Source organism: Pluralibacter sp., assembly GCF_019237635.1.
In the GTDB taxonomy this organism is placed as follows: Bacteria; Pseudomonadota; Gammaproteobacteria; order Enterobacterales; family Enterobacteriaceae; genus Enterobacter_B.
Map to the genome: position 1 here is coordinate 1 of NZ_JAFAGS010000025.1, position 48989 is coordinate 48989.

Sequence of the window (48989 nt, forward strand, 5' to 3'; positions counted from 1 at the left end):
GCCTGCAGCCAGCGGCGTAACGCGACCAAGCCGCGGTGGAAACGCCCGGGCCACCTCTTCTTCAAGCTGCGGGAGCGGCAGCGACTGGAGCTTACGAATGCGCGCTGGCGCGTCATACCACACCAGCGACGCCCAGTCGTCGAACAGGGGTAAAAACGCCCGCGGCCCGTCCGGCGTAAACTGCTGCCAGGTGCTGTCGCCAGGCTCATCTTCGCATTTCACGGTGATCAGCATGCAGGACTGCTGATATTGCCAGGCGTGAACGCCGATCCCCGCCCACTGTCTTACCTGAGAATTAGCCCCGTCGGCGCCGACCACCAGACCTGCCTTCAGCGTGTCGCCGTTGCTAAAGCGCAGCAGATGCCCCTGCTCTACCGCCTCCATGGCGGTAAGCGGCGTCGCCACCGTTAAGGTCACTCGATCATGGTCCGCCAGCGCCTGCCACAGGGCGAGCTGCAGCACGTTGTTCTCCACCATATAGCCAAGCTCCGGCAGCTTCAGCTCAGCGGCATCAAACACCACATGGGCATTTTCCCACTCCCAGGTCTCCAGCCGACGATAGCGATGCGCGCGCATCGCCAGCACCGAATCCCAGACGCCAAGACCGCGCAGCAGGCCAACCGACGAGGCGCTAATGGCGGAAATACGCACATCCGGCGGCGCGGCAGCAAAGAACGCAGGCGGCGCCTGATGTTCAATGACCGTCACCGAAAATCCGTGTTGGGCAAGCCCCAGCGCCAGCGCGCCACCGACCATTCCTCCGCCGACCACGGCGATATCCGTTTGTTGCATGCTCATGGTGAATTGTCCTTAAACCTGAATCCCTTAAGTTTACCGGATTTTTCCCCTTTCAGGTGAGGCTGGTCAGCACACGACCAAAGCATTACAATACGCGCCCTGCATTCCTGAGCATGAGCAAGTCGATGACAAAAAAACTCCACATTAAAACCTGGGGCTGTCAGATGAACGAATACGATTCATCAAAGATGGCCGATCTGCTGGATGCCACCCACGGCTATCAATTGACCGAGGTCGCAGAAGAAGCGGATGTGCTGCTGCTTAATACCTGCTCAATCCGTGAAAAGGCCCAGGAGAAAGTCTTCCATCAGTTGGGTCGCTGGAAGCTGTTAAAAGAGAAAAATCCGGACCTGATTATCGGCGTTGGCGGCTGCGTTGCTTCCCAGGAAGGCGACCATATCCGAAGCCGCGCCCACTATGTCGATATTATTTTCGGGCCGCAAACCCTGCACCGCCTGCCGGAGATGATCAACGCCGTGCGCGGCAACCGCAGCCCGGTCGTGGACATCAGCTTCCCGGAAATCGAAAAATTTGACCGCCTGCCGGAACCCCGCGCAGATGGTCCAACGGCGTTCGTCTCCATCATGGAAGGCTGCAACAAATACTGCACCTACTGCGTCGTTCCGTATACCCGTGGCGAGGAAGTCAGCCGTCCGAGCGACGATATTCTGTTTGAAATCGCCCAACTGGCGGCGCAGGGCGTCCGTGAAGTCAACCTGCTGGGGCAGAACGTCAACGCCTGGCGCGGCGAAAACTACGACGGCACTACCGGCTCCTTCGCCGACCTGCTGCGTCTGGTTGCCGCCATCGACGGTATTGACCGTGTCCGCTTCACCACCAGCCATCCGATTGAGTTCACTGATGACATCATCGAGGTGTACCGCGATACGCCGGAGCTGGTGAGCTTCCTGCACCTGCCGGTGCAGAGCGGCTCCGACCGCGTGCTGAACCTGATGGGGCGTACCCATACCGCGCTGGAATATAAGGCTATCATCCGTAAACTGCGCGAAGCGCGCCCGGACATTCAGATTAGCTCCGACTTTATCGTCGGTTTCCCGGGTGAAACCACTGATGACTTCGAGCGCACGATGAAGCTGATTGCCGACGTTAACTTCGACATGAGCTACAGCTTTATCTTCTCCGCACGTCCGGGCACGCCAGCGGCCGATATGGTCGACGATGTCCCTGAAGAGGAGAAAAAACAGCGCCTGTATATCCTGCAGGAACGCATCAATCAGCAGGCGATGGCCTGGAGCCGCCGCATGCTCGGCACCACCCAGCGCATCCTGGTGGAAGGCACCTCCCGCAAGAGCATCATGGAGCTGTCGGGACGCACTGAGAACAACCGCGTGGTGAACTTTGAAGGCACCCCGGATATGATCGGGAAATTCGTCGATGTCGAAATCGTCGACGTCTACCCGAACTCCCTGCGCGGCAAGCTGGTGCGCACAGAGGAAGAGATGGGCCTGCGCGTCGTGGAATCGCCGGAATCGGTGATTGCCCGCACCCGTAAAGAGAACGACCTCGGCGTTGGACACTTCCAGCCTTAATCCCTGCGGCCTGCCCTACGGGCAGGCCCTTGTATTTCCCTTCCCTGTCCCCATATCCACAGCAATGCTTGCGCCTTTATCCTGTGCAGTAAATAATTTCGATATGGACGATGACTCGCAGCGCCCTCTGGCACGACACATATACGAGGAACAGTTTGAACATAGATACCCGTGAACTCACTCTTGAACCAGCAGATAACGAACGTCTGTTGAGCCTTTGCGGCCCCTTCGATGACAATATCAAGCATCTGGAACGACGCCTGGGCATCGAAATCAACCGCCGCGATAATCACTTCAAACTTACCGGACGCGCCATTTGCGTGGTTGCCGCCGCCGATATTCTGCGTCGTCTGTATGTCGATACCGCCCCGCTGCGCGGGCAGATTCAGGATATCGAGCCGGAACAGATCCATCTGGCGATTAAAGAGGCCCGGGTGCTGGAGCAAAGCGCCGAGAGCGTACCGGATTACGGTAAAGCCATCAACATCAAAACCAAGCGCGGGGTGATTAAGCCGCGTACGCCGAACCAGGCGCAGTACATCGCCAATATCCTCGATCACGACATCACTTTCGGCGTGGGCCCGGCGGGAACGGGGAAAACCTACCTCGCCGTCGCAGCCGCCGTGGATGCCCTTGAGCGCCAGGAAATTCGTCGTATCCTGCTGACCCGTCCGGCAGTGGAAGCGGGGGAAAAGCTCGGCTTCCTGCCAGGCGATCTCAGTCAGAAAGTCGACCCATATCTGCGCCCGCTGTATGACGCGCTGTTCGAAATGCTGGGCTTTGAGAAGGTCGAGAAGCTTATCGAGCGTAACGTTATCGAAGTGGCGCCGCTTGCCTATATGCGTGGCCGTACGCTGAACGACGCCTTTATCATCCTGGATGAGAGCCAGAACACCACCATTGAGCAGATGAAGATGTTCCTGACCCGTATCGGCTTTAACTCGAAAGCGGTGATCACCGGCGACGTGACGCAGATAGATCTGCCGCGCAATACCAAGTCTGGCCTGCGCCACGCCATTGAAGTGCTGGCGGAGGTGGACGAAATCAGCTTTAACTTCTTCCACAGCGAAGACGTGGTACGCCATCCGGTCGTTGCCCGTATCGTGACCGCCTATGAGGCGTGGGAAGAAGCGGAACAAAAACGTAAAGCGGAACAGGCCGCCGAGCGTAAACGCGAAGCCCAGGCGATGCAGGAGCAAAAATGAGTGCCGTGATTTTAGATTTACAGCTGGCGTGTGAAAACGAGGCCGGTCTGCCGCAGGAGGCGCAGTTTCAGCGCTGGCTGGATGCCGTTATTCCGCAGTTCCAGGAAGAGTCGGAAGTCACCATTCGTTTGGTGGATGACGCCGAGAGCCACGAGCTAAACCTGACCTACCGCGGTAAGGACAAGTCGACCAACGTGCTCTCCTTCCCGTTTGAGGCTCCGCCGGGCATGGAGATGCCGCTGCTGGGGGATCTCATCATTTGCCGCCAGGTGGTGGAGCGCGAAGCCGAAGAACAGGGCAAACCCCTGGAGGCGCACTGGGCGCATATGGTGGTTCACGGCAGTCTGCATCTGTTGGGTTACGACCACATTGAAGATGACGAAGCCGAAGAGATGGAAAGTCTGGAAACAGAGATAATGCTTGCTCTGGGCTATGATGATCCGTACATTGCCGAGAAAGAATAGTTCGTACGGCAGCCCGCTGCCGTAACGACATAAAATGCCGTCTGGCGCTGAGTTTACGCGCGGCGGCGAACCATTCACTAACATGAGACCCCATACGACGCCATGAGCGACGACAATTCACACAGTAGCGACACTTTACACAGCAAAAAGGGATTCTTTTCCCTGTTACTGAGCCAACTGTTCCACGGCGAACCCAAAAACCGTGACGAACTGCTGGCGCTGATCCGTGATTCCGGGCAGAACGATCTTATCGATGAAGATACGCGCGACATGCTCGAAGGGGTAATGGATATCGCTGACCAACGCGTCCGCGACATCATGATCCCCCGCTCTCAAATGATTACCCTGAAACGCAACCAAACCCTGGACGAGTGCCTCGACGTCATTATTGACTCCGCGCATTCGCGTTTTCCGGTGATCAGCGAAGACAAAGATCATATTGAAGGGATTCTGATGGCCAAAGATCTGCTGCCGTTTATGCGCAGCGATGCCGACGCCTTCAGCATGGAAAAAGTGTTGCGCCAGGCGGTGGTGGTGCCGGAAAGTAAGCGTGTCGATCGCATGCTGAAAGAGTTCCGCTCCCAGCGCTACCATATGGCGATTGTGATTGACGAATTTGGCGGCGTCTCGGGTCTGGTGACCATTGAAGACATCCTCGAACTGATCGTCGGCGAAATTGAAGATGAATACGATGAAGAAGACGATATCGATTTTCGTCAGCTAAGTCGCCACACCTGGACGGTGCGCGCGCTGGCACCGATTGAAGACTTCAACGACGCCTTTGGCACCCACTTCAGCGATGAAGAGGTCGATACCATCGGCGGTCTGGTCATGCAGGCGTTCGGTCATCTGCCTGCCCGCGGTGAGTTCATTGACATCGACGGTTACCAGTTCAAAGTTGCGATGGCCGACAGTCGTCGTATTATCCAGGTTCATGTCAAACTTCCGGATGACGCGCCACAACCGAAACTGGAAGATTAATTAAACGGGACGACAAATCTACATGGCATTTGCCTCTCTCATTGAACGCCAGCGCGTGCGCTTGTTGCTGGCGCTACTTTTCGGCGCCAGCGGTACGCTGGCATTTTCCCCTTACGACGTCTGGCCTGCCGCGATTATCTCGCTGATGGGCCTGCAGGGCTTAACCCTGAATCGCCGTCCTCTGCAAAGCGCCTGGATTGGTTTTTTCTGGGGAATGGGCCTGTTCGGTACCGGTATTAACTGGGTCTATGTCAGTATCTCTCAGTTCGGCGGCATGCCGGGACCGGTCAACGTGTTCCTTGTCGTGCTGCTGGCCGCGTATCTCTCGCTCTATACCGGCCTGTTCGCCGGGGTGCTGAGCCGCCTGTGGCCGAAAACGAGCTGGGTGCGCGTGGCGCTCGCCGCGCCGGTCGTCTGGCAGATAACCGAGTTTTTACGCGGCTGGGTGCTCACCGGCTTCCCGTGGTTGCAGTTCGGTTACAGCCAGATTGACGGCCCGCTGAAGGGTCTGGCGCCGGTAATGGGCGTCGAGGCGATTAACTTCCTGCTGATGATCGTCAGCGGCCTGCTGGTGCTGGCGGCGCTGCAGCGCAACTGGCGCCCGCTGGCAGCCGCGCTGGTGCTGTTCGCCCTGCCGTTCCCGCTGCGCTACATCCAGTGGTACCAGCCGTTGCCGGAGCGCGCCACCCAGGTGTCGATGGTACAGGGCGACATCCCGCAGTCGCTGAAGTGGGACGAAAAAGAGCTTATTAATACGCTGAAGATTTATCTCGACGCCACCGAAAAGGTGATGGGATCGTCACAGCTGATTATCTGGCCGGAGTCGGCTATTCCCGACCTTGAAATCAACCAACAGCCGCTGCTCAGCATGATGGACAATATGCTGCGCGCGAAAGACAGCTCGCTGATTACCGGGATTGTGGACGCACGGCTTAACGCCCAGAACCGCTACGACACCTACAACACCATCATCACGCTGGGTAAAGACAATCCCTACAGCTACAACTCCACCAACCGCTACGACAAAAACCATCTGGTGCCGTTTGGCGAGTTTGTCCCGTTGGAGTCGATTCTGCGCCCGCTGGCGCCGTTCTTCGACCTGCCGATGTCGTCGTTCAGTCGCGGCGCTTACATCCAGCCGCAGCTCTCTGCGCATAACCTGAAGCTGACGGCCGCCATCTGCTACGAAATCATTCTCGGCGAGCAGGTGCGCGACAACTTCCGCCCGGATACCGACTTCCTGCTGACCATTTCGAACGACGCCTGGTTCGGTAAATCGATAGGTCCGTGGCAGCACTTCCAGATGGCGCGGATGCGCGCGCTGGAGCTGGCGCGACCGCTGCTGCGCAGCACCAACAACGGCATTACCGCCGTGATTGGGCCACAGGGCGACGTTCAGGCAATGATCCCGCAGTTCACGCGCGACGTGCTGACGACAAAAGTCACCCCGACGACTGGCCTGACGCCGTACGCGCGCACCGGCAACTGGCCGCTGTGGGCGCTGACCGTGCTGCTGGGCTTCGGCGCGCTGGTCATGAGTCTGCGCCAGCGCCGCAAGTAACCTTCCCCATTCCCTCTCCCGCAGGAGAGGGAATATCTCCTTCGCCAGACGCCAGTTCTGGCACGTCAATTGCTTTATTCCCTTACGGTTATCGCGAACCCCGCAACGATGCAACCTTGTTGCACCACCCTGTTTCACCGGTAGCACCTTTCAGGTGCAATGAGGGATTTTTGCCTTCAATTGGTGCGGCGCGCTTCGCAAAAATAAACAATAACGCAGCAAAATCTTTACATTAAGCCAAACTAAATGCTAACAAACAGGCTTAACAGACACTGCACGAAAAAGTTGCAGGCAATAACAACACAACATTCACAATGGGTATCGATGCGTCACGTTACCTGGCGCTGACGATAAAAGGAGTTGGATATGCAATTACGTAAACTGGCCGCAGCAATGCTGGTGATGGGAATGTCCGCCGGGCTTGCTCATGCTGATGACACCGCACCCGCAGCCGGACAGAGCACGCTGGATAAAGTAGCCAAAAACGGCGTTATTGTGGTCGGCCACCGTGAGTCCTCAGTCCCGTTCTCATACTATGACAACCAGCAAAAGGTCGTCGGTTATTCTCAGGATTACTCCAACGCTATCGTTGACGCGGTGAAGAAAAAGCTCAACAAGCCGGATCTACAGGTCAAACTTCTGCCAGTGACCTCGCAAAACCGTATTCCGCTGTTGCAAAACGGCACCTTTGACTTCGAATGCGGCTCCACCACCAACAACCTTGAGCGTCAGCAGCAGGCGTCTTTCTCTGACACTATCTTCATCATCGGCACCCGCCTGCTGGTGAAAAAAGACAGCCCGATTAAAGACTTCCCGGACCTGAAAGACAAAACCGTGGTCGTCACTTCCGGCACCACCTCTGAAGTTCTGCTGCATAAGCTGAATGACGAGAAGCAAATGAACATGCGCATCATCAGCGCGAAGGACCACGGCGACTCTTTCCGCACGCTGGAAAGCGGCCGCGCCGTGGCCTTTATGATGGATGATGCGCTGCTGGCCGGCGAACGCGCCAAAGCGAAGAAGCCGGATGACTGGGTTATCGTCGGCACGCCGCAGTCCAAAGAAGCCTATGGCTGCATGCTGCGTAAAAATGACCCTGAGTTCAAAAAGCTGATGGATGACACCATTGCTCAGGCGCAAACCTCCGGGGAAGCCGAGAAGTGGTTCGACAAATGGTTTAAGAACCCCATTCCTCCGAAAAACCTGAACATGAACTTTGAACTGTCGGAAGACATGAAGGCTCTGTTTAAAGCACCGAACGATAAAGCGCTTAACTAATTAAAACAATGAGGGGCGGGACCTCCTGCCCTCACGATTATCAGGAAGCACGGACAGACTATACGCAGCGTGGTCGTTCCCCACGCTACGCGAATAAAACAGCCTCCTGATTAATCTTCGAGGGTAGCGCTGCTACCCTTTTTTTTCGGAGTAGATTTATGTCAATAGACTGGAACTGGGGAATCTTCCTGCAACAGGCCCCGTTCGGCAACACCACCTACCTCGGCTGGCTGTGGAGTGGTTTCCAGGTCACCGTCGCGCTGTCGATTACCGCCTGGATTATCGCTTTCTTCGTCGGCTCACTGTTCGGCATTCTGCGTACCGTACCCAACCGCCTTCTCTCCGGTATCGGCACGCTGTACGTTGAACTGTTTCGTAACGTCCCGCTTATCGTGCAGTTCTTTACCTGGTATCTGGTTATCCCGGAACTGCTGCCCACGAACATCGGTACCTGGTTTAAATCCGAACTCGATCCGAATATTCAGTTTTTCGTCTCCTCGATGCTGTGTCTGGGCCTGTTTACCGCCGCTCGCGTCTGCGAACAGGTACGCGCCGCCATACAGTCGCTGCCGCGTGGACAGAAAAACGCCGGTCTGGCGATGGGCTTAACCCTGCCGCAGACCTACCGCTATGTTCTGCTGCCGAACGCCTATCGCGTCATCGTGCCGCCAATGACCTCCGAAATGATGAACCTGGTGAAAAACTCGGCCATCGCCTCCACCATCGGTCTGGTGGACATGGCCGCGCAGGCGGGCAAGCTGCTGGACTACTCGGCCCATGCCTGGGAGTCGTTTACCGCCATCACCCTGGCGTACGTGCTGATCAACGCGGTGATTATGCTGGTCATGAACCTGGTTGAACGTAAGGTCCGCCTGCCTGGCAACCTGGGGGGCAAATAATGTACGATTTTGACTGGAGTTCGATAATTCCCTCCCTGCCTTATCTGTTTGATGGGCTGCTTATCACATTGAAAATCACCGTGACCGCGATCGTAATCGGGATAGTCTGGGGCACGCTATTGGCGGTTATGCGCCTGTCGACCTTCCTGCCGCTGTCGTGGTTTGCCAAAACCTACGTCAACGTCTTCCGTTCGATACCGCTGGTGATGGTGCTGCTGTGGTTCTATCTGATTGTGCCCGGTTTTCTGCAGCAGGTGCTTGGCCTGTCGCCGAAAACGGATATTCGCCTGATTTCCGCGATGGTGGCGTTTTCAATGTTTGAAGCGGCCTACTACTCGGAAATCATCCGCGCCGGGATCCAAAGCATCTCCCGCGGACAATCCAGCGCCGCGCTGGCGCTGGGCATGACCCACTGGCAGTCCATGCAGCTCATCATCCTACCGCAGGCGTTTCGCGCCATGGTGCCGCTGCTGCTCACTCAGGGCATCGTGTTGTTCCAGGATACCTCCCTGGTCTACGTCCTGAGCCTTGCGGACTTCTTCCGTACCGCCTCTACCATCGGCGAACGTGATGGTACCCAGGTTGAGATGATCCTGTTCGCAGGTGCCGTCTATTTTGTGATTAGTTTAAGCGCGTCGCTGTTGGTCAGCTGGCTGAAGAAAAGGACAGTGTAATGATTTCCCTGAAAAATGTTTCTAAATGGTATGGTCACTTTCAGGTGCTGACCGATTGCTCCACGGAAGTCAAAAAAGGCGAAGTGGTGGTCGTGTGCGGCCCATCCGGTTCCGGTAAATCGACGCTGATTAAGACCGTCAACGGCCTGGAGCCGGTGCAGCAGGGCGAGATCCTCGTCGACGGTACGAAGGTCAACGACAAAAAAACCGACCTGGCTAAACTGCGCTCCCATGTCGGCATGGTGTTCCAGCATTTCGAGCTGTTCCCGCACCTGTCTATCATCGAAAACCTGACGCTGGCGCAAGTCAAAGTGCTCAAACGCGACAAAACCGCCGCCCGCGCCAAAGGGCTGAAGCTGCTGGAGCGCGTTGGGCTGGCGGCACATGCAGAGAAATTCCCGGCGCAGCTTTCCGGCGGCCAGCAGCAGCGTGTCGCAATCGCCCGCGCGCTGTGTATGGACCCGATCGCCATGCTGTTTGATGAACCCACCTCGGCGCTCGACCCGGAAATGATCAACGAAGTACTGGATGTGATGGTCGAACTGGCTCACGAGGGCATGACCATGATGGTGGTCACGCACGAAATGGGCTTCGCCCGTAAAGTGGCGAACCGCGTCATCTTTATGGACGAGGGAAAAATCGTTGAGGATTCGGATAAAGACGACTTCTTCGATAACCCGAAATCCGAACGCGCAAAAGACTTCCTCGCCAAAATTCTGCACTGATCCTCACGGCGCGCACCAATGTGCGCGCTGCTTCACGCTTTACTGCCCGTCATCTCGTTTCTTTCGTGCCCTGGCATTAACCTTGTCGCAACCAGCACGCAGACCAACATTGAGGAGAGCGACCGGGCCTTTTCATTCAGGGTTCAAACGGCTGGCGCTGGAACTGATCGTGCCCACACTTCGGGCAGCGCGGCAGAATATCCGGCGAGTAGATAGCCAGGTGAAAATGGCACTTCTCGCACACCAGGTTGCCAAGCCCCACCACTTCGCCGCTGTGGTAGACGCCGTGATGGTTCAGGTCCTGAAACACCTCCCGCCATTCCAGTTGGGTTTTATCAGTAATGTCCGCCAGCTCCTGCCAGAGGCTCTCTTTAATCACGCGCATGAAGACGCTGTCTTTGAGCTCATCCTGGCTTTCGTGGTAGCTCAGCGCGAACTCCTCAAGGTCGCGGCGCACCGCCCGCGTCAGCTCCTCGATTTCGGTACGCGTTAACTCCCCGGTCTGGCTGACGCGCAGGCGCGCCTGCTCCACCAGCGCATCGATGTCGCGTTCGCCGTGACGCAGCCGTTCCGTTAGCGTGGCGACCAGTTCGCGATAATATTGAGCAACCTTGTTCATTGTTTCATCTCCCGGGCGGTTAACGTCTTCTAATAGTAGACCTTATTTCCTTCACGCTTTGTCAGCCAGGACACAGAGTATGTAAATATTCGCCGCCGCTTAGTGTGTGAAAGGCTGTTTTGACGTGCCCGTTTGGGCTATGCTATGCGGATCTGAGATACCACATCCATTGGCTACGTTTGTAGCTGTATTGAAAACAGGACCACTGGCTGCCATGCAAGAGCAATACCGCCCGGAAGAGATAGAATCGAACGTCCAGCAACATTGGGATGAAAAGCGCACTTTTGAAGTCACTGAAGACAACAGCAAAGAGAAATACTACTGCCTGTCGATGCTTCCCTATCCTTCTGGCCGACTACACATGGGCCACGTGCGTAACTACACCATTGGCGATGTGATTGCCCGTTACCAGCGCATGCTGGGTAAAAACGTGCTGCAGCCTATCGGCTGGGACGCATTCGGTCTGCCAGCGGAAGGGGCTGCGGTAAAAAATAACACCGCGCCTGCGCCGTGGACGTATGACAACATCGCCTACATGAAAAACCAGCTCAAAATGCTGGGCTTCGGCTATGACTGGAGCCGCGAGCTGGCGACCTGTACCCCGGAATACTACCGCTGGGAGCAGAAGTTCTTCGCCGAGCTGTATAAAAAAGGCCTGGTGTACAAGAAGACCTCTGCGGTGAACTGGTGCCCGAACGACCTGACCGTACTGGCGAACGAGCAGGTGATCGACGGCTGCTGCTGGCGCTGCGATACCAAGGTCGAGCGTAAAGAGATCCCGCAGTGGTTCATTAAGATAACCGCCTACGCCGACGAACTGCTGAACGATTTAGATAAGCTGGATCACTGGCCGGACACGGTGAAAACGATGCAGCGTAACTGGATCGGTCGTTCCGAAGGGGTGGAAATTACCTTTAATGTTAACGGTTACGACAACACGCTGACCGTTTACACCACCCGCCCGGACACCTTCATGGGCGCCACTTACCTGGCGGTCGCCGCAGGTCACCCGCTGGCGCAGAAAGCCGCCGCGAGCAACCCGACGCTGGCGGCGTTTATTGACGAATGCCGTAACACCAAAGTGGCCGAAGCCGATATGGCGACCATGGAGAAAAAAGGCGTCGATACCGGCTTTAAAGCGGTTCACCCGCTGACCGGCGAAGAAATTCCGGTATGGGCCGCGAACTTCGTGCTGATGGAGTACGGCACCGGCGCAGTCATGGCCGTTCCGGGTCACGATCAGCGCGATTTCGAATTTGCCACTAAATACACACTCCCCATCAAGCCGGTTATTCTGGCCGCTGACGGCTCGGCGCCGGATCTTTCCGCGCAGGCGCTGACTGACAAAGGCGTGCTGTTTAACTCCGGTGAGTTTGACGGTCTGGCCTTTGACGATGCGTTTAACGCCATCGCCGACAAGCTGACAGCCCTTGGCGTGGGCGAACGTAAGGTAAACTTCCGTCTGCGCGACTGGGGCGTTTCCCGCCAGCGCTACTGGGGCGCGCCAATCCCAATGGTCACCCTGGAAGATGGCACCGTGATGCCGACGCCGGAAGATCAACTGCCGGTTATCCTGCCGGAAGACGTGGTAATGGACGGCATCACCAGCCCGATCAAAGCCGATCCGCAGTGGGCGAAGACCACCGTTAACGGTCAGCCTGCGCTGCGTGAAACCGACACCTTCGATACCTTCATGGAATCCTCCTGGTACTATGCGCGCTACACCTGCCCGCAGTATCAGGAAGGCATGCTGGACTCCGACGCCGCCAACTACTGGCTGCCGGTGGACATCTACATCGGTGGTATCGAACACGCCATTATGCACCTGCTCTACTTCCGCTTCTTCCACAAGCTGATGCGCGACGCGGGTATGGTCAACTCCGACGAACCGGCGAAACAACTGCTGTGTCAGGGGATGGTGCTGGCAGATGCGTTCTACTACGTCGGGGCAAACGGCGAGCGTAACTGGGTTTCTCCGGTTGATGCCATCGTTGAGCGTGACGAGAAAGGCCGTATCGTGAAGGCAAAAGACGGCGAAGGACATGAGCTGGTTTATACCGGCATGAGCAAAATGTCCAAGTCGAAAAACAACGGCATCGATCCGCAGGTGATGGTTGAACGCTACGGCGCGGACACCGTACGTCTGTTTATGATGTTTGCCTCCCCGGCAGATATGACGCTGGAATGGCAGGAATCCGGCGTGGAAGGCGCGAACCGCTTCCTGAAACGCGTCTGGAAACTGGTTTACGAGCACACCACCCTGGGCCCGGTTGCGACGCTGAACGTGGATACGCTGAACGACGATCAGCAGGCGCTGCGTCGCGACGTGCATAAAACAATTGCGAAAGTGACCGATGATATCGGCCGCCGTCAGACCTTCAATACCGCCATTGCGGCAATTATGGAGCTGATGAACAAGCTGGCGAAAGCGCCGACCGACGGCGAACAGGATCGTGCGCTGTTGCAGGAAGCACTGCTGGCGGTCGTGCGTATGCTGAACCCGTTCACCCCGCATATCTGCTTCACGCTGTGGCAGACCCTGGGCGGCGCAGGCGATATCGATAACGCACCGTGGCCGGTTGCCGACGACAAAGCGATGGTGGAGAACAGCACCCTCGTGGTGGTCCAGGTCAACGGCAAGGTTCGCGGCAAAATCACCGTACCGGTGGATGCGACCGAAGAACAGGTACGCGCGCGTGCAGGCCAGGAGCACCTGGTGGCAAAATATCTTGATGGCGTTACCGTGCGCAAAGTAATTTACGTGCCGGGTAAACTGCTTAACCTGGTCGTTGGCTAAGCGCAGGAGGAAGCGTGCGAATTCTGACAACGTTGTTGTTATCTCTGGCGGTACTGATTACCGCCGGATGCGGTTGGCACCTGCGTAGCACAACGCAGGTTCCGACTTCCATGAACAAAATGATCCTGGACTCCGGCGATCCAAACGGCCCGCTGAGCCGCTCGGTACGCAACCAGCTGCGTCTTAACGGTGTTGACATCGTTGAATACAGCGCGGTGAATAAGGATGTTCCGTCGCTGCGCCTGCTCGGCGCGAGTATCTCTAAAGATACTGCGTCCGTGTTCCAGAACGGTCAGACGGCGGAATACCAGATGGTGTTGACCGTTAATGCCAGCGTCCTGATCCCGGGCCATGACATCTACCCGATCCAGACCAAGGTGTATCGTTCCTTCTTCGATAACCCGCAGCAGGCGCTGGCAAAAGATGCGGAGCAGGACATGATCGTCCAGGAGATGTATGACAAAGCCGCAGAACAGCTGATCCGTAAGCTGCCAAGCGTGAAGGTGGCGGAGAAAGACACCGCCAACAAGAGCGCAAAACCGGCCACGGGCAACACCAGCGCCCCGACCGGAACGCGTGTCTCCACCACGCTGGGTAACTGATGATTCGGTTGTACCCGGAACAACTTCGCGCGCAGCTCTCTGAAGGGCTGCGCGCGGCGTATCTGCTGCTCGGCAATGACCCCCTTCTGCTTCAGGAAAGCCAGGACGCCATCCGCGAACAGGCGGCTTCTCACGGTTTCGACGAACACCATACTGCCAACATTGACACCAGCACCGACTGGAATGCCCTGTTTTCCCTGAGCCAGGAGCGAAGCCTTTTCGCCAGCCGTCAGACCCTGATGCTGCTGCTGCCTGAAAACGGCCCAAATGCCGCCATTAACGAACAGCTCAGCGCGTTAATCGGGCTACTGCATGACGACCTGCTGCTGATCGTGCGCGGCAATAAGCTGACCAAAGCCCAGGAAAATGCGGCCTGGTTTACTGCGCTCGCCAATCGTTCGGTGCAGGTCAGCTGTCAGACGCCGGAGCAGGCGCAACTGCCCCGTTGGCTGGCCGCGCGCGCCAAACAGCAAAACCTGCATCTGGATGAGGCCGCCAGCCAGCTTCTGTGCTATTGCTATGAGGGCAACCTGCTGGCGCTGGCGCAGGCGCTGGAGCGGCTGTCGCTGCTGTGGCCTGATGGTAAGCTGACGCTGCCGCGCGTTGAGCAGGCGGTCAATGATGCCGCCCACTTCACGCCGTTCCACTGGCTGGATGCGCTGCTGGCGGGCAAAAGCAAACGCGCGCTGCATATTCTGCAACAGCTGCGTATGGAGGGGAGCGAACCGGTTATCCTGATGCGAACCCTGCAACGTGAGCTGCTGCTGCTGGTGAATTTAAAACGCCAGTCGGCGCACACACCGTTGCGCGCGCTGTTTGATAAGCACCGCGTCTGGCAAAACCGTCGTCCGTTGGTCAGCGACGCGCTCAATCGGCTAAGCGTCGATCAACTGCGCCAGTGCGTCTCGCTGCTGGCGCGTACCGAGCTGACCCTTAAGCAGGACTACGGCCAGTCAGTCTGGGCCGAGCTGGAAAGTCTTTCGTTGTTGTTTTGCCACAAAGCGCTGGCAGATGTCTTTATTGATGGTTGATATGAAGCAATTGCAGGCTATTTACGGCGGCACCTTTGATCCGGTGCATTATGGACACCTCAAGCCAGTGGAAACCCTGGCTAACCTGATTGGTTTGTCCAAAGTCATCATTGTGCCGAATAACGTTCCGCCGCATCGCCCGCAGCCGGAGGCGACCAGCGAGCAGCGCAAGCATATGCTGGAACTGGCCATTGCCGACAAGCCGCTGTTTGTACTGGATGAGCGGGAGTTACAGCGCGACACCCCCTCTTATACCGCCGAAACGCTGCGGCAGTGGCGCCAGGAGATAGGGCCGGAGCAACCGCTGGCGTTTATTATCGGCCAGGATTCGCTGATCAATTTTCCAGGCTGGCACGACTACGAGAGCATTCTCGACAACGCGCACCTGCTGGTCTGCCGTCGCCCCGGTTATCCGATGATGATGAGGGACGATACGCATCAGCGCTGGCTCGACGCACACCTCACCTCGACAGCAGACGACCTGCACCTGCTGCCTGCGGGCAAAATTTACCTTGCCGAAACGCCGTGGTTCAACATCTCCGCGACCCTTATTCGCGAGCGACTGCAACAGGGCGAATCCTGCGCCGATATGCTGCCAGCATCGGTCCTGACCTATATTGAACAACAGGGCTTGTATCACGCGCGCTGACGCGCTGATGACGGTTTCGCAGATTTTATCCGGGTAAGCCCTCCTCAGACCATTGACACGCCCTCACAGACTGCTATCCTCCGCAGCCAGACTTCGCCCACCCGCCGGTTTACAGAAATTGTTTTACAAAAATGGCGATGCATTCATGGCGTTGGGATGGGATGATAGCCCGCCTGTCGCGCCCGTCGGCTGACATTTGTCCCGACAACACCGTCATTTCAGGTATACTGACGGGCTGTTTATTGTTATTAATTCACAACCCCAGGGGGAATACACTTGCAGGGTAAAGCACTCCAGGATTTTGTTATCGACAAAATTGATGACCTGAAAGGTCAGGACATCATTGCCTTAGACGTTCACGGTAAATCCAGTATCACCGACTGCATGGTTATCTGCACCGGCACCTCCAGCCGCCATGTGATATCCATTGCTGACCACGTTGTACAGGCGTCCCGCGCAGCGGGCCTGATGCCGCTTGGCGTGGAAGGCGAAAATGCCGCAGACTGGGTCGTCGTTGATTTAGGCGATGTGATTGTCCACGTCATGCAGGAAGAGAGCCGTCGCCTGTATGAGCTGGAAAAACTCTGGGGTTAATGCGTGAAGCTGCAGCTCATCGCCGTCGGCACCAAAATGCCGGATTGGGTTCAGACCGGATTCACCGAGTATTTACGCCGTTTCCCGAAAGATATGCCGTTCGAACTGGTGGAAGTCCCCGCCGGTAAGCGCGGCAAAAATGCGGATATCAAGCGCATCCTCGAGAAAGAAGGCGAAATGATGCTGACTGCGGCGGGCAAAAATCGCATTGTGACGCTGGATATCCCGGGAAAACCCTGGGATACGCCGCAGTTGGCTCGCGAGCTGGAACGCTGGAAGCAGGATGGCCGCGACGTCAGCCTGTTGGTTGGCGGCCCGGAGGGGTTATCCCCGGCCTGTAAAGCCGCCGCAGAGCAAAGTTGGTCCCTTTCCACGCTGACGCTCCCCCACCCTCTGGTGCGAGTGCTGGTCGCAGAAAGCCTGTACCGGGCGTGGAGCATTACCACCAACCATCCTTATCACCGTGAGTAATGATGACCAGGTTAGATTAAGCAGCGGATGAAACTACAGAATTCTTTTCGCGACTATACGGCTGAGTCTGCGCTGTTTGTGCGCCGGGCGGTGGTCGCCTTTACGGGGATTTTGCTGCTTACCGGCGTACTGATCGCCAACCTCTATAATCTGCAGATCGTCCGTTTCACCGATTACCAGACGCGCTCGAACGAGAACCGCATCAAGCTGGTGCCGATTCCCCCGAGCCGCGGCATTATTTATGACCGTAACGGCACACCGCTGGCGCTGAACCGCACCATTTACCAGCTTGAATTAATGCCGGAGAAAGTTGATAACCTGCAGCAGACGCTGGACGACCTGCGTAGCGTCGTCGATCTCACCGATGACGATATCGCCAACTTTAAAAAAGAGCGCTCCCGCTCGCACCGCTTTACCTCCATCCCGGTCAAAGTCAACCTGACGGAAGTGCAGGTGGCGCGCTTTGCCGTGAACCAGTACCGTTTCCCCGGCGTGGAAGTCAAAGGCTATAAGCGTCGTTACTACCCGTACGGTTCCGCACTGACCCACGTCATCGGCTACGTATCGAAAATTAACGATAAAGACGTTGAACGGCTGGATAAAGACGGCAAGCTTGCCAACTACGCCGCCACGCACGATATCGGCAAGCTTGGGATTGAGCGCTACTACGAAGACATATTACATGGCCAGACCGGCTACGAAGAGGTTGAGGTTAACAACCGCGGTCGGGTCATTCGCCAGTTGAAAGAAGTACCGCCGCAGGCCGGACACGATATTTACCTGACGCTGGATCTGAAGCTACAGCAGTATATTGAAACCCTGCTTGCCGGCAGCCGTGCGGCGGTCGTGGTGACCGACCCGCGTACCGGCGGGATTCTGGCGCTGGTGTCGATGCCAAGCTACGACCCGAACCTGTTCGTCGACGGCATCACCAGCAAAGACTACTCGACGCTGCTGAACGACCCCAACACGCCGCTGGTCAACCGCGCGACGCAGGGGGTTTACCCTCCAGCATCAACGGTGAAACCGTATGTGGCGGTCTCCGCGCTCAGCGCGGGCGTCATCACCCGCAATACCGGCTTATTTGACCCCGGCTGGTGGCAGTTGCCCGGCTCCGAAAAACGTTTTCGCGACTGGAAAAAATGGGGCCACGGCCACCTGAACATCACCAAAGCGCTGGAGGAATCGGCGGATACCTTCTTCTACCAGGTGGCGTACGACATGGGCATCGATCGTCTTGCCGAGTGGATGGGGAAATTTGGCTACGGCCATTATACCGGCATCGATCTCTCGGAAGAGCGCTCCGGCAACATGCCGACCCGCGAATGGAAGCTCAAACGCTATAAGAAACCGTGGTATCAGGGCGACACCATTCCGGTGGGGATCGGCCAGGGCTACTGGACGGCGACGCCGGTACAGATGAACAAAGCGCTGATGATCCTGATTAACGACGGCGTGGTGAAAGTACCGCATCTGTTGATGAGCACCGTCGAAGAAGGTAAACAGGTGCCATGGGTGCAGCCGCATGAAGCGCCGGTCGGCGATATCCATTCCGGCTACTGGGAAATCGCCAAAGACGGCATGTACGGCGTGGCCAACCGCCCGAACGGCACCGCGCATAAATACTTCGCTGGCGCCCCGTACAAAATTGCGGCGAAATCCGGTACCGCGCAGGTCTTCGGCCTGAAAGCAAACGAAACCTATAACGCGCATAAGATTGCTGAACGTCTGCGTGACCACAAGCTGATGACGGCCTTTGCGCCTTACGACAATCCCCAGGTCGCCGTGGCGATGATTCTGGAAAACGGCGGCGCGGGCCCGGCTGTCGGTACCATCATGCGCCAGATACTTGACCACATTATGCTGGGCGACAACAACACCGACCTGCCGTCAGAAAACCCGGCAGCCGCAGCGGCGGAGGACCAATAATCATGACGGATAATCCGAACAAAAAATCGCTGTGGGACAAAATCCACATCGACCCCACCATGCTGCTTATCCTGCTGGCGCTGCTGACCTACAGCGCCCTGGTTATCTGGAGCGCCAGCGGCCAGGATATCGGCATGATGGAGCGCAAAATTGGTCAGATCGCCATGGGTCTGGTCATCATGGTGGTGATGGCGCAGATCCCGCCGCGCGTCTACGAGGGGTGGGCGCCATGGCTGTACATTTTCTGTATTATTCTGCTGGTGGCGGTTGACGCCTTCGGCGCCATCTCGAAAGGGGCGCAGCGCTGGCTCGACCTTGGTGTCGTGCGTTTCCAGCCCTCGGAAATCGCGAAGATCGCGGTGCCGCTGATGGTGGCGCGCTTTATCAACCGCGACGTCTGTCCGCCGACGCTGAAGAACACCGCCATTGCGCTGGTGCTGATTTTCCTCCCGACACTGCTGGTGGCGGCGCAGCCTGACCTCGGAACGTCGATCCTCATCGCCCTTTCCGGTCTGTTCGTCCTGTTCCTTGCGGGGTTAAGCTGGCGGCTGATTGGCGTGGCGGTGGTGCTGATCGCCGCATTTATCCCCATTTTGTGGTTCTTCCTGATGCATGACTATCAGCGGCAACGCGTTATGATGCTGCTGGACCCGGAAACAGATCCGCTCGGCGCGGGATACCACATTATTCAGTCTAAAATAGCTATTGGGTCCGGCGGTCTGCGCGGCAAAGGCTGGCTGCACGGCACCCAGTCGCAGTTGGAATTCCTGCCAGAACGTCACACCGACTTTATCTTTGCGGTGCTGGCGGAAGAGCTGGGGCTTATCGGCATTCTGATACTGCTGGCGCTGTACGTGCTGCTTATCATGCGCGGACTGTGGATTGCCGCCCAGGCGCAGACCTCCTTTGGTCGCGTCATGGCCGGTGGTTTAATGTTGATTTTATTCGTTTATGTCTTCGTAAATATTGGTATGGTGAGTGGGATCTTGCCAGTGGTAGGCGTACCGTTACCGCTGGTCAGCTATGGGGGCTCAGCCCTGATCGTACTGATGGCCGGGTTTGGTATTGTGATGTCGATACACACCCACAGAAAAATGTTGTCGAAAAGCGTATAAGGGGAGCGCAATGCGCAAGCTTTGGATTGGAGTCTGCATCGCCTCGGGGCTGTTGGTAGCGTGTTCAAGTGATGATGGTCAACAGCAGACTGTCACGACGCCGAAACCGGCGGTCTGTAATGGACCCGCCGTGGAAATCAGCGGTGCCGATCCGCATTATGAACCTCTGAATCCATCAGCGAATCAGGATTATCAGCGCGACGGCAAGAACTATAAGATTGTTCAGGATCCGGCGAATTTCAGCCAGGCGGGTCTTGCCGCCATCTATGATGCAGAGCCGGGCAGCAACCTCACCGCCTCCGGCGAGGCGTTTGACCCGGTGCAGTTGACGGCGGCGCATCCTACGCTGCCGATTCCGAGCTACGCGCGAATCACCAACCTGGCGAATGGCCGTATGCTGGTAGTGCGCATTAATGACCGCGGCCCCTACGGCAACGATCGCGTTATCTCACTCTCGCGCGCGGCGGCAGATCGTCTGAACACTTCTAATAACACCAAAGTACGTATCGACCCGATTATCGTGGCCCAGGATGGTTCGCTTTCCGGCCCCGGCATGGCCTGTACGACGGTGGCGAAACAAACCTACGCGCTGCCTTCCCGCCCTGACTTAAGCGGTGGTATGGGAGACGCGTCTTCGGTGCCGCAGGCTTCCGCCCCTCAGGGGGATGTGAAAGCCATCAGCAACGATACGCTCAAACCGCAGGATAATACCGGCGCACCGGTGAACTCTGGCGGTTTCCTGGGCGCGCCGACGCCGCTCGCCAGCGGCGTCCTGGAAGATAACGCCCCGGTTGTACCGCCTGCTGCGCAAACCGCCGCAGCGCCTGCCGCTGCCGCTCCAGCCGCGGCGACCTCCGGCAGCTATGTGGTGCAGGTTGGCGCCGTCAGCGATCAGGCGCGCGCGCAGCAGTATCAGCAGCACCTGAGCCAACAGTTTTCCGTGCCGGGCCGCGTGACAGCAAACGGCGCCGTCTGGCGTATCCAGTTAGGGCCGTTCGCCAACAAGGCGGACGCCAGCACGCTGCAGCAGCGTTTACAAAGCGAAGCGCAGCTGCAGTCGTTTATTACTCACGCCAACTAATGCATGGGACGGGCATCCTGAAAGCGCTGCGTATGTAAAAGTCGCTAACACTCTCGTACGTAAACCAGGATGCCTGCTCATAGAGCATTTGTTATAGTAAGGCACTTTTTTTAACTCCATCACGGATGTCGTTGTTCTGACCATGAAGACCTCTTTTTCTGCTCGTTTACTTATCACGGCGCTGTCCGTTGCGGTGCTCTCCTCCGCCGCGCATGCCGATGATCTGAATATCAAAACCATGATCCCCGGCGTTCCGCAAATTGATGCGGAGTCTTATATCCTTATCGATTACAACTCAGGGAAAGTTCTGGCGGAACAAAATGCCGACGAACGCCGTGATCCCGCCAGCCTGACCAAAATGATGACCAGCTACGTCATCGGCCAGGCGATGAGAGCCGGGAAATTTAAGGATTCCGATCTGGTCACCGTCGGCAACGACGCCTGGGCCACCGGCAACCCGGTATTCAAAGGCTCATCGTTGATGTTCCTCAAACCGGGCATGCAGGTGCCGGTATCACAGCTGATCCGTGGTATTAACCTGCAGTCGGGTAACGACGCCTGCGTAGCAATGGCCGACTATGTCGCCGGCAGTCAGGACGCGTTCGTCGGCCTGATGAACAACTACGTCAATGCGCTGGGCCTGAAAAACACCCACTTCCAGACCGTTCACGGCCTGGATGCTGATGGCCAGTACAGCTCCGCCCGCGATATGGCGATGATCGGCCAGGCGTTGATCCGTGACGTACCGAACGAATACTCCATCTACCGTGAAAAAGAGTTTACCTTTAACGGCATCCGCCAGCTGAACCGTAACGGTCTGCTGTGGGACAATAGCCTGAACGTCGATGGCATCAAGACCGGTCATACCGACAAAGCGGGCTACAACCTCGTCGCTTCCGCGACCGAAGGCCAGATGCGTCTGGTGTCCGCCGTGATGGGTGGTCGCACCTACAAGGGCCGTGAAACCGAAAGCAAAAAGCTGCTGACCTGGGGTTTCCGCTTCTTTGAAACCGTAAGCCCGCTGAAAGCAGGGAAAGAGTTCGCCTCTGAACCGGCCTGGTTCGGCAACACCGATCGTGCCTCCCTGGGTGTGGATCAGGACGTCTACCTGACCATCCCACGCGGTCGTATGAAGGATCTGAAAGCCAGCTATGTGCTGAACACCACCGAACTGCACGCGCCGCTGCAGAAAAACCAGGTTGTTGGCACCATTAACTTCCAGTTGGACGGTAAAACCATCGAACAGCGCCCGCTGGTGGTGCTGCAGGAGATCCCTGAAGGCAACTTCTTCGGCAAAATCATTGATTACATTAAGTTAATGTTCCATCACTGGTTTGGCTAAAAAGTGAACACTTGAAAGTGCTCACTTTATCCCAATATACTTACAATGTTGAACACGTCTCCCGCGTTTATCGCGGGAGTCGTTTTTTTAATCCACTGGAGCTGACATGAAAACCAAACTTAACGAACTGCTTGAATTCCCTACGCCATTCACCTACAAGGTGATGGGGCAGGCGTTGCCTGAGCTGGTTGACCAGGTGGTTGAAGTGGTACAGCGCCATGCGCCTGGTGATTACTCCCCGCAGGTAAAACCGAGCAGCAAAGGCAATTACCACTCGGTATCCATCACCATTACCGCAACGCATATCGAACAGGTGGAAACACTGTACGAAGAACTGGGCAATATCGACATCGTTCGTATGGTGCTGTAACCCCCGTTGCCCGGCACATGCCGGGCAACCCGCTTCCCGTCTGTGATATAATCCTCAGCCATTGTTCCCCTTCTCCCCGGAGATGCCGTTTTGGATCTGAACACCATTCTTATCCGCCAGCTCGGTTTGCAACCCTACGAGCCGGTTTCCCAGGCCATGCATGACTTCACCGATAACCGCGATGAGTCGACGCCAGATGAAATCTGGTTGGTTGAACATCAGCCGGTGTTTACCCAGGGCCAGGCCGGTAAAGCCGAGCATGTGCTGGTACCCGGCGATATACCCGTCATCCAGAGCGATCGCGGAGGTCAGGTGACCTATCACGGGCCAGGCCAGCAGGTCATGTACGTGCTGCTCAACCTGAAACGTCGCAAACTCGGCGTGCGTGAACTGGTCACGCTGCTTGAGCAAACCGTGGTCAACACGCTGGCGGCGTACGACATTGATGCGCGCGCGCGGGCAGATGCGCCCGGGGTGTATGTCGGCGATAAAAAGATTTGCTCACTGGGTTTACGCATTCGAAAAGGCTGCTCTTTTCACGGTCTGGCGCTCAATATCGCCATGGATTTATCGCCGTTTTTACGCATCAACCCCTGCGGCTATGCGGGAATGGAAATGGCTCAGATGCGGCAGTGGTATGCCGACGCGACACCCGCGAATATCTCCCCCGTGCTGGTCGAACATTTTTTAACATTACTAAACAATCCGCCTCATCAATATATTGACGCTTAAAAAACAGAATGGATCGACCTGATATTTTGTCGGGTCGCCCGCCCTTTCATCGCCTCCCCCTTTACATTAATCCTGACTTTCTATACTTTTTCACCGCCTGTGTACAACATCAGGCGATTTATACAGGACGTCCCGTTTACCCCCCAGGAACATGAGATCAGTCGAAAGTAACGACGTAACCCATTGATATATATTTATATGAATGCCAGTCTCCGTAGGTGAACACTCGAATTAATAATAATAACAAATGTATTTTCAATTATTATTCATATGATGAATAAATGCGGAGTGTAAGTGTGGAATATAAAGAGCCCCCGGAAAACAGAATAAACTCGCGCTGGGAGAGCGATACCCCGCAAATTTTCAGAATGTTACGCAATATCGACCTTAATTTATTGACAATTTTTGAGGCGGTATATGTTCACAAAGGCATCGTGAATGCGGCGAAAATTCTTAATTTAACCCCGTCGGCAATTAGCCAGTCCATTCAAAAATTACGCACTATTTTCCCCGACCCGCTGTTTATTCGTAAAGGCCAGGGTGTAACGCCAACGGCGTATGCCACCCATCTGCATGAGTACATCAGCCAGGGTCTGGATTCCATTCTCGCCGCGCTGGACCTGAGCGGTGGTTACGATAAGCAGCGAACGATCACCATTGGCACCTCGCCAACGGTTGGCGCCATAGTGATGCCTGCTATCTATCAGAGCGTCAGATCCCAGTTTCCGCAGATCCTGCTGCGCAATATCGCCGTCACCGACGCCAGCGTCCAGCTAAGCCAGTTCCAGGCCGACCTGGTCATTGACACCCACATCGCCAGTGCCCGTACCCTGGGACATCATCTGCTGTACAGCGACAGCCTGGTGCTGGTTGGGCGACAGGATCACCCGGTGCTCTCGGCCTTTGCCCCGCACGAGGCGATTGCTCAGTATGAATACACCCTGTTGATGATGGAAGGCGCCGCGCACGCGAATCTGCGTAAGCGGATCTATGAGATTTTCCCGGAGCGACAGATTAGCTTTAGCAGCTACAACCTCGTGACCATCGCCGCCCTGATCGGCAACAGCGACCTGCTGGGTCTGATGCCCTTACGCTGCTTCTCGCTGTTCTCACGCTGCTGGCCGCTGCAGGTTATCGACTTCCCGGTGATTGCCGATGAGTCCGTCGACGTTGCGCTGCATTACAACAAGCTGAGCCTGCGGGATGCGATGCTGCAAAACGTGATCGCCGCGATTCGTCAGGTATTTTGACGCGCTATTGCCTGGCCTTGCCCCGCTGTAAACGCTTGTGCGCACATAAAGCAACAACTGGTTTACAAATTCGCGGGCGGCCAGGCTGCTTATCACTCTGATTAATGGTATACTGCCTGCATAAAATTCAAAAATAGTTGATAAATACAACATTTACTTGAATTTGAAAGCTTTCCTTCGTTACTCGCAACTGGAACACGCACGCTATGAGTAAACCCATTGTGATGGAACGCGGTGTTAAATACCGCGACGCCGATAAAATGGCCCTTATCCCGGTTAAAAACGTGGCTACCGAGCGAGAAGCTCTGCTGAGAAAACCGGAATGGATGAAAATCAAACTTCCGGCTGACTCAACCCGTATCCAGGGAATCAAAGCGGCGATGCGCAAAAACGGTTTACACTCCGTTTGCGAAGAGGCCTCCTGCCCGAACCTCGCGGAATGTTTTAACCACGGTACAGCCACCTTTATGATCCTCGGGGCTATCTGCACCCGTCGCTGCCCGTTTTGCGATGTGGCCCACGGTCGTCCGGTTGCGCCTGACGCCAACGAACCCCAGAAGCTGGCGCAGACTATCGCCGACATGGCGCTGCGCTATGTGGTTATCACCTCCGTAGACCGTGATGATCTACGCGACGGCGGCGCCCAGCACTTTGCTGAGTGCATCAGCGCCATTCGCGAGAAGAGTCCAAGCATTAAGATTGAAACGCTGGTGCCGGACTTCCGCGGCCGTATGGACCGTGCGCTGGAGATCCTCACCGCCACGCCGCCGGACGTGTTTAACCATAACCTTGAGAACGTACCGCGTCTGTACCGCCAGGTACGCCCGGGAGCGGACTACAACTGGTCTCTGAAGCTGCTGGAGCGTTTTAAAGAAGCGCACCCGGAAATCCCGACCAAGTCTGGTCTGATGGTCGGTTTAGGTGAAACCAACGCCGAAATCATCGAGGTGATGCGCGACCTGCGTCGCCACGGCGTGACCATGCTGACCCTCGGCCAGTATCTGCAGCCGAGCCGTCACCACCTGCCGGTACAGCGCTACGTCAGCCCTGACGAGTTTGAAGAGATGAAAGAGGAAGCGATGGCGATGGGCTTTACCCACGCGGCATGCGGCCCGTTTGTTCGCTCCTCTTACCATGCGGATCTGCAGGCAAAAGGAATGGAAGTGAAGTAAGTCTGAAATATTGATTTACAACTTCGACAAAAAAACCGGCAACTGGCCGGTTTTTTTATTGTTCCGCACGCCGCATCCGGCTGTGCTCTTACTCTTTATGAGAGAGCTTTTCTGCCGGGACGTCTTCTTCAGCGCTCTTCTTCGCGCTGGTATCATCGTCATTGATGGCTTTTTTGAAGCCCTTGATCGCGGTTCCCAGGTCGCCGCCCAGCGTGCGCAGCTTCTTGGTACCGAACACCAGGACAATCAGTGCGGCAACCACCAGCAGTTTGGTAATACTAATCTCACCCATAGATACCTTCTTCATGAAAACAGGCTGCAAAATGCGCCACTAAAACCGTAACTAATTAACGGACATTTGGCGCGAGCACACAATAACAATCTGTAACAAGGTGAATCAAGCGTTGTTTAAAAATACATCACGTCATTTGCGGTGGCGCAAAACGCCGGTTACGCAGGACGGGCAGTTGCTTGCGCACCTCTTGTAGACAGGTTTTACTAATATCAGAAAAAATCAGCTGCGGTAAACTCCCGGCTCCCGCAAGCGTGACCCCAAGCGGATCGATTATCCGGCTCTGGCCGATATTCTTATTCCCGCATTCACCGGCCGCGACAATGTAGCAGGTGGTGTCCAGCGCCCGCGCCGCCAGAAGCGACGCCCAGTGATGCTCCTTAAGCGGCCCGCGCACCCAGGCGGTGGGCAGCACCAGCACCTCCGCCCCCTGCAACGCCAGCGCCAGCGCCATCTCCGGGAAGCGCAAATCATAACAGGTCATCAAACCGACCTGCATCCCATCAACCTCAATCAGGGGCGGTAAGCGGTCGCCAGCATCCACCCGCCGGGACTCCTGCACGGAAAAAGCATCATACAGGTGCAGCTTCCGGTACTGTGCGATAATCTCGCCGCCGCGCAGGGCCACCAGCGTATTCGCGGCACGCCCCTCCGTCGTCGGCACATGGAGGGTCAACACCGTGGTAAGCCGATTACGCCGACTCTCCTCGCTCAGCACGCTCAGGAAGCCGCCTGTCAGCGGTTGTGCCGCGTTGACCGACATATCCGGGTCATTATCGTCCCGCGCCAGCAACGCTTCCGGGAGCACCAGCAAGGACGCGCCCTGCTCTGCCGACCGTCGCATCAGCTCAACGCATTCCTGCGCATTCCTGCGCCACTGTGGCGTCACTACAAATTGTCCTGCTGCAACACGCATAATCGGCTCCTGTCGTCCCGCCGTAGCCAGAAGGCGGCTTCAGCGCTAAGATAATTCTCTCATTATTCTGATAGCAGGAAATTGTAGTGTTACAACTTCTTTTGGCTGTATTTATTGGCGGAGGGACGGGCAGCGTGCTGCGTTGGATACTAGGGATGCGGTTTAACCCGCTGCACCACGCAATTCCTGTTGGTACGCTGACGGCCAACCTGCTCGGCGCATTTGTCATCGGCGCCGGGCTTGCCTGGTTTAACCGTATGACGCATATCGACCCACTCTGGAAGCTGCTGATTACCACGGGGTTCTGCGGCGGTCTGACGACGTTCTCCACCTTTTCTGCGGAAGTGGTCTTTCTGCTGCAAGAAGGACGCCTGGGATGGGCGCTGATGAATGTGGCCGTTAACCTGTTCGGCTCCTTCGCCATGACGGCGCTGGCGTTCTGGCTGTTCTCAGCCGCACGGTGAAATGGCGAAAAAAAACCCGCCAATGGCGGGTTTTGAATTCTACTGACGTTATGCTTACAGAGCGGTTACGTTTGCAGCAGAAGGGCCTTTGGCACCGTTAGTGATTTCAAACTCTACACGCTGACCTTCAGCCAGAGTTTTGAAGCCATTGGTCTGGATAGCGGAGAAGTGTACGAACACGTCTTTGCTGCCATCTTCCGGAGTAATGAAACCAAAGCCTTTGGACTCATTAAACCACTTAACGTTACCTTTAATCTTAGACATCAAAATTACCTTTACATGAAAAAACGACACAAATGCTGTGTCGAGTAACAGTACAGCAATTGTGGTGGCTTTTGTCCAGCGTAAGTTAACTAAAAAGTGATAAAAGTCGCTAATTTTTTACTTCAACAGAGGTTAGTCATTGTTTTTACTCATAACGCTGCCGAGAGCACGTTTTGTCACAAACCGGTCAAATCGTTAGAATTGAAACCGTAACCAGGCAAAGTAAACGTTACCGTTGTTATAGGTACCTGGGATATAGGTCATCTGGAACGTCGCCGGACCGTAACCCACCGACGCCATCGGCAGAATAACCGGCAGCGGGATGTAGTTCCAGTTATCACGCGCAGTCACCCCCAGCGTATACCCAAGCCCCAGATGAAAATTGTCGTCTGCCAGCGGGCGCCAGGTTTTTTCCCAGCCGTAACCGGCAATCGGTTCCCATTTATTGAACGAGTCCTTAAACGCCATCAGATACAGACCATTCCAGTTGCCGTTCTCATCCCAGCGCGACATCCCGAACCCAGCCCCCCAAGGACGCTCGTTGTAGTTATCGAGCTTCTCCTGATCGTAGGCAAAGCGCGCATGCCAGGTAATCACTGGAACATAGAGATCGTAATGTTCCGGTTTCTGCCAGGTCTGCGTGACGTTATTGCTCAGCGTAGACCAGGCGTCACTGACGGTCGCGCTAAACGAGGCCTGTGCCGTCGTTGAAAACATCATCTGGCTGGCTAAGGCGATAATTAAAAATACGTATTTATTCACTTTTAACACATTATTATGACCGAGGTGTCGATATATGAAAATTGTAGCAAGCATAAAGTTAATAAAGCCCAAACAAACCAGGATTTCTCCTGTTTTATTGTAAGACAAAAACCTGACACCAGGATTATTCAAACCCGCGCGCAGAAAATGGATATTATATATTCCCGCGGCGCTGAATTATTCCTCAGGAAAGCGCCGTTATCCTGGACGAAAAGCCTGCACTCCTCTTCCCTCGCCTGCGGATGTTGCATAATTTAACAAATTTTTTTCATTTTTGCATCTTGTGCTCAAAAAATAACGCGCAGGGAAAAAGATATAATGTGATTACACAGCGTGTTTCACTGTTAAGAATGAACCAGGTCGCCGGTTTATTGATTTTCGTCAGCAATTTCTGATCGTTTATTCGGCACATTCCATAACTTCTTTTTTCGAAATTGCTTTTGAACTGAATATCTTTTGGGCAACAGGAACACCAGGAATCCATCATGCTAACAGTATTTGAACTCCTTATTGGGGTTGTCATCATAGTGGGCGTCGCCCGCTACATCATAAAAGGGTACTCCGCAACCGGCGTATTATTTGTCGGCGGTCTGTTGTTGCTCATCGCCAGCGCAGTGATGGGCCACAAAGTTTTACCTGGCAGCGCCACCAGTACCGGCTATTCTGCAACCGATATCGTTGAATATATTAAAATTCTGCTGATGAGCCGCGGTGGCGATCTCGGCATGATGATCATGATGCTGTGTGGTTTCGCCGCCTATATGACGCACATTGGCGCGAACGATATGGTGGTTAAACTGGCCTCCAAACCGCTGCGTTATATTAATTCGCCCTATGTGTTGATGGTGGCAGCCTATTTCCTGGCCTGCCTGATGTCGCTTGCCGTTTCATCCGCCACGGGTCTTGGCGTACTGCTGATGGCGACGTTGTTCCCGGTCATGGTGAACGTCGGCATCAGCCGCGGCGCAGCGGCGGCAATTTGCGCCTCTCCGGCGGCGTTAATTCTTTCTCCGACCTCCGGCGACGTCGTACTGGCGGCAAAAGCGGCGGAAATGCCGTTAATTGATTTTGCCTTTAAAACCACACTGCCTATTTCAATTGCGGCAATCATCTGCATGGCTGTGGCGCATTTCTTCTGGCAGCGTTATCTGGATAAAAAAGAAAATATCAGCCACGAAATGCTGGACGTCAGCGAAATGACCACTACCGCGCCGGCGTTTTACGCCATCCTGCCGTTTACACCTATTCTCGGCGTACTGGTGTTTGATGGCAAATGGGGCCCGGAACTGCACATTATTACCATCCTTGTGCTCTGTATGTTGTTCGCCGCTATCCTGGAATTTATTCGCGGTTTTGATACTAAAAAGGTGTTCTCCGGTCTGGAAGTCGCTTATCGCGGCATGGCGGACGCCTTTGCCAGCGTTGTGATGCTGCTGGTGGCCGCTGGCGTCTTTGCCCAGGGGTTAAGCACCATCGGTTTCATCGACAGCCTTATTTCCATCGCGACATCGTTCGGTTCCGCCAGCATTATTCTGATGCTGGTACTGGTGGTGCTGACCATGCTGGCGGCAATGACCACCGGCTCCGGTAACGCGCCGTTTTACGCGTTCGTCGAACTGATCCCGAAACTGGCGCACTCCTCTGGCATCAACCCGGCATACTTATCGATCCCGATGCTGCAAGCGTCCAACCTTGGCCGCACGATCTCCCCGGTCTCGGGCGTCGTGGTTGCTGTCGCAGGGATGGCGAAAATATCGCCCTTCGAGGTGGTGAAACGCACCTCTGTGCCAGTTATCGTCGGTCTGATTGTGGTTATCATCGCCACCGAAGTCCTGGTGCCGTCCGTCGCTGCTATCGGCGGCTAATATATCGCGGTCATTATCGCCGGGGCGTATTTCCGCGCTCCGGCCTTTTCCTTCTCAGTTTATTTAAAAATTCGTTTTTAAATTGTAATAAATTTGTTTGTTTTATTTTCAAATCACCCATCTTTCATCATCCATTTAAATTAATCACCGCCACCAAATAGCCACACCACAATAAGACGGGAATAAAAACCATATAAACCACACGTTTGTTTGTGGATAACGTCAAATACCCTCGCCATATTCCTCTTTATGATCCTGAGAATGAAAAAGGCACCGCGCCCGCCGTGCGTATACAGGATCTGACATGTTCGATAACCTACTGATTTCTCGCATCAGGCGTGCAGAAAACAGCAAAATCGCCGCCATTACGCAATTCCTTAATGAGAATGATCTGCGTATCGATACCACCATAGAAGAGTTTATTACCCTGAGTCGCGAGGGCACGCTGATCGCCTGCGGCGGACTCGCCGGAAATATTATTAAATGCGTCGCCATCAGCGACAGCGCGCGCGGTGAAGGGTTGGCGTTAACCTTAGCCACCGAATTAATTAATCTGGCGTATGAATGGCAGCGCACACATCTGTTTATTTACACCAAAACGGAAAACGAAGCGTTATTCGCCAAATGCGGTTTTTATACCCTGGTGCGCGTGCCGGGCATCATGGTGCTGATGGAAAACAACCCGTCGAACATTGGACGCTATATCAAACAGCTCTCATTACAACGGCAAAAGGGCGCGAAAATTGGCAGCATCGTGATGAACGCCAACCCGTTTACCAACGGGCATCGCTACCTGGTGGAACAAGCTGCGGCGCAGTGCGACTGGCTGCACCTGTTTCTGGTGAAAGAGGATACGTCGCGATTCCCGTACAAGGACAGGCTGGCGCTGGTGCTGGAAGGCACACGCGGCATCAGCAGGCTAACGGTGCATCCGGGCTCGGAATATATTATCTCCCGGGCGACCTTCCCCTGCTATTTCATTAAAGAGCAGAACGTCATCAACCACTGCTACACCGAAATCGATCTCAAAATTTTCCGCCAGTACATTGCCCCTGCGCTTGGCATCACGCACCGCTTTGTCGGTACCGAGCCGTTTTGCCAGGTTACCTCTCAGTACAACCACGACATGCAGTTCTGGCTGCAGACGCCATCACTGGAATTTCCCCCCGTTGAGTTAGTAGAGATTCCGCGTTTGTGCTACCGCGACATTCCGGTGTCCGCCTCCCGCGTGCGGAAATTGCTGGCCAAAAAAGATCTGGAGACTATCGCCCGGATGGTCCCTCCCGGCACCTTGACCTATTTGCAGCACCTTCTTTCGGCACGTCCGGCCAGCCCCGCCCTGGCTCAGACGTCGGGTTAACCCGCGCCATAGCGCAAGCGCAATGAATGATAAAAAAACTTTATGGAGAATCGGTTATGTCCCTAACAAAAGGCCAGGCATGGAAGTTGCTGGCTCCCCTGATCGTGATGCTTATCTTGTTTTTAATCCCCGTACCCGACGGCATGCCTCCGCAGGCGTGGCACTATTTCGCTGTATTTGTCGCCATGATTGTGGGCATGATCCTCGAGCCCATTCCGGCCACCGCCATCAGCTTTATCGCCGTGACGCTGTGCGTTATCGGCAGCCAGTATCTGCTGTTTGACGCGAAAGAACTGGCGAAACCCGATTTCAACGCCAGCGCGCAGGCGTTGAAGTGGGGGCTGGCCGGTTTTTCCAGTACGACGGTCTGGCTGGTGTTCGGCGCCTTTATCTTCGCGCTGGGCTATGAGGTCACCGGGCTTGGGCGCCGTATCGCCCTGTTTATGGTGAAGTTTATGGGCAAGCGTACGCTGACGCTGGGTTATGCTATCGTGATTATCGATATCCTGCTGGCGCCGTTTACCCCCTCGAACACCGCCCGCACCGGCGGCACCGTGTTCCCGGTTATCAAAAACCTGCCGCCGTTGTTTAACTCGTTCCCGAACGACCCGTCGTCTCGCCGCATCGGCGGCTACCTGATGTGGATGATGGTGATCAGTACCAGCCTCAGCTCGTCCATGTTCGTCACCGGTGCTGCGCCCAACGTGCTCGGCCTCGAGTTTGTCAGTAAAATCGCCGGTATCCAGATAAGCTGGCTGCAGTGGTTTCTCGGTTTCCTGCCCGTGGGTCTGATTCTGCTGGTGATTGCGCCCTGGCTCTCCTACATCCTGTATAAGCCGGAAATCACCCACAGCGCCGAAGTCTCCGGCTGGGCCCGCGATGCGCTCAAGGAGATGGGTGCGCTGAGCAAAAAAGAGATAACGCTTATCTGCCTGGTGCTGTTAAGCCTTGCGCTCTGGGTCTTCGGCGGTGATTTCATTGACGCCACGGCGGTGGGGATGCTCGCGGTGTCCCTGATGCTGGCGCTGCACGTCGTGCCATGGAAAGAGATAACCAAGTACAACGGTGCCTGGAACACGCTGGTTAACCTCGCCACGCTGGTGGTAATGGCAAACGGCCTGACGCGCTCAGGGTTTATCAAATGGTTCGCCGACACCATGAGCACGCACCTGGAAGGCTTTTCGCCCACGGCGACAGTTATCGTTCTGGTGCTGGTGTTCTATTTTGCCCACTACCTGTTTGCCAGCCTGTCGGCCCACACCGCCACCATGCTGCCGGTGATCCTCGCGGTCGGCAAAGGGATTCCCGGCGTGCCTATGGAGCAACTTTGCCTGCTGCTGGTGCTGTCTATCGGGATCATGGGTTGCCTGACGCCGTATGCAACCGGTCCTGGCGTCATCATCTACGGCTGCGGCTACGTCAAATCACGCGACTACTGGCGGCTGGGCGCGATCTTCGGCGTCATATACATCGCCTTACTGCTACTGGTCGGCTGGCCTCTCCTGGCGCTATGGAACTGATCGCACGGTAATAAATCTGTCAGACCTGGCCAGTGAGTCCTCCTCACTGGCTTTTTTTGTGATTTAATAAAAACAATTCAGGTTTACAGGAATATCCCATGACTCCCGGATGGAAGACATTCACGCTGCTACCGGCTCTCGCGCTATTGCCCGCGATGGCTGCCTCAGCCGATCCGCTTCAGGCGACGCAGTACGGCGATTTTGATCGTTACGTACTGGCGCTCTCCTGGCAAACCGGCTTTTGCCAGAGCCAGTATGACCGTAATCGCGATGCCCCTCCCGAATGCCGTTTACAGAAAGACACGGCCGACAAGACCCGCTTTCTGACGGTGCATGGCCTGTGGCCTGGGCTGCCGACATCCATCGCCGCACGCGGCGTCGACGACCGTCGCTGGATGCGCTACGGTTGCGCCACGCGCCCGGTGCCAAACATGCCGGAGGTGCGCGCCAACCGTAAATGCGCGGCGGCGGAAACCGGTTTATCGCTGGAGATGGCGAACAAGCTCAACAACGTCATGCCGGGCAGCGGCGGAAAATCCTGCCTTGAGCGCTATGAATACGCCAAGCATGGCATCTGCTTCGGCTTCGACCCGGATGTCTATTTCGGTACGATGGTGCGCCTGAACGGCGAAGTTCGCCAGAGCGCGCTGGGCGCTTTTCTCGCCAGCAACTACGGCAAAACCGTCAGCCGTAGCGACTTTGATGACGCCGTCGCCAAAAGCTACGGTCCGGAGGGCGTCAAGGCTGTCAAACTGACCTGCAACGGTAATCCGGCCTACCTCACCGAAATGCAGATTGCCATTAAGGCCAGCGCCATCAACGCGCCGCTGGCGGCGGGTTCCCTGTTGCCGCAACCGCACCCCGGCAACTGCGGCCAGCAGTTCGTTATCGATCAGGTCGGTTATTAATTCCCTCTTTTCCTCCGGCGCCAGTGCTGCCGGAGGTCGCTTGCCCCTCCCCCTTTTCGTCCGTTAATCAATAAACGGATTGTCGTCACATTTTTCATCCAATGCATTAATAGCCCAGCCATTGCATCATTTATCCGGTAACGAACACCCGGATCCACCGTCCATAATCGCAGCAGTTTTTCTCACAAGGAGTTCATCATGGCTAAGAAACTGATTGCGCTGTGCGCATGTCCGATGGGGCTGGCGCACACTTTTATGGCCGCACAGGCGCTGGAAGAGGCCGCCGTGGAAGCGGGTTATGAGGTGAAGATTGAAACCCAGGGGGCAGACGGTATTCAGAATCGCTTAACCGCGCAGGATATCGCCAGCGCCGACATTATTATTCATGCTATCGCCATCACCCCGGAAGATACCGAGCGTTTTGAATCCCGCGATGTGTATGAAATCACCCTTCAGGATGCCATTAAAAATGCGGCAGGCACGCTGAAAGAGATCGAAGCAATGGTCGCGGCAGAACAACAATAATCCTTCATGACAGGGGTCAGTGACATGGCAATTAAAAAACGCAGCGCCGTTCGCCCCGCATCGCCTGGCGGCGATACGTTGGCATTCAAGCCCGCACCGGCTGCAGCAGGCAATACCTTCTGGAAAGAACTCCCGCAGCACATCATGTCGGGAATCTCCCGCATGGTGCCGACACTCATCATGGGCGGGGTTATCCTCGCAATTTCACAGCTTATCGCCTACGTCTGGCTCGATATTCCACCAGATACCGGCATCTTCGACGCCCTTAACTCCGGCAAGTTCAGCGGCTTTGACCTGTCGCTGCTAAAATTCGGCTACCTGACCGAATCGTTCGGCGGCCTGCTGTTCAGCTTCGCCATCCCGATGTTCGCCGCCTTCGTCGCTAACTCAATTGGTGGAAAGCTGGCCTTTCCGGCCGGGTTTATCGGCGGTCTTATCGCGACGCAGCCAACGCTGGTGCTCAATTTTGACCCACAAAAGCTGAACTGGGTCGCCAGCAAACCGGTACCGTCGACGTTTATCGGCGCGCTGATTATCGCCATCGCGGCAGGCTATCTGGTGAAATGGCTCAACAGCCGGATTTCCGTACCGCAGTACCTGCTGGCATTCAAAAGCACCTTCCTGATCCCTATTTTGTCCGCGCTGTTCGTCATGCTGGCGATGTACTATATCATTACGCCGATTGGCGGCTGGCTCAATGCCGGGATGCGCACCGTCCTGCTGGCGGCAGGACAGGCCGGGTCGATGATGTACGCCATCGGTATGGCGGCCGCGACCGCCATCGACCTCGGCGGGCCGATTAACAAAGCGGCGGGCTTCGTCGCGCTGGGCTTTACCACCGACCATGTTCTGCCTATCACCTCCCGCGCTGTAGCCATCGTCATTCCGCCTATCGGACTGGGTCTGGCTACGCTTATCGACAGTCGCCTCACCGGAAAACGCCTGTTCAGCGCGCAGCTTTATCCACAGGGGAAAACCGCCATGTTCCTCGCCTTTATGGGCATTAGCGAAGGGGCGATCCCGTTCCTGCTGGAAAACCCGCTCGCGACGCTACCAGCCTATATGGCGGGCGCTATCGTCGGCGCCATGACGGCGACTGCCTTCGGCGCAGTGCAGTGGTTTCCGGAGTCGGCCATCTGGGCCTGGCCGCTGGTGACCCACCTTGGCGGCTACATGCTCGGTATTCTGGTCGGCGCGGTGGTGACGGCGCTGCTGGTGGTGCTTCTTCGCAACAGCATGCACAAACGCGGCAAGCTGACTCTCGACACACTCTAAGCGGAGCGCGGAGATGGCCTTACTGACAACGCTGCGTCGCTGGCTCGTGGCAGAGCGACTGGATGCCGTGCTGATATCCTCCCGGCAAAACAAGCAGCCGCACCTCGGCTTCGCCACCAGCTCAGGCTATGTGCTGGTGACCCGACAGAGCGCGCATATCCTGATGGATTTTCGCTACTACGCCGAGGTGGCCGCCCGTACCCACGGGTATCAGTTGCACCGGCTGGAAAACCAACGTCCGATGGAGGCTATCGTTAATCAGATAGCCGCTGAAGAGGGGCTGGCGTGCATCGGTTTCGAGGGCGCGCAGGTGAGCTGGCAAACCGGCAACCTTTGGGGCGCCGCCCTGCGCTCGGAACTGGTGAGCATTGAGCTTGAACCGCTGCGCCAGGTGAAAACGGCGCAGGAGATAGCGCTTATCCGCAAAGCATGCCGGATTGCCGACATCAGCGCCGACGCTATCCGCCGTTTTATCCAGCCGGGCATGCGCGAGCGCGAAGTCGCCGCCGAGCTGGAGTGGTTTATGAAACAACAGGGGGCGGAAAAACCCTCGTTCGACACCATTGTCGCCAGCGGTCCGCGCGGCGCGCTTCCCCACGGAAAAGCCTCCGACAAAGTCATCGTGGCGGGTGAACTGGTCACCCTCGATTTTGGCGCTCAATACCAGGGATATTGTTCCGACATAACCCGTACCTTTCTGGTGGCGGGCCGCTATGCCGCGCCAGAGGAATCACCGTTGTATGACGTTTACCAGACCGTACTGAACGCGCAGCTGGCGGCCATCGCCGCCATTCGCCCCGGCGCTGTCTGCATGACGGTCGATGCCGCCGCGCGCAGCGTCATTAGCCGCGCCGGATATGACCCCCGCTTCGGACACAACACCGGCCACGCGATCGGTATCGACGTTCATGAAAACCCGCGTTTCTCCCCCTCGGACAGCACCCGGCTTCAGCCCGGCATGCTGCTCACCGTCGAGCCGGGCATTTACCTCGACGGGGAAGGCGGCGTGAGAATTGAAGACGTGGTGCTGGTCACCAACACCGGCGCCGAGGTGCTGTACCAGATGCCGAAAACGCTGCTGATGACGGGAGAAGAGTGATGGATATTGCGCTACTGAAAGCGCTGAGCGAAGCCGACGCGATTGCCGCCGCCGAACAGGAGGTGCGCGCTATTTTGCTGCAGGAGGCCGACGCGCTGCAAAAAACCGTGCAGTTCGACGGGCTGGGCTCCGTGCTCATCCGCCTGAATGAAAGCACGGGCCCGAAAGTGATGGTGTGCGCCCATATGGACGAGGTGGGTTTCGTGGTGCGCAGCATCAGCCGTGAAGGCGCCATTGACGTCCTGCCGATAGGCAACGTGCGGATGGCGGCGCGGGAGCTTCAGCCGGTACGCGTCACCACCCGGGCAGGCAATAAGATTCGTGGCCTGCTTGACGGCGAACGTCAGGGCGGCGAGGTCGGCAAACTGCGTGTCGACATTGGCGCCCGCAGCGACGGGGAGGTCGCCCTGGCCGGTATTGCGCCTGGCGATCGCGTCACCTTCGATACCCCTTTTACCTCCCTGCCGCACCGCCGGGTGATGGGAAAGGCCTTTGACGACCGGTTGGGCTGCTACCTGCTGGTCAGCCTGCTGCGGTCGCTGGCGCACACACCGCTGGACGCCGAAATCTGGCTCGTGGCGACCTCCAGTGAAGAGGTCGGCCTGCGCGGCGGGCAAACCGCCGCCCGCGCGGTGCAGCCCGATCTCTCCATCGTGCTGGATACCGCCTGCTGGGCGAAAAACTTTGATTACGGCCACGATAACCACCGCCAGATTGGCTGCGGTCCGATGCTGGTGATGTATGACAAAACGCTGGTAGCGCCTCCCCGGCTGACAAGCTGGGTCGAGGAAACCGCCGCCGCGAACGCCATTCCCCTGCAGCGGGATATGTTCAGCAATGGCGGTACCGACGGCGGCGCGATACACCTCAGCGGCACGGGCATCCCCACCGTAGTGCTCGGCCCGCCGACCCGTTACGGTCACTGCGCGGCCTCCATTGCGGATACCCAGGATATTGCGCAAACCCACCAGTTGCTGGTGGCGCTGCTGAAAAACACCCATGCCAACACCGTCGCTCATCTGACGGATTTCAGATGCTGAGTTGGCGCATAAAGGACATGCTATGTTGACGATAACCTTTCTCTGCCCGCTGCCTAACGGGCTGCACGCCCGCCCGGCCTGGGCGTTAAAAGAGCAGTGCAGCCTGTGGCGCAGCGACATTCGTTTTATCAACCATCGGCTGAACACCCACGCGGATGCCAAAAGCTCTCTGGCGCTGGTCAGCACCGGTACGCTGTTTAACGACAGTTGTAGTCTGGAAATCAGCGGTGCGGATGAAGAGCAGGCCCGCCGCACGCTGGAAAACTATCTTGAACATCGCTTTATCGACAGCGACAACGTACCGCCCGCCGCCGCGCTCATCGCGCAGCCCCTGCCCCGCTCGCTGTCACGGCTTACCCCCTGTCTGCAAACCGGCACTGTGCTGGCTGGCGGTATCGGACACGGCGTGCTGACTCTCTGGCGCAGCGATAATCTGGAAAGCTACCGCGCTATCCCGGCGAGCCCGGAAGATATTCCTCGCCTTGAGCACAGCCTTGCCGAACTTGCCGACAGCCTCAACCAGCGGCTTAACGCCCTTGGCGGTGAGAGTAAAACAATTCTCAGCGCGCACCTGTCGTTGATTCAGGATGACGAATTCGCCGGTAACATCCGCCGCCTGATTCGCGAGCAAAAACAGGGTCTTGCCGGGGCGATTATCCAGAACATGGAGAGCATCTGCGAGAAACTTGCCGCCTCCAGCAGCGACTATCTGCGCGAACGGGTCAGCGATATTCGCGATATCAGCGAGCAGTTGTTGCAGATAACCTGGCCCCGACACCGCCAGCAGGACGCCCTGCGCCTGACGCAGCCTACGCTGCTTGTCGCCGAAGACCTGACGCCCAGCCAGTTTTTAGGTCTCGACCGCAGCCTGCTCAAAGGTATGGTGCTGGAGAAAACCGGGCGGACATCCCATACGCTGATCCTCGCTCGAGCCGCCTCCATACCGGTGCTGAGCGGTCTGAGCATGGCACAGCTAACGCCGTGGCTGCACCAGCCCGCGGTACTCGACGGCCAGTGCGGCGTGCTGGTCGTGACGCCGGACGACGCCGTTCTGGGCTACTACGATATCGCCCGGCAGCTTGCCGACAAACAACAGGCGCAGCAGGCGCGAGCGGCAGCGCTTCCGGCGAGATCCCGCGACGGTAAAAGCCTCGACGTCGGCGCCAACATCGGCAGCGCGCTGGAGGCCCCTGGCGCCTTCGCCAACGGCGCGCAGGGTATCGGCCTGTTTCGCACCGAAATGCTCTATCTGGATCGCGACAGCGCGCCGGACGAGCAGGAGCAGTTTGAAGCCTATCAACAGGTGCTGCTGGCGGCAGGCGATAAGCCGGTGATTTTCCGCACCATGGATATCGGCGGCGATAAGCAGATTCGCTATCTGAATATCCCCCAGGAAGAAAACCCGTTTCTCGGCTACCGTGCGGTACGTATCTACCCGGAGTTCGCCAGCCTGTTTCGCGCCCAGCTGCGTGCCATTCTGCGCGCTGGCGCCTTTGGCAACGCCCGGCTGATGATCCCCATGGTACACAGCCTCGATCAGATCCTGTGGGTAAAAAACGAACTGCGCCAGGTCTGTGAAGCGCTTTCGCAGGAAGGTCTGCGCTTCGCCCCGTCGCTGCCACTGGGGATCATGGTCGAGGTGCCGTCGGTCTGTTACATCATCGATCACTTCTGCGACGAGGTGGATTTCTTCAGCATCGGCTCCAACGACATGACCCAGTATCTGTACGCCGTCGATCGCAATAATCCCCGCGTATCGCCGCTGTATAACCCGATAACGCCCTCTTTCCTGCGCATGCTGCGGCAAATTATCGACGTCGCGCACCGGCACGGCAAATGGGTGGGGATCTGCGGCGAGCTGGGGGGCGAAAGCCGCTATCTGCCGCTGATGCTCGGCCTGAACCTCGACGAGCTCAGCATGAGCGGCCCGCGCATCCCGGCGATTAAAAGTCTGTTGCGCCAGCTCGACAGCCGACGCTGCCAGCAGTTGGCGCTGCAGGCCTGCGAGTGCCGCAGCGCCAGCGAGATCGAAACGCGGCTGAATGACTTTGCGCCCCAGGAAGAGAGCCGACCGCTGCTGGCGCTGGAGAATATTCTGTTTGTCGGGAAGGCGTGCCGCAAAGAGCAGGTTATTCAACTACTGTGCGGCAACCTGGCGGTCAACGGGCGGACCGAGCACCCGCAGGCGCTGGAGGAGGATATCTGGCAGCGCGAAGAGATAGTCACCACCGGCGTCGGTTTCGGGGTCGCGATTCCGCACACCAAATCAGCCTGGATACGCCATTCAAGCATCAGCATCGCCCGCCTGCCGCAGGCTATCGACTGGCAGTCAGAGATGGGCGACGTCGAGCTGGTGATTATGCTGACCCTTGGCGAAGGCGAAAGCATCAACCACGTGAAGGTGTTCTCCCAGCTGGCGCGCAAACTGGTCAATAAAGCATTTCGTCAGTCGCTGCTGGCCGCCGTAACGCCGCAGGCCATCCTTGACCTGCTGCAGGCCGAGATAATCCTCTGACGCTCACTGAAAGCGCGCACGGTACTCTCCCGGCGTCAGCCCAAACTGGCGCCGGAAAACCCGGGAGAAATAGTCGCTGTCCGGATACCCGCAGCGCAGCGCGACATCGCCAATCGGCAGCTGATACTTCTGCAAAATCATCCGCGCTTTCGCCATTCGAACCCAGCGCAGGTAGTCGACAAAACTCATACTTCCCTGCTGGCTGAAGAGCCGTGACAGGTGGTTGGCGCTGATATTAAAAAATCCCGCCACGCTCTCGCGGGTCAGCGGCTGCGCATAGTTATCCTGCAACCAGTTGCAGATACTGTGATAGAGAAACGCCGGGCGAGACGGCACTTGCCCCGGCGTAGTGTTCAGCACCTTGCGACACAGGTGCAACAGGCTTAGCACCAGCGGCTGAATAATCGCCTGATCCTGCGGCGAGCGACTCAGAATGCCGAGCGCCGTCAGCATCGCCTCCCCTTCGCCGCGCTGCTGGTGAGGCAGCTCAATTTTCCTGCCCGGGGCGGGAATTTCCCCTTTGCGGCTGTCATAAAACGCCAGCCCCAGCCACGCGGGCGCAAACACCAGGCTTAATACCATCGTCGGCCGGGTAAACAACGGCGCATTAGCCGCCCTCGGCGGAATAAACAGCATCTCGCCCTGACCGATAGCCGACTGTTCTGTCTCAAGTGAGTTACCGTACACCCCGCGCAGCACCACCTCCAGACGCGGAAAATCCAGGGACAGGCTGCCCGTCGGCAAGGCTTTCGGCGTACCGGCAAACCACACCCGCCCCAGGCGCTGGGGATTGAGCACAAGGCCGCTTAACAGGTCGGCGAAAAACTGTTGGTCAGCAGGAAGATGAACGGCAGGCATAGCGGCTTCCACATCCTAAAACAAACCACCAGTTTAACGCCTTTGCCAGCGCGGATATCAATGGGATGCTCTTCTTGTGTGAGCTAAATCACTTCAAACTTTCGGCCACAGCCAGTATGATGATCAGATGATTAAACCCTCGCCTTCCCCCGGCGAGGGTTTTCTTTTGGACACTGGTACCTGGAATAACATGGAGTAAACAATGACCAGACCCGCAATTATCATTAACGAATTTGATGCGGAACGTATCGATCGCCTGCTGGAACAACCTGCATGGGCCAGTTCACCGGTTGCCGACGCCCTGAATGACGAATTAGACCGTGCCCAGATGTGTGCGCCTGAGTCTATGCCGCACGACGTCGTCAGCATGAACAGTCAGGTCAGATTCCGCGATCTCTCGACTGGCGAAGAGCGCGTGCGCACGCTGGTCTTCCCGGCACAGATGACCGACAGCAGCACGCAGCTTTCCGTTCTGGCGCCCGTCGGCGCGGCGCTGCTGGGCCTGCGCGTGGGCAGCACCATTCACTGGGAGTTGCCCAACGGCACCGCCACCCACCTGGAAGTGCTGGAATTACTCTATCAGCCGGAAGCCGCTGGCGAATTCCACCGTTAATCCCGTCGTTTTAGAGGATGTATACACATCCTCTTTCCGTATCCCGGCTGAACGCTATTTTGCACTCCCCTCATGCGCCAGATCACAAATTTGCGACCTGAATGACACAATAAATACGCATAATGTGTTTGTATAAAGGTAACGACAATCGCAAGGAGGAATGCATATGTACCACACGATCATTATGCCGGTTGATGTCTTTGAAATGGAGCTGAGCGATAAGGCGGTTCGCCACGCGGAGTTTATGGCGCAGAAGGACGGTATTATTCATCTTCTGCATGTATTACCCGGCTCCGCCAGCATGACCATAAGCCGTTTTACGGCCGATCTGCGTCGTTTTGAAGAACATTTACAGCAGGAAGCTGAAACACGCCTGAAGACGATGGTCACCCACTTTAGTATTGACCCTTCCCGAATCAAACTGCATGTCAGCTTCGGCAACATACGCGATGCGGTCAACGACCTCGCCGAAGAACTTAATGCGGACGTCGTGGTTATCGGTTCCCGCAACCCGACTATCACTACGCATCTGCTGGGTTCTAACGCCTCGAACGTCATCCGCCACGCACATATCCCGGTACTGGTCGTACGCTGACAGTCAGGATAAAAAAAGAGGCGACCTTCTGGTCGCCTCTTTGCATTGCAGGTGTCGTCTTACTTTCTTTTTTTATGCCGTTTTAGTACGAATCAGGTAATCAAACGCGCTGAGAGATGCCTTAGCGCCTTCGCCGGTGGCGATGATTATCTGCTTGTACGGAACGGTGGTGCAGTCGCCCGCCGCGAACACGCCCTTCACGCTGGTTTCGCATTTGGCATCCACGATGATTTCGCCCATGCGGTTGCGCTCAATGGCGCCTTCCAGCCAGGTCGTGTTCGGCAACAGGCCAATCTGAACAAAAATGCCTGACAGCGCGACGTGATGCGCGTCGCCGCTGACGCGGTCACGGTAATCCAGACCGGTCACTTTGCTGCCGTCGCCCTTTACCTCGGTCGTCTGCGCATTGAGGATGATATCGACGTTTTTCAGGCTGCGGACTTTATTTTGCAGAACCTGGTCAGCCTTCATTTCTGGCGCAAACTCCAGCAGGGTCACGTGTTCGACGATACCGGCCAGGTCGATCGCCGCTTCAACGCCGGAGTTACCGCCGCCGATGACCGCCACGCGCTTGCCTTTGAACAATGGGCCGTCGCAGTGCGGGCAATAGGTGACGCCCTTCGTACGGTACTGATCTTCGCCCGGCACGTTCATGTTGCGCCATTTCGCCCCGGTGGCAATGATGATGCTGCGCGCCTTAAGCACCGCGCCGGACGCGGTCTCGAGCTGGTGCAAACCGCCTTCGACGGCGGCTGGCGTCAGCTTGCTCGCGCTCTGGGCGTCAATGACGTCGACATCATAATCGGACACGTGCTGTTTGAGCGCGCCTGCCAGCTTCTGGCCTTCGGTTTTCGGTACGGAGATATAGTTCTCGATATCCACGGTATCCAGCACCTGGCCGCCAAAGCGTTCGCCCATCAGTCCGGTACGAATGCCTTTACGTGCGGAGTACACCGCCGCCGCCGCACCCGCCGGGCCAGAGCCAACGATCAGCACGTCGTAGGCCTCGCGCTTATTCAGCGCCTCCGCCGCGCGTTTTTCTGCGCCGGTATCCACTTTGGCGACAATTTCCGCCAGCGTCATACGGCCCTGACCGAACGCGTTACCGTTCATAAAGACCGCCGGAACGCCCATCACGTTGCGATCGGTGATTTCGTTCTGGAAGGTGCCACCATCAATTGCCGTGTGTTTGATGCGTGGGTTCAGCACCGACATCAGGTTCAACGCCTGCACCACATCCGGGCAGTTGTGGCAAGAGAGCGAGTAGTAAGTTTCAAACTCGAAATCGCCGTCGATATCGCGGATCTGCTCCAGCAGCGCCTGCGCTTCTTTTGACGGATGACCGCCGGTCCACAGCAGCGCCAGCACCAGAGAAGTAAATTCGTGCCCCAGCGGAGAACCGGCAAAACGCGGTCCCTGGTCAGACCCCGGGTTGGTGATCAGGAAAGACGGTTTACGCGCCGCCAGACTGTTATCTTCTTTAAAGGTGACTTTCGCTGACAGTTCAGCAATTTCAGTCAGCAGTTCCTTGATTTCCGCCGATTTAGCGCTGTCGTCCAGCGTGGCAATCAACTCAACAGGTTTCGTCAGTTTCTCAAGGTAGGCCTTGAGCTGGGTTTTCATATTCGTGTCGAGCATTATTCTTCCCTCTCTAAAAACATCATCATGCAAGCGGCCTTATGGGGGCAGCCTGAATGCAACTTGCATCATGGTGTTGGAATGAAATGGGCGCGGACGCGCCCATTGATTGCCGGGTGGGCAAAACTTAGATTTTACCCACCAGGTCTAAAGACGGCGCCAGGGTCGCTTCGCCTTCTTTCCATTTCGCCGGGCACACTTCGCCTGGGTGGGAAGCAACATACTGCGCTGCTTTGATTTTACGCAGCAGGTCAGACGCATCGCGGCCGATACCTTCAGCAGTCACTTCGATAGCCTGGATGATGCCCTGCGGGTCAACGATGAAGGTGCCGCGGTCAGCCAGACCTTCGTCTTCGCGCATGTTTTCGAAGTTACGCGTCAGCGCGCCGGTCGGGTCGCCGATCATCGCGTATTTGATTTTGGCGATGGTGTCAGAGCTGCTGTGCCAGGCTTTGTGCGTAAAGTGGGTGTCGGTTGAGACGGAGTACACGTCTACGCCCAGTTTCTGCAGTTCGTCGTAGTGGTCCGCGACGTCACCCAGTTCGGTCGGGCAAACGAAAGTGAAGTCAGCCGGGTAGAAGAAGAAGACGCTCCAGCGACCTTCGGTATCTTTCTCGGTAACCTCGATGAATTCACCGTTTTTGAACGCCTGGTTTTTGAAAGGTTTGATTTTGGTATTAATTAAGGACATCTGTACTGTCTCCATGTTTTCGTTGGGGGCTAAGGTAAACAACTTCCCCCCATTCGGCTAATACGTTTGCGTTATCAAATCAATAAGCGTTAGCTAACAACACGCGCAAAATTACTTTGTGAAGCTTTATATGCGCTTACCCCACAAACCCGACGCGCGCGCGTAATGTCAGCTAAAGTAAAAAGGCCATCTTTGCAGATGGCCCTGTTACCTGAAGCCCTAAGGGCTTTCAGTGCCAGCGTGAGCTGGCGATGTGTTGCGCTCTGCATGACCTTACGGGTAAGGCTGTCACAGCATGGGGGATTACAACATCCCCCCTTGCGAAGCGCAATTGCAGCACCCCTGGGTCTTATCTATGGTTGTGATAGGTTTTGCCATTCACACTGTTATTTACCTGGTTCACAAGGTGTTCCCATGCGTAATCTCGCACTTTTTCTCACCCTACTTCCCCTACTGGCCGGTGCGCAAACACCGTCTACGGACATCACGTCTCACCAACCCGTTGTGCAGAAAGCAGACTACAGCCCTGCAGAACAAGCGATGTGGCAGCGACTGGGGCAGGCGCACTGGTTGCTTGATGGCAAAAAAGACGCCCCGAGGATTATCTATTTATTTACCGATCCATTTTGTCCCTACTGTCGACAGTTCTGGCAAGAAGCACGCCCCGCGGTGGACGCCGGGAAAGTGCAAATCAGAACGCTGTTGGTCGGCGTGATTAAGCCGGATAGTCAGGCAATGGCAGCGGCCATCCTCTCAGCCCTTGATCCGGCCAAAACCTGGCGGGACTATGAACAGTCCGGAGGGAAAGTCGCGCCGGAAGTGTTTAGCGCCATCGCGCCCGATAAGCAGAAAATCCTGAGTGACAATAAAAAAATTCTTATTGATTTGGGCGCGAGCGCAACGCCAGCGATTTATTATATGAATGATAATAAACAATTACAGCAGGTGGTCGGCCTGCCAAACAGCGGGGACCTGCAAGCGATGATGAACAAGAAATAAATCAATAAACTCGGGTGATAAAATTACTCTAGAAAATGGTTCGCCCGAGTTTTAAATTTACTGGATAAAACATTTCTATACCTATATATTTAGATTAGTTTCATTGTCTATTAAGTTAAGCAGCGAAACACGGATGTGAATGATTCACACATGAACTATATTTAGATTCAATAGTTCGATTTAACAAGGACATGCTATGGCAAACCTCTACGATCTTAAAAAGTTCGACCTCAATCTGCTGGTCATCTTCGAATGCATTTATCAGCATCTGAGCATCAGCAAGGCCGCCGAAACGCTGTTTATCACCCCCTCCGCCGTCAGCCAGTCGCTGCAACGCCTGCGCACGCAGCTTAACGATCCGCTGTTTATTCGTGCCGGGAAAGGGATTACCCCCACCACCGTGGCGGTCAACCTTCATCATCATCTGGATAACAATCTCAACCAGATTGAACAGACCCTGTACATGATGAGCCGCACCGATATGACCAAGAAATTTATCGTCTATGCGCCGCAGCTGCTTATCATTGAACAAGTAAAACAACTTTTCCTGTCTCTGGAACAGGACCGGAATTTAATTATCGAACACTATGACATGATCATGTCCGAACAGGGCGCTGAGGAATTGCTGAGTTATCGCAAGGCCGATCTGGTTATTACCACCGCTCCCGCAACAAGCCGCTCGGTCATTTGCCAGCCGTTACAATCCTTCAAAATTGTGATGGTCTGCAGTCGTCACCATCCACGGCTACATGATGAAATAACGCTTGAAAGCTTATTGCAAGAAAACATGGTGTCTTATATTGCTGAAGATCCGATGATTAAATCAATACAGCAGGACAGTCAGCGCCTCTTCCATGAGCGGAAAATCTCTTTTTGCAGCAATTCAGTTTATGCACTGATGAATATGGTTAGCAGTAGTGAGCTAGTTGGTTTTGTTCCCGACCTGATTTATAACTATTTCAAAGATTTCCTGCAACTTAAGTCCGTGACATCTCCGGTGGAACTTCCTGAAATGACCTTATATATGATTTATAACCGTTCATCCCTCAATAACTCTAGCTTTATGGATTTTATTTCACGAATATCTGCATAAGTTTTATTGATATACAAAACTAAGATTATTCACAAGAACATTCATTTTTTACATGATTTTACACTGAAACATTAGCATGGTTGATGAATAAATAAATTCATTTACTCGCTGATGTTTTTTATATATTTTTTTAACGTATATATTATGTTAGCCAACCAGGGATTGTTGCCATGTCAGTGTTCAAATACCCACTCGACGTTTCCGTAAAGGACGCGGGCGAGGAGCGTATTACGTGGGCGCTTAGCAATTTCGATAACGTCTGTGTCTCCTTTTCCGGTGGAAAAGACTCCACCGTAATGCTGCATTTAACCGGACAGCTCGCCAGAAAACTTGGTAAAACCTTCAGCGTTTTATTCATCGACTGGGAAGCGCAATTCAGCAGCACCATTCAGCATTGCCAGAGAATGCGCGAACAGTATCAGGATGTTATCGAGACTTTTTACTGGGTGGCCCTGCCGCTCACCACACCCAATGCGCTGACCCAATTTACGCCGGAATGGCAGTGCTGGGCGCCGGGCGTACAGTGGGTGCGCCAGCCGCCCGATGACGCCATCACCGACCCGGCGTTTTTCTCATTTTATCGCCCGGGCATGACGTTCGAAACCTTCGTGCGCGACTTTGCCGAGTGGTTTTCGCAAAAACGACCGGCGGTTGTGCTGGTGGGTATTCGCGCCGATGAATCCTATACCCGCTTTCTGGCTGTGGCTTCACAACGCAAGCAGCGCTTTGCCGACGACAAACCGTGGACCAGCATGTCCCCCGGCGGCCATGCCTGGTACGTTTACCCCATTTATGACTGGAAAACAGCCGATATCTGGACGTGGTTCGCCCGCACGCAGCACTGCTACAACCCGCTTTACAATCTGATGTACCAGGCGGGCGTACCGCTGCGCTATATGCGCATCTGCGAACCGTTTGGCCCGGAACAGCGTCAGGGACTGTGGCTTTACCATGTGCTGGAGCCGGAACGCTGGGCGGCGATGTGCGAGAGGGTCAGCGGCGTGCACTGCGGCGGCGTTTACGCCGGGCATGACAATCAGTTTTACGGCCATCGAAAGCTTGAAAAACCGGAACAGCACAGCTGGAAAAGCTATGCCATGTTCCTGCTCGATACCATGCCGCCCTCCACCGCAGAGCATTACCGCAACAAAATTGCCGTCTATCTGCACTGGTACCAGAAAAAGGGCATGGATGATATTCCGGACAGCCAGCACGGCGACACAGGGTCGAAGGATATTCCCTCCTGGCGCAGGGTCTGCAAAGTCTTATTAAATAACGATTACTGGTGTCGAATGCTCTCTTTCAGCCCGACCAAGACCGGTAATTATCAGCGCTACCGCGAACGTATGAATCAAAAGCGCCAACAGTGGGGAATCTTATGCAACACGCAATAATTGAACAGATTGGCCAGCTTCTGGCGTCGCTTCCCGAAGACGAGCGTATTGAGGCGATTAATCAAATTCGCCAGGCCGTTCATGCGCACAGCCCGTTCAAAGAGAACCCGGTCGATTGCGTGTTGTGGGTCAGACACGAAGAGGTCATCCCGAACCGTTATAACCCAAACAACGTGGCGCCGCCGGAGAAAAGGCTGCTGCAAAAGTCGCTGGAGGCCGACGGTTTCACCCAGCCGGTGGTGGTCTTCCGGCAAAAAGATCATTACGAAATCGTCGACGGTTTTCATCGCCACGCGCTGGCGAAATCCAAAGCGACGCTTAAGCGCCAGCTTAAAGGCTATGTTCCGGTAAGCTGCCTGTCAGCACAATCCTCAGAAACCAGCGGACGTATGGCCTCAACCATCCGCCATAACC

At 55.9% G+C, this 48989-nt stretch carries 48 protein-coding genes; 39 read left to right on the top strand and 9 right to left on the bottom strand.

What is annotated here, in order from left to right:
* Window positions 1-798, bottom strand: a 798-nt coding sequence (locus JO226_RS03215; RefSeq protein WP_293489964.1) for an FAD-dependent oxidoreductase, incomplete at its 3' end; no start/stop codon positions are given.
* 125 nt (window positions 799-923) lie between these two features.
* Between JO226_RS03215 and miaB the strand changes: the two genes are divergently transcribed.
* From miaB to JO226_RS03260, 9 genes are all read left to right on the top strand, one after another.
* Window positions 924-2348: a tRNA (N6-isopentenyl adenosine(37)-C2)-methylthiotransferase MiaB gene (miaB, locus tag JO226_RS03220; RefSeq protein WP_293489965.1), complete on the top strand. Its 1425-nt coding sequence runs from the start codon at window positions 924-926 to the stop codon at window positions 2346-2348.
* 155 nt (window positions 2349-2503) lie between these two features.
* A complete protein-coding gene (locus JO226_RS03225; protein WP_293489966.1) occupies window positions 2504-3553 on the top strand; it encodes a PhoH family protein in 1050 nt (349 codons plus the stop codon).
* A complete protein-coding gene (ybeY, locus tag JO226_RS03230; RefSeq protein WP_293489967.1) occupies window positions 3550-4017 on the top strand; it encodes an rRNA maturation RNase YbeY in 468 nt (155 codons plus the stop codon). Before JO226_RS03225 ends, ybeY begins: the two co-directional genes overlap by 4 nt.
* A 102-nt stretch (window positions 4018-4119) precedes the next feature.
* Window positions 4120-4998 (top strand): CNNM family magnesium/cobalt transport protein CorC, encoded by an 879-nt coding sequence (corC, locus tag JO226_RS03235; RefSeq protein ID WP_293489968.1) that lies wholly within the window; start codon window positions 4120-4122, stop codon window positions 4996-4998.
* Window positions 4999-5020: 22 nt separating this feature from the next.
* A complete protein-coding gene (gene lnt, locus JO226_RS03240; RefSeq protein ID WP_293489969.1) occupies window positions 5021-6559 on the top strand; it encodes an apolipoprotein N-acyltransferase in 1539 nt (512 codons plus the stop codon).
* 366 nt (window positions 6560-6925) lie between these two features.
* On the top strand, window positions 6926-7837 hold the full coding sequence (locus JO226_RS03245) for an amino acid ABC transporter substrate-binding protein (protein WP_293489970.1): 912 nt from the start codon (window positions 6926-6928) through the stop codon (window positions 7835-7837).
* A 158-nt stretch (window positions 7838-7995) separates the two neighbouring features.
* Entirely contained in the window at window positions 7996-8736 is a 741-nt protein-coding gene (locus tag JO226_RS03250) for an amino acid ABC transporter permease (protein ID WP_293489971.1), read from the top strand.
* Window positions 8736-9410 carry a glutamate/aspartate ABC transporter permease GltK gene (gene gltK / locus JO226_RS03255; protein ID WP_293489972.1) on the top strand — a complete coding sequence of 225 codons (675 nt, stop codon included), beginning with the start codon at window positions 8736-8738 and terminating at the stop codon, window positions 9408-9410. The genes JO226_RS03250 and gltK overlap by 1 nt, the downstream gene beginning before the upstream one ends.
* Window positions 9410-10135, top strand: coding sequence for an amino acid ABC transporter ATP-binding protein (locus JO226_RS03260; RefSeq protein WP_293489973.1), 726 nt, complete (start codon window positions 9410-9412; stop codon window positions 10133-10135). Before gltK ends, JO226_RS03260 begins: the two co-directional genes overlap by 1 nt.
* A gap of 136 nt (window positions 10136-10271) precedes the next feature.
* Here the strand turns inward: JO226_RS03260 and JO226_RS03265 are convergent, their stop codons facing one another.
* Window positions 10272-10754, bottom strand: a complete 483-nt coding sequence (locus JO226_RS03265; RefSeq protein ID WP_293489974.1) for a zinc ribbon-containing protein — start codon at window positions 10752-10754, stop codon at window positions 10272-10274.
* Between the two features lie 214 nt (window positions 10755-10968).
* Here JO226_RS03265 and leuS point away from each other — a divergent pair, with 214 nt between their 5' ends.
* The 14 genes from leuS (at window position 10969) to lipA (ending at window position 25889) form a co-directional block, all read left to right on the top strand.
* Window positions 10969-13551, top strand: coding sequence for a leucine--tRNA ligase (gene leuS / locus JO226_RS03270; protein ID WP_293489975.1), 2583 nt, complete (start codon window positions 10969-10971; stop codon window positions 13549-13551).
* Window positions 13552-13565: 14 nt separating this feature from the next.
* Complete coding sequence (lptE, locus tag JO226_RS03275) at window positions 13566-14153, top strand: LPS assembly lipoprotein LptE (protein WP_293489976.1); 588 nt, start codon at window positions 13566-13568, stop codon at window positions 14151-14153.
* Complete coding sequence (holA, locus tag JO226_RS03280; RefSeq protein WP_293489977.1) at window positions 14153-15184, top strand: DNA polymerase III subunit delta; 1032 nt, start codon at window positions 14153-14155, stop codon at window positions 15182-15184. The genes lptE and holA overlap by 1 nt, the downstream gene beginning before the upstream one ends.
* Before the next feature lies 1 nt (window position 15185).
* Window positions 15186-15833: a nicotinate-nucleotide adenylyltransferase gene (gene nadD / locus JO226_RS03285; RefSeq protein WP_293493313.1), complete on the top strand. Its 648-nt coding sequence runs from the start codon at window positions 15186-15188 to the stop codon at window positions 15831-15833.
* A gap of 276 nt (window positions 15834-16109) precedes the next feature.
* A complete protein-coding gene (rsfS, locus tag JO226_RS03290; RefSeq protein ID WP_293489978.1) occupies window positions 16110-16427 on the top strand; it encodes a ribosome silencing factor in 318 nt (105 codons plus the stop codon).
* Between the two features lie 3 nt (window positions 16428-16430).
* A complete protein-coding gene (rlmH, locus tag JO226_RS03295) occupies window positions 16431-16898 on the top strand; it encodes a 23S rRNA (pseudouridine(1915)-N(3))-methyltransferase RlmH (protein WP_293489979.1) in 468 nt (155 codons plus the stop codon).
* Window positions 16899-16925: 27 nt separating this feature from the next.
* Window positions 16926-18827: a peptidoglycan DD-transpeptidase MrdA gene (gene mrdA, locus JO226_RS03300; RefSeq protein WP_293489980.1), complete on the top strand. Its 1902-nt coding sequence runs from the start codon at window positions 16926-16928 to the stop codon at window positions 18825-18827.
* 2 nt (window positions 18828-18829) lie between these two features.
* The gene (gene mrdB, locus JO226_RS03305) at window positions 18830-19942 is read left to right on the top strand and encodes a peptidoglycan glycosyltransferase MrdB (RefSeq protein ID WP_293489981.1); all 1113 of its coding nucleotides are present in this window, start codon (window positions 18830-18832) and stop codon (window positions 19940-19942) included.
* A gap of 10 nt (window positions 19943-19952) precedes the next feature.
* Window positions 19953-21023 carry an endolytic peptidoglycan transglycosylase RlpA gene (gene rlpA / locus JO226_RS03310; protein ID WP_293489982.1) on the top strand — a complete coding sequence of 357 codons (1071 nt, stop codon included), beginning with the start codon at window positions 19953-19955 and terminating at the stop codon, window positions 21021-21023.
* A gap of 142 nt (window positions 21024-21165) precedes the next feature.
* Entirely contained in the window at window positions 21166-22365 is a 1200-nt protein-coding gene (gene dacA, locus JO226_RS03315; RefSeq protein ID WP_293489983.1) for a D-alanyl-D-alanine carboxypeptidase DacA, read from the top strand.
* Between the two features lie 106 nt (window positions 22366-22471).
* On the top strand, window positions 22472-22735 hold the full coding sequence (ybeD, locus tag JO226_RS03320) for a DUF493 family protein YbeD (protein ID WP_293489984.1): 264 nt from the start codon (window positions 22472-22474) through the stop codon (window positions 22733-22735).
* Between the two features lie 90 nt (window positions 22736-22825).
* Window positions 22826-23467 carry a lipoyl(octanoyl) transferase LipB gene (gene lipB, locus JO226_RS03325; RefSeq protein ID WP_293489985.1) on the top strand — a complete coding sequence of 214 codons (642 nt, stop codon included), beginning with the start codon at window positions 22826-22828 and terminating at the stop codon, window positions 23465-23467.
* Window positions 23468-23763: 296 nt separating this feature from the next.
* On the top strand, window positions 23764-24717 hold the full coding sequence (locus tag JO226_RS03330; RefSeq protein ID WP_293489986.1) for a YbeF family transcriptional regulator: 954 nt from the start codon (window positions 23764-23766) through the stop codon (window positions 24715-24717).
* A 206-nt stretch (window positions 24718-24923) separates the two neighbouring features.
* A complete protein-coding gene (gene lipA, locus JO226_RS03335; protein ID WP_293489987.1) occupies window positions 24924-25889 on the top strand; it encodes a lipoyl synthase in 966 nt (321 codons plus the stop codon).
* 88 nt (window positions 25890-25977) lie between these two features.
* On the opposite strand, the gene tatE is transcribed toward lipA, so the two are convergent.
* Window positions 25978-26181 (bottom strand): twin-arginine translocase subunit TatE, encoded by a 204-nt coding sequence (gene tatE, locus JO226_RS03340; RefSeq protein ID WP_293489988.1) that lies wholly within the window; start codon window positions 26179-26181, stop codon window positions 25978-25980.
* A 127-nt stretch (window positions 26182-26308) separates the two neighbouring features.
* Window positions 26309-27097: a deaminated glutathione amidase gene (locus JO226_RS03345; RefSeq protein WP_293489989.1), complete on the bottom strand. Its 789-nt coding sequence runs from the start codon at window positions 27095-27097 to the stop codon at window positions 26309-26311.
* An 86-nt stretch (window positions 27098-27183) separates the two neighbouring features.
* Here JO226_RS03345 and crcB point away from each other — a divergent pair, with 86 nt between their 5' ends.
* The gene (crcB, locus tag JO226_RS03350) at window positions 27184-27561 is read left to right on the top strand and encodes a fluoride efflux transporter CrcB (protein ID WP_293489990.1); all 378 of its coding nucleotides are present in this window, start codon (window positions 27184-27186) and stop codon (window positions 27559-27561) included.
* A 54-nt stretch (window positions 27562-27615) separates the two neighbouring features.
* On the opposite strand, the gene cspE is transcribed toward crcB, so the two are convergent.
* Window positions 27616-27825 (bottom strand): transcription antiterminator/RNA stability regulator CspE, encoded by a 210-nt coding sequence (gene cspE, locus JO226_RS03355; RefSeq protein WP_000034826.1) that lies wholly within the window; start codon window positions 27823-27825, stop codon window positions 27616-27618.
* Between the two features lie 195 nt (window positions 27826-28020).
* A complete protein-coding gene (gene pagP, locus JO226_RS03360; protein ID WP_293493259.1) occupies window positions 28021-28641 on the bottom strand; it encodes a lipid IV(A) palmitoyltransferase PagP in 621 nt (206 codons plus the stop codon).
* A 431-nt stretch (window positions 28642-29072) separates the two neighbouring features.
* Here pagP and dcuC point away from each other — a divergent pair, with 431 nt between their 5' ends.
* From dcuC to ptsP, 9 genes are all read left to right on the top strand, one after another.
* Window positions 29073-30452, top strand: a complete 1380-nt coding sequence (dcuC, locus tag JO226_RS03365; protein WP_293493262.1) for an anaerobic C4-dicarboxylate transporter DcuC — start codon at window positions 29073-29075, stop codon at window positions 30450-30452.
* 304 nt (window positions 30453-30756) lie between these two features.
* The gene (citC, locus tag JO226_RS03370) at window positions 30757-31812 is read left to right on the top strand and encodes a [citrate (pro-3S)-lyase] ligase (RefSeq protein ID WP_293493265.1); all 1056 of its coding nucleotides are present in this window, start codon (window positions 30757-30759) and stop codon (window positions 31810-31812) included.
* A gap of 56 nt (window positions 31813-31868) precedes the next feature.
* Window positions 31869-33332, top strand: a complete 1464-nt coding sequence (locus tag JO226_RS03375; RefSeq protein WP_293493267.1) for an anion permease — start codon at window positions 31869-31871, stop codon at window positions 33330-33332.
* A 98-nt stretch (window positions 33333-33430) separates the two neighbouring features.
* Window positions 33431-34240: a ribonuclease I gene (gene rna, locus JO226_RS03380; protein WP_293493269.1), complete on the top strand. Its 810-nt coding sequence runs from the start codon at window positions 33431-33433 to the stop codon at window positions 34238-34240.
* A gap of 198 nt (window positions 34241-34438) precedes the next feature.
* Window positions 34439-34765, top strand: a complete 327-nt coding sequence (locus JO226_RS03385; RefSeq protein WP_293493271.1) for a PTS fructose transporter subunit IIB — start codon at window positions 34439-34441, stop codon at window positions 34763-34765.
* 24 nt (window positions 34766-34789) lie between these two features.
* On the top strand, window positions 34790-36040 hold the full coding sequence (locus JO226_RS03390) for a PTS fructose transporter subunit IIC (RefSeq protein ID WP_293493274.1): 1251 nt from the start codon (window positions 34790-34792) through the stop codon (window positions 36038-36040).
* 13 nt (window positions 36041-36053) lie between these two features.
* On the top strand, window positions 36054-37139 hold the full coding sequence (ypdF, locus tag JO226_RS03395; RefSeq protein WP_293493277.1) for an aminopeptidase: 1086 nt from the start codon (window positions 36054-36056) through the stop codon (window positions 37137-37139).
* Window positions 37139-38179 carry an aminopeptidase gene (gene ypdE / locus JO226_RS03400; protein WP_293493280.1) on the top strand — a complete coding sequence of 347 codons (1041 nt, stop codon included), beginning with the start codon at window positions 37139-37141 and terminating at the stop codon, window positions 38177-38179. The genes ypdF and ypdE overlap by 1 nt, the downstream gene beginning before the upstream one ends.
* A gap of 22 nt (window positions 38180-38201) precedes the next feature.
* On the top strand, window positions 38202-40694 hold the full coding sequence (gene ptsP, locus JO226_RS03405; RefSeq protein ID WP_293493282.1) for a phosphoenolpyruvate--protein phosphotransferase: 2493 nt from the start codon (window positions 38202-38204) through the stop codon (window positions 40692-40694).
* A gap of 3 nt (window positions 40695-40697) precedes the next feature.
* Here the strand turns inward: ptsP and JO226_RS03410 are convergent, their stop codons facing one another.
* Window positions 40698-41552 (bottom strand): AraC family transcriptional regulator, encoded by an 855-nt coding sequence (locus JO226_RS03410; RefSeq protein ID WP_293493286.1) that lies wholly within the window; start codon window positions 41550-41552, stop codon window positions 40698-40700.
* 202 nt (window positions 41553-41754) lie between these two features.
* Here JO226_RS03410 and rnk point away from each other — a divergent pair, with 202 nt between their 5' ends.
* Window positions 41755-42165, top strand: coding sequence for a nucleoside diphosphate kinase regulator (rnk, locus tag JO226_RS03415; RefSeq protein ID WP_293493289.1), 411 nt, complete (start codon window positions 41755-41757; stop codon window positions 42163-42165).
* Between the two features lie 166 nt (window positions 42166-42331).
* Complete coding sequence (gene uspG, locus JO226_RS03420) at window positions 42332-42760, top strand: universal stress protein UspG (protein WP_293493292.1); 429 nt, start codon at window positions 42332-42334, stop codon at window positions 42758-42760.
* A gap of 72 nt (window positions 42761-42832) precedes the next feature.
* Here the strand turns inward: uspG and ahpF are convergent, their stop codons facing one another.
* Both ahpF and ahpC read right to left on the bottom strand, forming a co-directional pair.
* Window positions 42833-44398 (bottom strand): alkyl hydroperoxide reductase subunit F, encoded by a 1566-nt coding sequence (gene ahpF, locus JO226_RS03425; protein ID WP_293493295.1) that lies wholly within the window; start codon window positions 44396-44398, stop codon window positions 42833-42835.
* A 127-nt stretch (window positions 44399-44525) separates the two neighbouring features.
* Complete coding sequence (gene ahpC, locus JO226_RS03430) at window positions 44526-45089, bottom strand: alkyl hydroperoxide reductase subunit C (protein WP_293493298.1); 564 nt, start codon at window positions 45087-45089, stop codon at window positions 44526-44528.
* Window positions 45090-45503: 414 nt separating this feature from the next.
* Between ahpC and dsbG the strand changes: the two genes are divergently transcribed.
* From dsbG to JO226_RS03450, 4 genes are all read left to right on the top strand, one after another.
* Window positions 45504-46088 carry a thiol:disulfide interchange protein DsbG gene (gene dsbG / locus JO226_RS03435; RefSeq protein ID WP_293493301.1) on the top strand — a complete coding sequence of 195 codons (585 nt, stop codon included), beginning with the start codon at window positions 45504-45506 and terminating at the stop codon, window positions 46086-46088.
* A gap of 196 nt (window positions 46089-46284) precedes the next feature.
* Window positions 46285-47181 (top strand): LysR substrate-binding domain-containing protein, encoded by an 897-nt coding sequence (locus JO226_RS03440; protein ID WP_293493304.1) that lies wholly within the window; start codon window positions 46285-46287, stop codon window positions 47179-47181.
* Window positions 47182-47351: 170 nt separating this feature from the next.
* Window positions 47352-48575: a DUF3440 domain-containing protein gene (locus JO226_RS03445; protein ID WP_293493307.1), complete on the top strand. Its 1224-nt coding sequence runs from the start codon at window positions 47352-47354 to the stop codon at window positions 48573-48575.
* A partial coding sequence (locus tag JO226_RS03450) for a ParB/RepB/Spo0J family partition protein (RefSeq protein ID WP_293493310.1) occupies window positions 48560-48989 on the top strand: 430 nt, incomplete at its 3' end. The genes JO226_RS03445 and JO226_RS03450, both read left to right, overlap by 16 nt.

Coding starts and splice junctions, on each gene's coding strand:
- dcuC (WP_293493262.1), top strand. CDS start 29,073: ATGCTAACAGTATTTGAACTCCTTATTGGGGTTGTCATCATAGTGGGC.
- nadD (WP_293493313.1), top strand. CDS start 15,186: ATGAAGCAATTGCAGGCTATTTACGGCGGCACCTTTGATCCGGTGCAT.
- dsbG (WP_293493301.1), top strand. CDS start 45,504: ATGCGTAATCTCGCACTTTTTCTCACCCTACTTCCCCTACTGGCCGGT.
- mrdB (WP_293489981.1), top strand. CDS start 18,830: ATGACGGATAATCCGAACAAAAAATCGCTGTGGGACAAAATCCACATC.
- JO226_RS03260 (WP_293489973.1), top strand. CDS start 9,410: ATGATTTCCCTGAAAAATGTTTCTAAATGGTATGGTCACTTTCAGGTG.
- rna (WP_293493269.1), top strand. CDS start 33,431: ATGACTCCCGGATGGAAGACATTCACGCTGCTACCGGCTCTCGCGCTA.
- tatE (WP_293489988.1), bottom strand. CDS start 26,181: ATGGGTGAGATTAGTATTACCAAACTGCTGGTGGTTGCCGCACTGATT.
- miaB (WP_293489965.1), top strand. CDS start 924: ATGACAAAAAAACTCCACATTAAAACCTGGGGCTGTCAGATGAACGAA.
- ptsP (WP_293493282.1), top strand. CDS start 38,202: ATGTTGACGATAACCTTTCTCTGCCCGCTGCCTAACGGGCTGCACGCC.
- JO226_RS03445 (WP_293493307.1), top strand. CDS start 47,352: ATGTCAGTGTTCAAATACCCACTCGACGTTTCCGTAAAGGACGCGGGC.
- lnt (WP_293489969.1), top strand. CDS start 5,021: ATGGCATTTGCCTCTCTCATTGAACGCCAGCGCGTGCGCTTGTTGCTG.
- JO226_RS03410 (WP_293493286.1), bottom strand. CDS start 41,552: ATGCCTGCCGTTCATCTTCCTGCTGACCAACAGTTTTTCGCCGACCTG.
- ypdF (WP_293493277.1), top strand. CDS start 36,054: ATGGCCTTACTGACAACGCTGCGTCGCTGGCTCGTGGCAGAGCGACTG.
- JO226_RS03265 (WP_293489974.1), bottom strand. CDS start 10,754: ATGAACAAGGTTGCTCAATATTATCGCGAACTGGTCGCCACGCTAACG.
- lipA (WP_293489987.1), top strand. CDS start 24,924: ATGAGTAAACCCATTGTGATGGAACGCGGTGTTAAATACCGCGACGCC.
- rlpA (WP_293489982.1), top strand. CDS start 19,953: ATGCGCAAGCTTTGGATTGGAGTCTGCATCGCCTCGGGGCTGTTGGTA.
- ahpF (WP_293493295.1), bottom strand. CDS start 44,398: ATGCTCGACACGAATATGAAAACCCAGCTCAAGGCCTACCTTGAGAAA.
- ybeY (WP_293489967.1), top strand. CDS start 3,550: ATGAGTGCCGTGATTTTAGATTTACAGCTGGCGTGTGAAAACGAGGCC.
- pagP (WP_293493259.1), bottom strand. CDS start 28,641: ATGCTTGCTACAATTTTCATATATCGACACCTCGGTCATAATAATGTG.
- rnk (WP_293493289.1), top strand. CDS start 41,755: ATGACCAGACCCGCAATTATCATTAACGAATTTGATGCGGAACGTATC.
- uspG (WP_293493292.1), top strand. CDS start 42,332: ATGTACCACACGATCATTATGCCGGTTGATGTCTTTGAAATGGAGCTG.
- JO226_RS03250 (WP_293489971.1), top strand. CDS start 7,996: ATGTCAATAGACTGGAACTGGGGAATCTTCCTGCAACAGGCCCCGTTC.
- ahpC (WP_293493298.1), bottom strand. CDS start 45,089: ATGTCCTTAATTAATACCAAAATCAAACCTTTCAAAAACCAGGCGTTC.
- ybeD (WP_293489984.1), top strand. CDS start 22,472: ATGAAAACCAAACTTAACGAACTGCTTGAATTCCCTACGCCATTCACC.
- cspE (WP_000034826.1), bottom strand. CDS start 27,825: ATGTCTAAGATTAAAGGTAACGTTAAGTGGTTTAATGAGTCCAAAGGC.
- JO226_RS03385 (WP_293493271.1), top strand. CDS start 34,439: ATGGCTAAGAAACTGATTGCGCTGTGCGCATGTCCGATGGGGCTGGCG.
- JO226_RS03375 (WP_293493267.1), top strand. CDS start 31,869: ATGTCCCTAACAAAAGGCCAGGCATGGAAGTTGCTGGCTCCCCTGATC.
- gltK (WP_293489972.1), top strand. CDS start 8,736: ATGTACGATTTTGACTGGAGTTCGATAATTCCCTCCCTGCCTTATCTG.
- corC (WP_293489968.1), top strand. CDS start 4,120: ATGAGCGACGACAATTCACACAGTAGCGACACTTTACACAGCAAAAAG.
- dacA (WP_293489983.1), top strand. CDS start 21,166: ATGAAGACCTCTTTTTCTGCTCGTTTACTTATCACGGCGCTGTCCGTT.
- holA (WP_293489977.1), top strand. CDS start 14,153: ATGATTCGGTTGTACCCGGAACAACTTCGCGCGCAGCTCTCTGAAGGG.
- leuS (WP_293489975.1), top strand. CDS start 10,969: ATGCAAGAGCAATACCGCCCGGAAGAGATAGAATCGAACGTCCAGCAA.
- citC (WP_293493265.1), top strand. CDS start 30,757: ATGTTCGATAACCTACTGATTTCTCGCATCAGGCGTGCAGAAAACAGC.
- JO226_RS03440 (WP_293493304.1), top strand. CDS start 46,285: ATGGCAAACCTCTACGATCTTAAAAAGTTCGACCTCAATCTGCTGGTC.
- JO226_RS03245 (WP_293489970.1), top strand. CDS start 6,926: ATGCAATTACGTAAACTGGCCGCAGCAATGCTGGTGATGGGAATGTCC.
- ypdE (WP_293493280.1), top strand. CDS start 37,139: ATGGATATTGCGCTACTGAAAGCGCTGAGCGAAGCCGACGCGATTGCC.
- JO226_RS03345 (WP_293489989.1), bottom strand. CDS start 27,097: ATGCGTGTTGCAGCAGGACAATTTGTAGTGACGCCACAGTGGCGCAGG.
- JO226_RS03390 (WP_293493274.1), top strand. CDS start 34,790: ATGGCAATTAAAAAACGCAGCGCCGTTCGCCCCGCATCGCCTGGCGGC.
- mrdA (WP_293489980.1), top strand. CDS start 16,926: ATGAAACTACAGAATTCTTTTCGCGACTATACGGCTGAGTCTGCGCTG.